At 65.2% G+C, this 56,808-nt stretch carries 51 protein-coding genes, 1 tRNA gene and 2 pseudogenes (2 of these 54 cut by a window edge); 30 read left to right on the top strand and 24 right to left on the bottom strand.

Features of this window, described 5'->3' with window-relative positions; translation table 11 throughout:
- Window positions 1-1,733 carry the 5' portion of a DNA helicase RecQ gene (gene recQ / locus AC1DQK_RS13190; RefSeq protein ID WP_477871179.1) on the bottom strand. 37 nt of this gene lie to the left of the window's left edge, so the window shows 1,733 of its 1,770 coding nt (coding positions 1-1,733); its start codon is at window positions 1,731-1,733; its stop codon lies off the left edge, out of view.
- Window positions 1,734-1,929: 196 nt separating this feature from the next.
- Window positions 1,930-3,000 carry an acyltransferase family protein gene (locus AC1DQK_RS13185; protein ID WP_477871177.1) on the bottom strand — a complete coding sequence of 357 codons (1,071 nt, stop codon included), beginning with the start codon at window positions 2,998-3,000 and terminating at the stop codon, window positions 1,930-1,932.
- Window positions 3,001-3,376: 376 nt separating this feature from the next.
- On the opposite strand from AC1DQK_RS13185, the gene AC1DQK_RS13180 reads away from it, so the two are divergent.
- The 4 genes from AC1DQK_RS13180 to AC1DQK_RS13165 all read left to right on the top strand — a co-directional run bounded on the left by AC1DQK_RS13180 (window position 3,377) and on the right by AC1DQK_RS13165 (window position 5,726).
- Complete coding sequence (locus AC1DQK_RS13180) at window positions 3,377-3,715, top strand: hypothetical protein (RefSeq protein ID WP_477871175.1); 339 nt, start codon at window positions 3,377-3,379, stop codon at window positions 3,713-3,715.
- Window positions 3,716-3,779: 64 nt separating this feature from the next.
- A complete protein-coding gene (locus tag AC1DQK_RS13175; protein WP_477871173.1) occupies window positions 3,780-4,019 on the top strand; it encodes a hypothetical protein in 240 nt (79 codons plus the stop codon).
- Complete coding sequence (gene rnk, locus AC1DQK_RS13170) at window positions 4,016-4,429, top strand: nucleoside diphosphate kinase regulator (protein ID WP_477871171.1); 414 nt, start codon at window positions 4,016-4,018, stop codon at window positions 4,427-4,429. Before AC1DQK_RS13175 ends, rnk begins: the two co-directional genes overlap by 4 nt.
- 469 nt (window positions 4,430-4,898) lie before the next feature.
- Complete coding sequence (locus AC1DQK_RS13165; RefSeq protein WP_477871169.1) at window positions 4,899-5,726, top strand: HamA C-terminal domain-containing protein; 828 nt, start codon at window positions 4,899-4,901, stop codon at window positions 5,724-5,726.
- A 531-nt stretch (window positions 5,727-6,257) separates the two neighbouring features.
- Here AC1DQK_RS13165 and AC1DQK_RS13160 read toward each other — a convergent pair.
- Window positions 6,258-8,072 carry an ABCB family ABC transporter ATP-binding protein/permease gene (locus AC1DQK_RS13160; protein WP_477871167.1) on the bottom strand — a complete coding sequence of 605 codons (1,815 nt, stop codon included), beginning with the start codon at window positions 8,070-8,072 and terminating at the stop codon, window positions 6,258-6,260.
- 163 nt (window positions 8,073-8,235) lie between these two features.
- On the opposite strand from AC1DQK_RS13160, the gene AC1DQK_RS13155 reads away from it, so the two are divergent.
- From AC1DQK_RS13155 to AC1DQK_RS13070, 18 genes and pseudogenes are all read left to right on the top strand, one after another.
- Window positions 8,236-9,036, top strand: coding sequence for a crotonase/enoyl-CoA hydratase family protein (locus tag AC1DQK_RS13155; RefSeq protein WP_477871165.1), 801 nt, complete (start codon window positions 8,236-8,238; stop codon window positions 9,034-9,036).
- 112 nt (window positions 9,037-9,148) lie between these two features.
- Window positions 9,149-10,048, top strand: coding sequence for a LysR family transcriptional regulator (locus AC1DQK_RS13150; RefSeq protein WP_477871163.1), 900 nt, complete (start codon window positions 9,149-9,151; stop codon window positions 10,046-10,048).
- 69 nt (window positions 10,049-10,117) lie between these two features.
- Window positions 10,118-10,597 carry a formate dehydrogenase subunit gamma gene (locus tag AC1DQK_RS13145; RefSeq protein ID WP_477871161.1) on the top strand — a complete coding sequence of 160 codons (480 nt, stop codon included), beginning with the start codon at window positions 10,118-10,120 and terminating at the stop codon, window positions 10,595-10,597.
- Complete coding sequence (locus AC1DQK_RS13140) at window positions 10,594-12,144, top strand: NADH-ubiquinone oxidoreductase-F iron-sulfur binding region domain-containing protein (RefSeq protein ID WP_477871159.1); 1,551 nt, start codon at window positions 10,594-10,596, stop codon at window positions 12,142-12,144. The genes AC1DQK_RS13145 and AC1DQK_RS13140 overlap by 4 nt, the downstream gene beginning before the upstream one ends.
- A 4-nt stretch (window positions 12,145-12,148) precedes the next feature.
- Window positions 12,149-14,995: a formate dehydrogenase subunit alpha gene (gene fdhF / locus AC1DQK_RS13135; protein WP_477871157.1), complete on the top strand. Its 2,847-nt coding sequence runs from the start codon at window positions 12,149-12,151 to the stop codon at window positions 14,993-14,995.
- Complete coding sequence (locus AC1DQK_RS13130) at window positions 14,992-15,285, top strand: formate dehydrogenase subunit delta (RefSeq protein ID WP_477871155.1); 294 nt, start codon at window positions 14,992-14,994, stop codon at window positions 15,283-15,285. Before fdhF ends, AC1DQK_RS13130 begins: the two co-directional genes overlap by 4 nt.
- Before the next feature lie 282 nt (window positions 15,286-15,567).
- Window positions 15,568-16,464: a ubiquinol oxidase subunit II gene (cyoA, locus tag AC1DQK_RS13125; protein ID WP_477871153.1), complete on the top strand. Its 897-nt coding sequence runs from the start codon at window positions 15,568-15,570 to the stop codon at window positions 16,462-16,464.
- Window positions 16,461-18,476, top strand: coding sequence for a cbb3-type cytochrome c oxidase subunit I (locus tag AC1DQK_RS13120; RefSeq protein WP_477871151.1), 2,016 nt, complete (start codon window positions 16,461-16,463; stop codon window positions 18,474-18,476). Before cyoA ends, AC1DQK_RS13120 begins: the two co-directional genes overlap by 4 nt.
- Window positions 18,473-19,165 (top strand): cytochrome o ubiquinol oxidase subunit III, encoded by a 693-nt coding sequence (gene cyoC / locus AC1DQK_RS13115; protein ID WP_477871150.1) that lies wholly within the window; start codon window positions 18,473-18,475, stop codon window positions 19,163-19,165. The genes AC1DQK_RS13120 and cyoC overlap by 4 nt, the downstream gene beginning before the upstream one ends.
- Window positions 19,162-19,566 (top strand): cytochrome o ubiquinol oxidase subunit IV, encoded by a 405-nt coding sequence (gene cyoD / locus AC1DQK_RS13110; RefSeq protein ID WP_477871148.1) that lies wholly within the window; start codon window positions 19,162-19,164, stop codon window positions 19,564-19,566. The genes cyoC and cyoD overlap by 4 nt, the downstream gene beginning before the upstream one ends.
- A gap of 200 nt (window positions 19,567-19,766) precedes the next feature.
- A pseudogene (locus tag AC1DQK_RS13105) lies at window positions 19,767-20,168 on the top strand (Ros/MucR family transcriptional regulator); the annotation flags it as partial.
- 583 nt (window positions 20,169-20,751) lie between these two features.
- A complete protein-coding gene (locus AC1DQK_RS13100; protein ID WP_477871146.1) occupies window positions 20,752-22,245 on the top strand; it encodes an FAD-linked oxidase C-terminal domain-containing protein in 1,494 nt (497 codons plus the stop codon).
- Window positions 22,245-23,411 (top strand): FAD-binding protein, encoded by a 1,167-nt coding sequence (locus AC1DQK_RS13095; protein WP_477871144.1) that lies wholly within the window; start codon window positions 22,245-22,247, stop codon window positions 23,409-23,411. Before AC1DQK_RS13100 ends, AC1DQK_RS13095 begins: the two co-directional genes overlap by 1 nt.
- A complete protein-coding gene (gene glcF, locus AC1DQK_RS13090; RefSeq protein ID WP_477871142.1) occupies window positions 23,401-24,753 on the top strand; it encodes a glycolate oxidase subunit GlcF in 1,353 nt (450 codons plus the stop codon). The genes AC1DQK_RS13095 and glcF overlap by 11 nt, the downstream gene beginning before the upstream one ends.
- Before the next feature lie 270 nt (window positions 24,754-25,023).
- Window positions 25,024-25,245, top strand: a pseudogene (locus AC1DQK_RS13085) (DDE-type integrase/transposase/recombinase); the annotation flags it as partial.
- 176 nt (window positions 25,246-25,421) lie between these two features.
- Complete coding sequence (locus AC1DQK_RS13080) at window positions 25,422-25,715, top strand: hypothetical protein (RefSeq protein ID WP_477871140.1); 294 nt, start codon at window positions 25,422-25,424, stop codon at window positions 25,713-25,715.
- Between the two features lie 37 nt (window positions 25,716-25,752).
- A complete protein-coding gene (locus tag AC1DQK_RS13075) occupies window positions 25,753-26,862 on the top strand; it encodes a Gfo/Idh/MocA family protein (protein ID WP_477871138.1) in 1,110 nt (369 codons plus the stop codon).
- Window positions 26,863-26,905: 43 nt separating this feature from the next.
- Window positions 26,906-28,174, top strand: a complete 1,269-nt coding sequence (locus AC1DQK_RS13070) for an MFS transporter (protein ID WP_477871136.1) — start codon at window positions 26,906-26,908, stop codon at window positions 28,172-28,174.
- Window positions 28,175-28,505: 331 nt separating this feature from the next.
- On the opposite strand, the gene AC1DQK_RS13065 is transcribed toward AC1DQK_RS13070, so the two are convergent.
- From AC1DQK_RS13065 to AC1DQK_RS13055, 3 genes are read right to left on the bottom strand one after another with little or no spacing between them, the layout of a single operon-like run.
- On the bottom strand, window positions 28,506-29,354 hold the full coding sequence (locus tag AC1DQK_RS13065) for an SDR family oxidoreductase (RefSeq protein WP_477871134.1): 849 nt from the start codon (window positions 29,352-29,354) through the stop codon (window positions 28,506-28,508).
- 45 nt (window positions 29,355-29,399) lie between these two features.
- On the bottom strand, window positions 29,400-30,017 hold the full coding sequence (locus tag AC1DQK_RS13060) for a TetR/AcrR family transcriptional regulator (protein ID WP_477871132.1): 618 nt from the start codon (window positions 30,015-30,017) through the stop codon (window positions 29,400-29,402).
- A 44-nt stretch (window positions 30,018-30,061) separates the two neighbouring features.
- Window positions 30,062-30,382 (bottom strand): 2Fe-2S iron-sulfur cluster-binding protein, encoded by a 321-nt coding sequence (locus tag AC1DQK_RS13055; protein ID WP_477871130.1) that lies wholly within the window; start codon window positions 30,380-30,382, stop codon window positions 30,062-30,064.
- Window positions 30,383-30,527: 145 nt separating this feature from the next.
- On the opposite strand from AC1DQK_RS13055, the gene AC1DQK_RS13050 reads away from it, so the two are divergent.
- Window positions 30,528-31,733, top strand: a complete 1,206-nt coding sequence (locus tag AC1DQK_RS13050) for a cytochrome P450 (RefSeq protein WP_477871128.1) — start codon at window positions 30,528-30,530, stop codon at window positions 31,731-31,733.
- Window positions 31,734-31,816: 83 nt separating this feature from the next.
- Here AC1DQK_RS13050 and AC1DQK_RS13045 read toward each other — a convergent pair whose 3' ends face one another.
- The 4 genes from AC1DQK_RS13045 to AC1DQK_RS13030 form a co-directional block, all read right to left on the bottom strand.
- Complete coding sequence (locus AC1DQK_RS13045) at window positions 31,817-32,101, bottom strand: hypothetical protein (protein WP_477871126.1); 285 nt, start codon at window positions 32,099-32,101, stop codon at window positions 31,817-31,819.
- Between the two features lie 73 nt (window positions 32,102-32,174).
- Window positions 32,175-34,436 (bottom strand): molybdopterin-dependent oxidoreductase, encoded by a 2,262-nt coding sequence (locus tag AC1DQK_RS13040; protein ID WP_477871124.1) that lies wholly within the window; start codon window positions 34,434-34,436, stop codon window positions 32,175-32,177.
- 103 nt (window positions 34,437-34,539) lie between these two features.
- Window positions 34,540-34,812 (bottom strand): hypothetical protein, encoded by a 273-nt coding sequence (locus AC1DQK_RS13035; RefSeq protein ID WP_477871122.1) that lies wholly within the window; start codon window positions 34,810-34,812, stop codon window positions 34,540-34,542.
- A 32-nt stretch (window positions 34,813-34,844) separates the two neighbouring features.
- The gene (locus tag AC1DQK_RS13030; RefSeq protein ID WP_477871120.1) at window positions 34,845-37,301 is read right to left on the bottom strand and encodes an outer membrane protein assembly factor BamB family protein; all 2,457 of its coding nucleotides are present in this window, start codon (window positions 37,299-37,301) and stop codon (window positions 34,845-34,847) included.
- Between the two features lie 157 nt (window positions 37,302-37,458).
- Between AC1DQK_RS13030 and AC1DQK_RS13025 the strand changes: the two genes are divergently transcribed.
- From AC1DQK_RS13025 to AC1DQK_RS13015, 3 genes are all read left to right on the top strand, one after another.
- Window positions 37,459-38,406, top strand: a complete 948-nt coding sequence (locus tag AC1DQK_RS13025; protein ID WP_477871118.1) for an NAD(P)-dependent oxidoreductase — start codon at window positions 37,459-37,461, stop codon at window positions 38,404-38,406.
- A 1-nt stretch (window position 38,407) separates the two neighbouring features.
- Entirely contained in the window at window positions 38,408-39,199 is a 792-nt protein-coding gene (locus AC1DQK_RS13020) for an SDR family NAD(P)-dependent oxidoreductase (protein WP_477871116.1), read from the top strand.
- A 237-nt stretch (window positions 39,200-39,436) separates the two neighbouring features.
- The gene (locus tag AC1DQK_RS13015; RefSeq protein WP_477871114.1) at window positions 39,437-40,573 is read left to right on the top strand and encodes a helix-turn-helix transcriptional regulator; all 1,137 of its coding nucleotides are present in this window, start codon (window positions 39,437-39,439) and stop codon (window positions 40,571-40,573) included.
- A 123-nt stretch (window positions 40,574-40,696) separates the two neighbouring features.
- Here AC1DQK_RS13015 and AC1DQK_RS13010 read toward each other — a convergent pair whose 3' ends face one another.
- The 3 genes from AC1DQK_RS13010 to AC1DQK_RS13000 all read right to left on the bottom strand — a co-directional run bounded on the left by AC1DQK_RS13010 (window position 40,697) and on the right by AC1DQK_RS13000 (window position 42,166).
- Entirely contained in the window at window positions 40,697-41,212 is a 516-nt protein-coding gene (locus tag AC1DQK_RS13010) for a nuclear transport factor 2 family protein (protein ID WP_477871112.1), read from the bottom strand.
- 201 nt (window positions 41,213-41,413) lie between these two features.
- On the bottom strand, window positions 41,414-41,983 hold the full coding sequence (locus tag AC1DQK_RS13005) for a phosphatase PAP2 family protein (RefSeq protein ID WP_477871110.1): 570 nt from the start codon (window positions 41,981-41,983) through the stop codon (window positions 41,414-41,416).
- 30 nt (window positions 41,984-42,013) lie between these two features.
- Window positions 42,014-42,166, bottom strand: a complete 153-nt coding sequence (locus tag AC1DQK_RS13000) for a hypothetical protein (protein WP_477871108.1) — start codon at window positions 42,164-42,166, stop codon at window positions 42,014-42,016.
- Here AC1DQK_RS13000 and AC1DQK_RS12995 point away from each other — a divergent pair.
- Together AC1DQK_RS12995 and AC1DQK_RS12990 are read left to right on the top strand one after the other, a co-directional pair.
- On the top strand, window positions 42,165-43,370 hold the full coding sequence (locus AC1DQK_RS12995; RefSeq protein WP_477871106.1) for a hypothetical protein: 1,206 nt from the start codon (window positions 42,165-42,167) through the stop codon (window positions 43,368-43,370). The two genes, AC1DQK_RS13000 and AC1DQK_RS12995, sit on opposite strands and share 2 nt — an antisense overlap.
- Window positions 43,370-44,449, top strand: coding sequence for a glycosyltransferase (locus tag AC1DQK_RS12990; protein ID WP_477871104.1), 1,080 nt, complete (start codon window positions 43,370-43,372; stop codon window positions 44,447-44,449). The genes AC1DQK_RS12995 and AC1DQK_RS12990 overlap by 1 nt, the downstream gene beginning before the upstream one ends.
- Here the strand turns inward: AC1DQK_RS12990 and AC1DQK_RS12985 are convergent.
- The 8 genes from AC1DQK_RS12985 to AC1DQK_RS12950 all read right to left on the bottom strand — a co-directional run bounded on the left by AC1DQK_RS12985 (window position 44,403) and on the right by AC1DQK_RS12950 (window position 52,842).
- Window positions 44,403-45,581, bottom strand: coding sequence for a glycosyltransferase (locus tag AC1DQK_RS12985; RefSeq protein WP_477871102.1), 1,179 nt, complete (start codon window positions 45,579-45,581; stop codon window positions 44,403-44,405). The two genes, AC1DQK_RS12990 and AC1DQK_RS12985, sit on opposite strands and share 47 nt — an antisense overlap.
- Entirely contained in the window at window positions 45,578-46,756 is a 1,179-nt protein-coding gene (locus AC1DQK_RS12980) for a glycosyltransferase (RefSeq protein ID WP_477871100.1), read from the bottom strand. Before AC1DQK_RS12980 ends, AC1DQK_RS12985 begins: the two co-directional genes overlap by 4 nt.
- Complete coding sequence (locus tag AC1DQK_RS12975) at window positions 46,753-47,232, bottom strand: DUF2141 domain-containing protein (RefSeq protein ID WP_477871098.1); 480 nt, start codon at window positions 47,230-47,232, stop codon at window positions 46,753-46,755. Before AC1DQK_RS12975 ends, AC1DQK_RS12980 begins: the two co-directional genes overlap by 4 nt.
- A 20-nt stretch (window positions 47,233-47,252) precedes the next feature.
- Window positions 47,253-48,161, bottom strand: a complete 909-nt coding sequence (locus AC1DQK_RS12970; protein ID WP_477871097.1) for a hypothetical protein — start codon at window positions 48,159-48,161, stop codon at window positions 47,253-47,255.
- A gap of 88 nt (window positions 48,162-48,249) precedes the next feature.
- Entirely contained in the window at window positions 48,250-48,975 is a 726-nt protein-coding gene (locus tag AC1DQK_RS12965) for a DUF2334 domain-containing protein (RefSeq protein WP_477871095.1), read from the bottom strand.
- A gap of 19 nt (window positions 48,976-48,994) precedes the next feature.
- Window positions 48,995-51,394: a TonB-dependent receptor gene (locus tag AC1DQK_RS12960; protein ID WP_477871093.1), complete on the bottom strand. Its 2,400-nt coding sequence runs from the start codon at window positions 51,392-51,394 to the stop codon at window positions 48,995-48,997.
- On the bottom strand, window positions 51,330-52,292 hold the full coding sequence (locus AC1DQK_RS12955) for a FecR family protein (RefSeq protein ID WP_477871091.1): 963 nt from the start codon (window positions 52,290-52,292) through the stop codon (window positions 51,330-51,332). The genes AC1DQK_RS12960 and AC1DQK_RS12955 overlap by 65 nt, the downstream gene beginning before the upstream one ends.
- Complete coding sequence (locus AC1DQK_RS12950) at window positions 52,276-52,842, bottom strand: RNA polymerase sigma factor (protein WP_477871089.1); 567 nt, start codon at window positions 52,840-52,842, stop codon at window positions 52,276-52,278. The genes AC1DQK_RS12955 and AC1DQK_RS12950 overlap by 17 nt, the downstream gene beginning before the upstream one ends.
- 440 nt (window positions 52,843-53,282) lie before the next feature.
- Here AC1DQK_RS12950 and AC1DQK_RS12945 point away from each other — a divergent pair, with 440 nt between their 5' ends.
- Window positions 53,283-53,450: a DUF6771 family protein gene (locus AC1DQK_RS12945; RefSeq protein ID WP_477871087.1), complete on the top strand. Its 168-nt coding sequence runs from the start codon at window positions 53,283-53,285 to the stop codon at window positions 53,448-53,450.
- 54 nt (window positions 53,451-53,504) lie between these two features.
- On the opposite strand, the gene AC1DQK_RS12940 is transcribed toward AC1DQK_RS12945, so the two are convergent.
- The 3 genes from AC1DQK_RS12940 to moaA form a co-directional block, all read right to left on the bottom strand.
- A tRNA-Asn gene (locus tag AC1DQK_RS12940) sits at window positions 53,505-53,579 on the bottom strand.
- A gap of 111 nt (window positions 53,580-53,690) precedes the next feature.
- Window positions 53,691-54,464, bottom strand: coding sequence for an NAD kinase (locus AC1DQK_RS12935; protein ID WP_477871085.1), 774 nt, complete (start codon window positions 54,462-54,464; stop codon window positions 53,691-53,693).
- The gene (gene moaA / locus AC1DQK_RS12930; RefSeq protein ID WP_477871420.1) at window positions 54,461-55,486 is read right to left on the bottom strand and encodes a GTP 3',8-cyclase MoaA; all 1,026 of its coding nucleotides are present in this window, start codon (window positions 55,484-55,486) and stop codon (window positions 54,461-54,463) included. Before moaA ends, AC1DQK_RS12935 begins: the two co-directional genes overlap by 4 nt.
- A gap of 216 nt (window positions 55,487-55,702) precedes the next feature.
- On the opposite strand from moaA, the gene AC1DQK_RS12925 reads away from it, so the two are divergent.
- Window positions 55,703-56,808, top strand: partial view of a putative bifunctional diguanylate cyclase/phosphodiesterase gene (locus tag AC1DQK_RS12925; protein ID WP_477871083.1) — the 5' portion only. The gene runs 979 nt beyond the window's last position; the window shows 1,106 of its 2,085 coding nt (coding positions 1-1,106); its start codon is at window positions 55,703-55,705; its stop codon lies beyond the right edge, outside the window.

The following is a 56,808-nucleotide window of genomic DNA, read 5'->3' as shown; positions in this document are numbered from 1 at the left end:
TCGCCATAGGTTTCCAGTTTCTTTGCCCCTACCCCCGAAACTTGGGCGAGGCCACCCAGCGAATCGGGCTTGGCCGCCGCCATTTCACGCAGGGTGACGTCGGTGAAGACGACATAGGGCGGCACCCCCTGGGCCTTGGCCAGATCGCGCCGCAGGCTCCTCAGCACCTCGAACAGCGGATCGTGCGGATAGTCCGGCTTGCCGTCGCGGGCCTTGCGGCGTCGCTGCCGCTCGGGCGGAAGAACCAGCTGTAGCGGCTCCTCGCCCTTCAGGATCGACTTCGCCGCCGGGCCGAAGGACAGGCCGCCATAGTCGTCGGCGCGGAGCGCATCGCGCGCGAGCAGGGCGCGCGCCACCGGCTTGATCAGCTTCTGCTCGGCCTCGTCGGCGATGCCGAACACCGACAGGCGATGATGGCCGAGGCCCAGTATCTTGTCGGTCTCGCGCCCCGCCAGCACGTCGGCCAGATGGGTGACGCCGTAGCGCATCTCGGTGCGGAAGGCGGCGGAGAGCAGCTTCTGCGCGACGACGCTGGCGTCGACGCCGGTCGGCGGGCTGAGGCAATTGTCGCAATTGCCGCAGGCGGGCGGCGGGTTCTCGCCGAAATGCCGGAGCAGGATCGCGCGGCGGCAGCCCGGCGCCTCGACCAGCATCGCCATCGCGTTGAGCCGCTGGCGCTCGCCCGCACGGCGGCTCTCCTCGACATCGGTCTCGATCCGTCGCCGTGCGCGGGCGAAGTCCTCGGCGCCCCAGAACAGCTGGGTCACCGCCGGATCGCCGTCGCGCCCGGCGCGGCCGGTCTCCTGATAATAGGCCTCGATCGACTTGGGCAGGCCGGCATGGGCGACGAAGCGGACGTCGGGCTTGTCGATCCCCATCCCGAACGCGACGGTGGCGACCATCACCATGTCCTCGGACGCGACGAACGCCTTCTGGTTGGCGGCCCGGACGCGCGGATCGAGCCCGGCATGATAGGCGCGGGTCGGCCGGCCGCCGCCGCCGAGCTGCGCGGCGAGCTTCTCGGTCGCGTCGCGGGTGGGGGCGTAGATGATGCCGGGGCCGGGATTGTCGTCGAGCAGCTGCGCGAGCTGCCGGCCGACGCCGTCGCGTGGGGTGATGCCGTAGCGCAGGTTGGCGCGGTCGAAGCCAGCGAGGATCAGGCCGTCGCGCTCGATGCCGAGCTGCGCCAATATGTCGTCGCGGGTGTGGCTGTCGGCGGTCGCGGTCAGCGCCAGGCGCGGCACATCGGGGCGGGCGTCGAGCAGCCCGCGCAGCAGGCGGTAGTCGGGGCGGAAGTCATGCCCCCATTCGGAGACGCAATGCGCCTCGTCGATCGCGATCAGCGCCAGCGGCACCTGGCCGATCAGCCGGCGGAAGCCCTCGCTCGAAACCCGTTCGGGGGCGACATAGAGCAGGTCGAGCTCGCCGCCGCGCAGCCGGTCGATCGTCTCGTCGCGATTGTCGTCGGCCGATGTGAGCGCGGCGGCGCGGATGCCGGCGGCTTCGGCCGAGCGCACCTGATCGTGCATCAGCGCGATCAGCGGCGAGACGACCAGCCCGGTGCCGTCGCGGCACAAGGCCGGGATCTGGTAGGTCAGCGACTTGCCCGCGCCGGTGGGCATCACCGCCAGCGTGTTCCGCCCGGCCATGACGCGATCGATCACGTCCTGCTGGCGCCCCCGGAACTGCGCATAGCCGAAGGTTCGCTGAAGGGCTTCCAGGGGGGTGGGCATCCCGGGCCTTCTAGCCGAACAACGGATGGTGTCGAGGGTGTCGAACAGGTTGCGATGAGATTGATCCGCTCATCCAGAGTAAGGGCTGAGCTTGGCGAAGCCCGCATCGAAGGACGTCCTTCGAGACGCCACTTCGCCAAGCTCAGTAGCTCCTCAGGATGAGCGGTATCTTGCTCAGCGTAAACCAAAACAGCCTCTAGGAAACCGGCCGCCTCGGCCCCCGCCGGTTCATCCACCGCTGCGCCGGCAGCTCGAAGCCATGATAGAGCATCGCCGAAACCCCGAGCACCAGCAGCAGGAACAGGCCGAGCAGCGGCAGCGGCACGTCGTTGGGATCGCGGACGAACGCCATCTTGAACAGCAGGAACAGCAGCGCATGGGCGAGGTAGGTCGCGTAGCTGATCTCGCCCAGCCAGTGGACCACCCGGCCCCTAAGCGGGTTGGGGCCGTCCGCGCCGAGCGCGAGCAGCAGCAGCAGGCTGACGAAGACGAAGGGCAGGGCGAGCGGCTCGGGCGCCCCGGCGGCGAAGCCCAGCAGCCCGCCGATCACACAGAGCGCGGCGACCAGCCGCGGCCGCCGCGGCGCCTCCCGCCAGCGCAGCCACAGCGCCGCCACGATCGTTCCCATCGCGAATTCGAGCAGGCAGCGGGGCAGGCCGAGATCGGGGATGTCGTTGCCGAGCAGCGCCTTGCCCGAGGCGTGGAACAGGCCGAACAGCGCCAGCATCAGCAGGCCGAGGATCGCCAGCAGCGCGCCGCCCGGCAGCCGCCGCCAGTCGATGCGCAGCACCAGCAGCGGAAACAGCAGATAGGCGCCGAGCTCGCAGCTGATCGACCAGGCGGGGACGTTCCAGCCCAGCCCGTCGATCAGCCCCCAATTCTGCTGCAGCAGCAGGTGGAAGGGCAGCGTCTCCCAGGCGAAACCGAGCGGCATGCCGCGCCCGGTGCCGAGGCACAGCAGCGCCAGGCCGACCGCCGCCAGCAGGATCAGCAGGTGGAGCGGATAGATCCGCGCGATCCGCCGCCACAGGAAATGCGGCACCGCCCGCCAGCGATGCTCGCGCAGCATCCGCCCATAGTTGAGCCAGATCACGAAGCCCGACAGGATGAAGAAGAAGTCGACCGCCAGATAGCCCCGCGCCAGCACGTCGACCAGCGGCGCGGGCAGCCGCCCGGCCGCACTGTCCCGGATATGATAGAGCACGACATACCACGCCGCGATCCCGCGCGCCGACGTCAGCGGACGAAGTTCATCCCGGACCTGCAAGCCGCCCCCTGACCCCAACACGCGCCACCCCAGAGGTGGCTGGGGTCCCTGTCCGCTTTCACCACAGATGGCGTCGCGGGTGAAGGGGTTGGCGTGAAAGCCGTGGTTGTTGGGCGGCCGGTCCCGGTCATCCAGTCAGCGCCCCGCCGCGCCTTGTTTCCCCGCGATGCTGGCCTATATCCCTGATATGGTTTTCCGAAATGCCTTTCTCCGCTTTTCGGCTCATGGGGGTAGCCTCATGACGCGCCTGCGCCCCTCGGGGCTCCGCAGCCGCTAACCACGCGCACGGGCGCCCGAGGCAGTCTCCTAATTTCCGATGATCAATCGTTCCGATCGGCCCGCCGATCGAGGGCGATGTGCTGCCAGGAGAAAATGCATGCACCGCAATATGCTGTCGCAGGACATAATGGCTGTCCTGATAAACCGCCGTGAAACCATCGAAGCCGTGATGGCCCAACATCTCGCCGGCACCCATCAGGGCGCTGCGACCGACGAGGACAAATTCGCATCTCACCGGCTCTTCGAGGCCCTGTTGGATGGCTTGAAAGGTGAGCCGCCGAGGCTCGATTATCGCGAGGTCCGGCGCCACGCGGGCCGCTTCGGAGACGGTCTGACCGCGATCCTAAGGGATGTGCTGGGACCGGACATATCCGACGCGTCCCTGGCGCGATGCGTCGATCGCTATTGGACGACATTGCAGGCCGCAGCCGCCTGATCGGTCCTCTTCGGCCCGCGGTCGGGCGCAGTGGTCCGGCCGCGCGCTTCTCATGGAGATTCCCATGTCATCCAGTTTCGTCGTCGAGATGGACGGCCGCGTCGTCGGCCTTGCGGTGCGCTGCAAAGGCGGCTTCCGCTTCTTTGCCTCGGAGCATGTCTTGCGCCCGCTCGACCGCGTCCTCTTCCCGCGCGCCCGTGCGCTGCTCCGGGCAGTCTACGAGAAAGGTCGGTCGCAGGTAAAAAACACGCCCGATAAGCAGGAGCCGTCCCGGACGGATCGCAGCAGAAAGCAACGGCCATGAAGAACGTCCGCGCAACGGCCCGGCCTCCCATCCACATGATCGACGAGGAAGCCGACGCGCTCGGCGACCTCGCGATCAGCGTCGGCAAACGTCTGCCCCACATCGGCCAATTGCTGCTTGAGGAGGTTTCCCGGGCGCAGATTTCGAGTGCGGAGGCGCTTCCCGCAGGCGTCGTAACGATGAATGCGTTCGTCGAGTTCGAGGACGAGGCGAGCGACACCGTCCGCGCCGTGCAGCTCGTCTTCCCCCGCGATGCGGACATCACCAATGGGCGGATTTCGATCCTTACGCCGATCGGGGCGGGGCTTATCGGATTGAGCCAGGGTCAGTCGATCCTGTGGCCGGATCGCGACGGCAACGAACGCAAGCTGACCATCGTCAAAGTGGATCAGGCGGCAACAACCGCCTGATCCCGATCAGCGGTTGGCGTCTGCCCATTGTTGAGCCAGATCACGAAGCCCGAAGGGATGAAGATGAAGTCGACCGCAGGATGGCCACGCGCCTGCAGGTCGACCGGCGGCGCGGGCGATCGGCCGGAGGGGGGACATTTCCGACGTTCGCGAGCGACATTTCGAACGGCAGCTTTTGTCAGAAGCCGACATTCACCGTTAGCCCGGCCAGAGTTCGAGTAAGACAGAACCTGGGCCGGTTGCGGTTTTTGCAGGGACGGAGGCGGCTGATATCGAGGCTCGACCGGAATGCCGTGCGCAGACTCCCTCTGACGCTCTGAGATAGGGTGCATTGAACTCGCTGTTCGGTCCAAACCGGATGATAATTACCCCTGGGACATGGGTTGGCAAATATCCTAGAATATGGAAGCTGATCGTATGCCGGTCGCGACGTTGGGGGGACGACCTGTCTAATATCACTGTTGAGAATTTGAATGCCGCGCTTACCGGCAATCCGGAAGCTCTCGAAGTTCACCTTGAACTCGTCGAGCGCGATGTCGTTCTCGATGGACACCAAGTAAAGATTCACTGTCACTGTCTGACAGTCGACGCGAATGGCCGCGTCGATCCGCATCGGCTCGCGGAGTTTATGCGACACGCAGTGACCAATTACGCCATCCCGCGCGCGAGAATGGCTGACGCCAAGGCGCGGGACGAGAAATGGAACAGCGGCGAGGCGGTGGCCGCGCTTCACGAGGAAGCGAAGCGGTCTTTCACCGATCTTGCTCTCACTGGCGAGGGCGGGGAGATGCTGCTGTTTTTGCTGGCCGAGCGCTTTTTGAAGCTCCCGCAAATCCTCTGCAAAATGGACCTGAAAACGGACACCCGCCTGCATTATCATGGCGCAGATGGCGTTTACGCTGGCGTCACAGACGACGGAATTTTGAAGCTCTTTTGGGGTGAGTCCAAGGTCTACAAGGACGTCGGTGACGGCATCAAGGAGTGCTTCGCATCGATCGCGCCCTTCCTGATCGAGCCCGACCACGAGGGTGCAGAGCGGGAGAAGGACCTTATCCTTCTGAGCGACAAAGCCGACCTGTCCGACCCAATCGTCACAGCGGCTCTCCGGCAATATTTCAACAAGGACTCAAAGCAGTCCAAGCGCGTCCGGTACTGCGGCATCGCTCTGATCGGATATGATGCGGCCTACTACCCAGCCGACGGTGTGAAGGGCATAGCGGAAGACATCGCTAAAGCGGCGAAGGCCGAACTCGAAAAGTTGAAAGCCCATAGCCGACGTTCGCGGCATCTGAGTTAAATGACCGTCCCTGGCCGACGCCAGCCGGAGGTGCCGAGCCCAGCGAACGGCAGCGAACTCTGCGTTGTGGGCGGGAACCGGCCGTTCCGGACTTGCCCAAAAGGAGGCCTTCACGCACGCCGAAATTCGCCCAGATCCCCGTCACAAGCGGAATGATGCTGTCTCGCGGGCTCGATCGGGGAGAACCCCCCTCACGCTACATGTTCCCATTATGTTCTATGATTGTAGGCTCGCCCCCGCTACCGTTCGACGATGAACGAGATGACCAGCAGACCGCCAATCGCGCGGAGGCGCTTCGCTGTTGCGAGGGCCGTGCTCCGGACGGGCCAGTCCTTGGCGCGGCTGTGGGACGAGGAGCGCCTCGACGCATTTTCACGTCCGGCGCACTATCGCCACCACCCCGCCGGAACCCCTCCGAAGAAAAAATATAAAAAAACGCACAGACAACCCCATGCACCCGGGAATTCGAGCGCAAACACCGCAAACAGCGCCCCCGGCGCGCAGCGCGATCGGCCGCGCTTCCCCCGGCCTCTACGCCGCCTCGCGCTCCTCGGCTTCGCTCGCCTGGCGCATCCACATCTCGGCATAGAGGCCGTCGCGCGCCAGCAGTTCGGCGTGGCCGCCGCGCTCGACGATGCGGCCGGCTTCCAGCACCAATATCTCGTCGGCGTGCGCGACGGTCGACAGGCGGTGGGCGATGACGATGGTGGTGCGGCCCTGCTCGACGCCGCGCAGGGTGGTCTGGATGTCGGCCTCGGTGCGGCTGTCGAGCGCACTGGTGGCCTCGTCGAGGATCAGCAGCGGCGGGTTCTTCAGCAGGGTGCGGGCGATCGCCACGCGCTGCTTCTCGCCGCCCGACAGCTTGAGCCCGCGCTCGCCGACGCGGGTGTTGTAGCCCTGCGGCAGCGACAGGATGAAGTCGTGGATCGCGGCGCCGCGGGCGGCTTCCTCGATCTCCGCCTGGCTGGCGCCGTCGCGGCCATAGCCGATATTATAGCCGATCGTGTCGTTGAACAGCACCGTGTCCTGCGGGACGATGCCGATCGCCTGGCGCAGCGAGGCCTGCGTCACCTTGGCGATGTCCTGGCCGTCGATCGTCACCCGGCCGCTGCTGATGTCGTAGAAGCGGTAGAGGATCCGCGCGAGCGTCGACTTGCCCGCGCCGGAAGGGCCGACCACCGCCAGCGTGCCGCCGGGGCGGATCGCCAGGTCGATGCCCTTCAATATCTCGCGCTCGGGATCATAGGCGAAATGGACATTTTCGAAGCGGACCATGCCGCCGTCGATCTTCAGCGGCACCGCGTCGGGCGCGTCGACCACTTCGGCCGGCGTGTCGATCAGCCGGAAGATCGCCTCCATGTCGATCAGGCCCTGGCGGATCTCGCGATAGACCATGCCGAGCATGTCGAGCGGGCGGAACAGCTGGCTCAGCATCGTGTTCACGAACACCACGTCGCCGGGCGAGAACCAGCCCCGGCTCCAGCCATAGACGCTATAGCCCATCGCGCCCGCCATCATCAGGTTGGTGATCAGCGACTGGCCGATGTTGAGCGCCGCCAGCGAGCCTTCATTCTTGGTGGCCGCCTTCGCATAGGCGGCGATGGCGACGCCGTAATTGTCGGCCTCGCGCTTCTCGGCGTTGAAATATTTGACGGTCTCATAGTTGAGCAGCGCATCGACCGCGCGCGCGGCGGCGCGGGTGTCTTGCTCGACCATCTCGCGGCGCATCTTCGATCGCCATTCGGTGACCCTGCGGGTGAAGGCGATATAGCCGGCGATCGCGACCACCGTCGCCGCGACCAGCCCCGGGCCGAACTTCACCAGGAAGATCAGGCAGACGGCGGTCAGCTCGAACAGGGTGGGGCCGATGTTGAACAGCAGGAAATAGAGCATCGTGTCGATGCTCTTGGTGCCGCGCTCGACGATCTTGGTGAGCGCGCCGGTGCGGCGTTCGAGATGGAAGCGCAGCGACAGGCGATGGAGCTGCCAGAACACTTCGAGCGACAGCCGGCGGGCGGCATCCTGGCCGACCAGCTCGAAGATCGCGTTGCGCAGATTGTCGAACAGCACCCCGCCGAACCTCGCGCCGGCATAGGCGACCACCAGCGCGACCGCGATCGCGACGCCCGGCTCCAGCCCCGGCGCCATCCGGTCGATCGCCGCCTTGTAGGCGAACGGCATCAGCAGCACGACCGCCTTCGACGACAGCACCAGCACCATCGCGATCAGCACGCGGGCGCGCAGCGCCGGCTCCCCCTTGGGCCAGAGATAGGGCAGGAAGCGCCGGAGCGTGGCGAGGCCATGCTCGGGGTTGGCGTTGCTGGCGGAGGCGTGATCGGGTGGCATGGTCCGCCAAGATAGGGATGGCGGGCCGATAGGGGAAGATCGGCCCGTCATGCCCGCCATTGCCCGGCGGCGTTGTTGCCGACAGGATGGACGTCGGCCCCATGCGCGGCGATCCTGCCGGGCGGGATCGTCGGCGGCGCCTGTCACCATGAGGAGAGTTGAATTGCCCGACCTGGTTTGCTTCGACGTGGATGACGGCATCGCCACGCTCACGCTCAACAACCCCGAGCTGTACAATCCCATCTCCGACATCGCGATGGTCGAGGCGATCGAGGGCGCGCTGGCCCGGCTCAACGAGGATTTCTCGATCCGTGTCGCGATCCTGACCGGGGCGGGGAAGGGGTTCAGCTCTGGCGGTAACCTGCGGGAGCTCGGGCAGCCCGGCGGACTGGGCGGCGGCGCGCCGGCGGATACGCCCGCCGCTTACAAGCGCGGAATCCAGCGCATACCGCTGGCTTTCCAGGCTGTCGAAGTGCCGATCATCGCCGCGGTCAACGGGGCCGCGATCGGCGCCGGCTGCGATCTGGCGTGCATGTGCGACATCCGCATCGCCGGCGAGAGTGCGGTCTTCGCCGAGAGCTTCGTAAAGCTGGCGCTGGTTCCAGGCGATGGCGGGGCCTGGTTGCTGCCCAGGATTGTCGGCCATTCCAAGGCTGCCGAGATGGCCTTTACCGGCGATCGGCTCAGCGCCCGCGAAGCGCTGGAGTGCGGCCTCGTCTCCCGCGTCGTTGCGGACGCGGATCTTATGGATGAAGCGCGGGCCTTGGCGGCGCGGATCGCGGTCAACCCGCAGCACGCGCTCCGCATGACCAAGAGACTGCTGATGCACGGGCGGGACAGTCGGCTTGCCGAGCATCTGGAGATGGCGGCGAGCTTCCAGGCGCTCGCGCACAGCACCGCCGACCAGCGTGAAGCGGTCGCGGCGTTCAACGAGAAGCGCAAGCCGAACTTCACCGGTGCCTAGCGGGAGGCGCGGCCGATGCGCGCTCCCGGAAGAGCGCTCTATCCCCGGATCCAGGTTCATCCCACTGCCGCGGCCTTGATAGATGACGCCTATCTTGTCATGATCTTCGGCCATGCAGCTGCGCTTGCTACGATATTTCACGACGCTGGCGCGCGAGCAGCATTTCGCCCGCGCGGCCCAGGCCTGCGGTGTCACCCAGCCGACGCTGTCGGCGGGCATCGTCGCCCTGGAAGAGCAATTCGGACACCGCCTGGTCCTGCGTGACCGACGCTATATGGGATTGTCCGCCGAGGGCCAGGCGATGTTGCCATGGGCGCAGCAGCTGGTCGCGGTGTTCGACGGCATGGCGGATGCGATGGCGGCGATGACCGGCCCGATCCAGGGCGAGTTCAGGCTGGGTGCGATTCCCGCGGCCATGCCGGCCGTCGGCCATATCGCGCACGCGCTGCTGGATCAGCATCCGGGGCTGACTCTGTCGGTTCGCTCGATGACGTCGCGCGAGATCGAGCGGGCGCTGGGCGGTTTCGAGCTCGATGCCGGGCTTACCTATCTCGACCATGAGCCACCCGCCGACATGCTCACTGCGCCGCTCTATTCCGAACGCTATATCTTCCTTTCCCGGCTCGGCGGAGCTTTCGCCGGCCGCGACAGCGTCGGCTGGCAAGAAGCTTCCACGGCGGACCTGTGCCTGTTGCACCAGGGCATGCAGAACCGGCGGATCCTGGACGCGAGGCTCGCCGAGCGGGGGCTTGCGCTCAATCCCCGCGCGACGGCTGACAGCTATGTCGCCCTGCTCGCAATGGTCCAGTCTGGCGGTTTCGCGACAATCGTGCCCGACAGCTATCTCGCGCTTCTGCCCGGCCTCAGCTGGGCGCAGATATTGCCGTTCGAGGAGCCGATTCCGGCAAGCCGGATAGGCTTCATCATCCCCAACCGCGCGCCGATCGGCCCACTGGCCAGCGTCGCACTGTCCGCGGTCGGGCGCATCAGGATCCCCGGCATGGCGGCATGATAGACTATATCTATCAATCATCCGAATTAGTGATTTGACCGATGCTTGCGGTCGTATCAAGGCTGCAGCATGATCATTGCGAAACAGGAAGCTATCGAAGACGTCGTCGCGCGGCTGTCCGCGGCGCAGGGATCGAGGCGGGGCGCCTTGCTGCCGCTGCTGCACGACCTGCAGCGCGAGCTGGGATGGATCGACGATGCTGCGGTCGCCGCGGTCGCGGCCGCGCTGAACCTGAGCCGAGCCGAGGTCCACGGCGTAGTGACCTTCTATCATGATTTCCGCCGTGTCCCGGCCGGTCGGCACGTCGTGAAATGTTGTCGGGCCGAAAGCTGCCAGGCGCGTGGCGGGGCTGCAACGGAGCAGGCGCTGGCAGAGCGGCTCGGCGTCGCGATGGGTGAAACTCGCGCCGATGGACAGGTGACGCTCGAGCCGGTCTATTGCCTCGGCCTGTGCGCGATTGGGCCCAACGTGCTGATCGATGGCGAGCCGATGGCGCGGATCGACGGCCAGGCTGCGATCGAGCGGATCGCGGCGCGGGTGGCGGCATGACCCGGGTCTATATCAGCAAGGATATGGCATCGGTCGCGCTCGGCGCCGACGCGCTGGCCGATGCTTTCTCCGCGGCGGGCTGTGAGGTGGTCCGTACCGGCAGCCGTGGCCTGTTCGCTATCGAGCCGCTGGTCGAGATCGACAGTGAAGAGGGCCGGATCGGCTATGGGCCGGTCGCTCTCGAGGATGTCGCGGCGGTGTTGGCAGGCGACCATCCCAACCGACTGGGGTCGGTTGAGGCGCTGCCATTCTTCGCGAAACAGCAGCGCTTCACCTTTGCCCGCTGCGGCCTGAACGATCCGCTCGATCTTGCCGCCTACGCGCGGACCGGCGGCTGGCAAGGGCTGGGGGCGGCGCGGGCGATGGAACCCCAGGCCATAGTCGACGCGGTCAAGCAGTCGGGTCTGCGCGGGCGCGGCGGTGCTGGTTTCCCGACCGGGATCAAGTGGCAGACCGTGCTCGACGCCCGCGCCGATGAGAAGTTCATCGTGTGCAATGCCGATGAGGGCGACAGCGGCACCTTCGCCGATCGCATGCTGATGGAAGGCGATCCCTATAGCCTGATCGAAGGCATGGCCATTGCTGCCCAGGCTGTCGGCGCGGACCACGGCTATATCTATATTCGCTCCGAATACCCCCATGCGATCAAGACGATGCAGCAGGCGATCCTGCGTTCGGAGGCTGAGGTCGCGCCGTTCACGCTGGAGGTTCGTGTTGGCGCGGGAGCCTATGTCTGCGGCGAGGAGACCGCGCTGCTCGACTCGATCGAGGGCAAGCGCGGCCAGGTTCGCGCCAAGCCGCCGCTGCCCGCGATATCGGGGCTGTTCGGCCAGCCTACCGTGATCAACAATGTGCTCAGCCTGGCTGCGGTTCCCTTCATCCTGGCCCATGGCCCGGAAGCCTATGCGGCGGTTGGCTTCGGCCGCTCGCGGGGAACAATGCCGGTGCAGCTGGCGGGCAACGTCAGGCATGGCGGGTTGTTCGAGATCGGTTTCGGCATCACCCTGGGGGAGCTGGTCGACGAGATCGGCGGGGGCACTGCGACCGGGCGGCCTGTGCGCGCGGTTCAGGTGGGTGGCCCGCTGGGCGCCTATTTCCCGCCGTCGATGTTCCACCTGCCGTTTGACTATGAGGCCTTTGCGGCGGCCGGCGGGCTGATCGGCCATGCCGGGATCACCGTGTTCGACGACAGCGTCGACATGGCGGGCATGGCGCGCTTCGCCATGGAGTTCTGTGCGGTCGAGAGCTGCGGAAAATGCACGCCCTGCCGGATCGGATCGACCCGCGGGGTGGAGACGATCGATCGCATCATCGCGGGCGGCCGGCATGGCGGCGCGGTGGAGGCGCTGCCGCAGATGCGCAATGCCAAGCCGGGAGCCCGGACGGTAGAGCAGGAGATCGTCGTGCTGCGCGAACTGTGCGACACGATGAAATACGGATCGCTCTGCGCGCTGGGTGGTTTTACACCCTATCCGGTGCTGAGTGCGCTCGATTATTTTCCCGAGGATTTCGGCGGCGCACCGGCGCTGACCCAGGCGGCGGAGTAGGCCCATGGCGTGGATTGGCGAAATCGACCTGGGCACACGTCCGGCACCGGCCGCTGGCCCGATGGTGTCGCTGATGATCGACGACCAGCCGGTCCAGGTACCGGAAGGCACCTCGATCATGCGCGCCGCAGCGCTGATGGGCACCTCGATCCCGAAGCTTTGCGCGACCGACACGCTCGAATCCTTTGGCTCGTGCCGGCTGTGCCTGGTCGAGATCGATGGCCGTGCCGGCTATCCGGCCTCCTGCACCACGCCGGTCATGCCCGGCATGGTGGTGCGCACCCAGAGCGAACGGCTCAAGGAGCTGCGCAAGGGGGTGATGGAACTCTACATCTCCGATCACCCGCTCGATTGCCTGACCTGTTCGGCCAATGGCGATTGCGAATTGCAGGACATGGCGGGGGCGGTCGGCCTGCGTGACGTGCGCTATGGGTATGAGGGCGAGAACCACCTCGCGGCCGCCAAGGATGAGTCCAATCCTTATTTCACGTTCGACAGCACCAAGTGCATCGTCTGTTCGCGCTGCGTCCGCGCCTGCGACGAGGTGCAGGGGACGCTCGCGCTGACCGTTGACGGGCGCGGTTTCGGCTCGCAGATCGCCGCGAGCCAGAAGCAGGACTTCCTCTCCTCGGAATGCGTGAGCTGCGGTGCCTGCGTGCAGGCTTGTCCGACCGCGGCGCTCAACGAGAAGAGCGTGATCGAGATTGGCACGCCGGACCGCGCAGTGGTCACCACCTGTGCCTATTGCGGAGTCGGCTGCACCTTCCGTGCCGAGATGCGCGGCGAGGAGCTGGTGCGGATGGTGCCGTGGAAGGACGGCAAGGCCAATCGCGGCCATAGCTGCGTCAAGGGCCGCTTCGCCTGGGGTTATGCCAAGCATCGCGAGCGTATCCTGAAGCCTATGATCCGCAGCTCGATCGACCAGCCCTGGCGTGAGGTCGAATGGGACGAGGCGATCGCCTACACGGCCTCCGAGTTTCGCCGCATCCAGGCGAAATATGGCGTCCGGTCGGTTGGCGGAATTACGTCGAGCCGCTGCACCAACGAGGAAACATTCCTCGTCCAGAAGCTGATCCGCCAGGGCTTCGGCAACAATAATGTCGATACCTGCGCACGTGTCTGCCACTCGCCGACCGGCTATGGACTGAAGACGACCTTCGGCACCTCCGCGGGCACGCAGGATTTCGACAGCGTGATGCATGCCGACGTCATGATGGTGATCGGTGCCAATCCAACCGACGGCCATCCGGTGTTCGCGAGCCGCATGAAGCGGCGGCTGCGCCAGGGGGCGCGGCTGATCGTGATCGATCCGCGCCGCATAGACCTGGTCCGCACGCCGCATGTCGAAGCCGATCATCACCTTCCGCTCAAGCCCGGCACCAATGTCGCCGTGCTGACAGCGATGGCGCATGTCATCGTCGAGGAAGGGCTGGCCGACGAAGCCTTCATCCGCACGCGCTGCGACTGGGACGAGTATCAGGACTGGGCGGCGTTCGTATCCGAGCCGCACCGCTCACCCGAGGCCACCGAGCCGTTGACCAACGTACCCGCCGCCGAGCTTCGCGCTGCGGCCCGGCTCTACGCGACCGGCGGCAACGCCGCGATCTATTATGGTCTCGGCGTTACCGAGCATAGTCAGGGATCGTCGACGGTGATGGCGATCGCCAATCTTGCCATGGCAACCGGCAATATCGGTCGCGAAGGAACCGGCGTGAACCCGCTGCGCGGCCAGAACAACGTCCAGGGCGCCTGTGACATGGGCAGCTTCCCCCATGAGTTTTCCGGCTATCGGCATGTCTCCGACAGCGGTACGCGCGCGTTGTTCGAAGAGGTCTGGGGCGTCACGCTCGATGCCGAGCCCGGGCTGCGCATTCCCAACATGCTTGATGCAGCCACCGAGGGCGCGTTCAAGGGGTTGTTCGTCCAGGGCGAGGATATCCTCCAGTCCGATCCGAACACCACCCACGTCGCGGCGGGGCTCGCGGCGATGGAATGCGTCGTCGTGCAGGACCTGTTCCTCAACGAAACCGCGAACTACGCGCACATCTTCCTGCCGGGCTCGACCTTTCTCGAGAAGGACGGGACCTTCACCAATGCCGAGCGCCGCATCCAGCGCGTCCGCAAGGTGATGGCGCCGTCGAACGGATATGGCGACTGGGAGGTGGTCCAGCTGGTCGCGCAGGCGATGGGGCTCGACTGGACCTATGCCCATCCGTCGGAGATCATGGACGAGATCGCCCGGCTGACGCCCAGCTTCGCCGGCGTCAGCTATGCCGCACTCGACGAACATGGTTCGATGCAGTGGCCGGCCAATGACAAGGCGCCCGCCGGCACGCCGATGATGCACATCGACGGTTTCGCGCGCGGCAAGGGGAAGTTCGTCGTTACGGATTATGTGGCGACCGACGAGAAGACCGGCCCGCGCTTTCCGCTGCTGCTGACCACCGGGCGCATCCTCAGCCACTATAATGTGGGTGCGCAGACCCGGCGGACCGACAACGTCGCGTGGCATCCGGAGGATCTGCTCGAAATCCATCCGGCCGATGCCGAGAACCGCGGGATCAAGGACGGAGACTGGGTGTCGCTGCGCAGCCGGGCCGGCGAGACGACATTGCGAGCCACCGTGACCGAGCGGGTCGCGCCGGGCGTGGTCTATACCACCTTCCACCATCCGGTGACGCAGGCCAATGTCATCACCACCGACTTTTCGGACTGGGCGACAAATTGCCCCGAGTACAAGGTGACGGCTGTCCAGGTTGGCCTCTCCAATGGTCCATCGGACTGGCAGGAACATTACGCCGAACAGGCCCGCCGCAGCCGGCGGATCGAACCTCTCGAGGCGGCCGAATGACAAGCGATGCCGATGGTCGCCTGATCTACATGGCCAACCAGATCGCCCGCAACTTCGAGGCGCTGGGGCATCACAATGCGGTGGCGGCCACCGCAGATCATATCCTCGCCTTCTGGGATCCGCGCATGAAGGCGCATATCTTCGCGTTGGGCGAAGATATGCACGCGGGCCTCTCTCCGATCGCCGCGGCGGCGGTGGCGCAGTTGCGCGCCGGCCGCGAGCCTGCGTCGCAGACCCGCGCAACACGCTTCGCCGGTGCCATCGAATCGGGCGGCTCCGACGCCGGCTGAACCCTTCCGGCTCAGCCGGCAGCAGTAGCGCGCGACCGTTCCTGCGGCGCTGCGTAAAATATTTCATGGGATCGGATTCGCTGCTCCGACGTTAACCGCCGAGTTGCCAGCGGTGCTGTCCGCTTCAGCCTCCGTCACATGGGAAGCCGGATATGCTGCCGAGGTCTATTACAGCCTCCATCCGGTTGCGTCGCGCAATATGACCCGAATGACCGGCTTGGCATCGATTCGCCGGCGGGCGCGAAGGCGTGCCTGGCCGCGTTCGCCGCATGGAGGCGGCCCATGACTGTTGGCGGCGGGGCGAAGTTGCTGGCCATCCTCGCGCCGGTCGCGCTGGCAGGCTGCGGCGGCGTGATGGATCCGCAGGGACCAGTGGGCGCGGCTGAGCGGACGATCCTGCTCAACAGTCTTGCGATCATGCTGGCCATCGTGATCCCCACGATCATTGCCCTGCTCGGCTTCGCCTGGTGGTTCAGGGCCGGCAACAAGAAGGCACGCTATCTGCCCGACTGGGCTTATTCGGGCCGTGTCGAGCTCGTCGTTTGGTCGATCCCCATCCTGGTGATCCTGTTCCTGGCGGGCGTGATCTGGGTCGGCAGCCATCAGCTCGATCCCTATCGTCCGCTTCCTGCCGCCAACACGCCGATCGAGGTGCAGGTCGTCTCGCTCGACTGGAAATGGCTGTTCATCTATCCCGCGCAGGGCGTCGCCAGTGTCAACGAGCTGGTCGTGCCCGCCGGCGTGCCGGTGCACTTCTCGCTTACCTCGGCCAGCGTGATGAACGCCTTCTTCGTGCCGCAGCTCGGCAGCATGATCTACGCGATGAACGGCATGGTCTCGCAGCTGCACCTGCAAGCGGACCGCCCCGGAACCTATGATGGCCTGTCCGCTCACTATAGCGGCGATGGCTTCTCCGACATGCATTTCGTCACCCGCGCTGTCCCGGCCAATCGATTCGTCGGCTGGGTCGCCCGGACGAGATCGCGGGGACCTGTGCTCGATGCGCGCAGCTATGCGGCGCTGGCGCGGCACAGCGTGGAGCGGCGGCCCTTCACCTATCGCGCCGTCGCGCCGGGGCTATTCGATGCGATCGCCACGCAGAAGATCCCGCCTTCGCCGGGTCCCGGCATCGGACGCACCGATATGCCCCATGATGTTTCGCCGCGAGATGTAGGATGAACTGGTTCGGGAAGCTCGACTGGTCCGCAGTTCCGCTGGACCAGCCCATCCCGCTGATGGCGTCCTCGGTGACCGGCGGCGGCATTGTCGCGGTGCTGTTCTACGCTTGGCGAAGGGGTTGGTGGCCGTATCTATGGCGCGAGTGGATCACCAGCATCGACCATAAGCGCATCGGGGTGATGTATATCCTGCTCGCGCTGGTGATGTTGTTGCGGGGGTTTGCCGACGCGATCATGATGCGATCGCAGCAGTCGCTGGCGACGCATGGGGCGCTCGGCTACCTGCCGCCCGAACATTATAATCAGATCTTTTCGGCACACGGCACGATCATGATCTTCTTCGGTGCGATGCCGTTCATCATCGGGCTGATGAACTATATCGTGCCACTCCAGCTGGGCGTGCGCGACGTTGCCTTCCCGACGCTCAACTCGGTCGGCTTCTGGCTGACCGCTTCGGGCGCCTTACTGGTCAATATCAGCCTGGTGGTCGGCGAATTCGCGCGCACCGGCTGGCTGCCTTATCCACCCCTGTCGGAGCTTGCCTATTCGCCGGGTGTCGGCGTCGATTATTATCTCTGGGCGCTGCAAATAGCCGGTGTGGGGACGCTCGTTACCGGTATCAACCTCGTTACCACCATCCTGAAGATGCGTGCTCCCGGCATGTCCTACATGCGCATGTCGATGTTCTGCTGGACCAGCATGGCGTCCAGCCTGCTGATCGTCGCGGCTTTCCCCATCCTCACCGCGACGCTCGCGATGCTGACGCTCGATCGTTATGCCGGCTTCCACTTCTTCACGAACGAGGCGGGCGGCAACCCCATGATGTTCGTGAACCTGATTTGGGCCTGGGGCCATCCCGAAGTCTACATCCTTGTCCTGCCGGCCTTCGGCATCTTCTCCGAGATATTCTCGACTTTTTCTCGCAAGCCGCTGTTCGGCTATCGCTCGATGGTGATGGCGACGATGTTCATCTGCATCGTCTCCTTCTTTGTCTGGGCGCATCATTTCTTCACCATGGGCGCCGACGCCGACGTCAATGGTTTCTTTGGGATAGCAACGTCGATCATTGCAGTCGGGACCGGCGTGAAGGTGTATAACTGGATTTTTACCATGTATGGCGGCCGCGTTCACTTTCAGGTGCCGATGCTGTGGGCGCTGGGTTTTGTCGTCACCTTCGTCATCGGCGGGATGAGCGGTGTGCTGCTAGCAGTGCCGCCGGCCGACTTCGTGCTCCACAACTCGATGTTCCTCGTAGCGCATTTCCACAATGTCATCATCGGTGGCGTATTGTTCGGCGCCTTTGCGGGCTACGAATATTGGTTCCCCAAGGCATTTGGTTTCCGTCTTCACGAAGGTTGGGGCAAAGCGGCATTCTGGCTGACGATCACCGGTTTCTTCGTTACTTTCATGCCGCTTTATGCCGCGGGTCTGGAGGGGATGACGCGAAGACTGCAGCACATCGACAATCCGGCGTGGGACAAGTGGGTGATGTTGGCAGGATTGGGCACGATCATCATCGCGCTCGGCGCGGTGTCGCAGATCGTCCAACTCGTTGTCAGCATCAGGATGCGCGACCAGCTGCGCGACGTCACCGGCGATCCATGGGACGGACGAAGCCTCGAATGGGTGACGCCGTCGCCACCGCCGAGCTTCAACTTCCCGGTATTGCACGACGTGCATGGTGAGGAGGCTTATTGGAGCATAAAGCAGGCAGCAATTGCCCAGCAGCGCCTCCCGGACGAGCCCGACTACGAGTCGATCGAGATGCCGCGCAACAGTTCTACTGGTTTCGTCACCGCCTTCTTCACCAGTTTCATGGGCTTTGCACTGATCTGGCACATATGGTGGATGGTCGCACTTGGCTTCGTCGGCGCCTATGCGACCTTCGCCGTCTTCGCGTGGCGCGACCATGACAAATATGAGGTGCCGGCCGAGGAGGTCGCGCGCGTCGACCGCGCCCGCCGCGCGGCGCGCAATGCGGAATGGCTGGCCGCGCAGGGGAAGCCGGCGTGAGCAGTGCCGCGACGACGCCCTCCGGCATCTCGGCCGCGAATCGCCAGCGCGATCCGTACCGGATCGGCCATGACCGGCACGCTCATCGCGATGGCGGCGCGCGCGGCCATGGCGAGGGCGGTCCTGCACCCAAGCGCGTCATCGTCGGCTTTGGTTTTTGGATCTTCCTGCTGTCGGACATCGTCATGTTCGCGGGCTTCTTCGCTGCCTACGCGGTGCTGGCCGGATCGACCGCCGGCGGACCCAGCGGGCGCGACCTGTTCGATCTACAGCGAGTGGCGATCCAGACGGGCTGCCTGCTCGCGAGCAGCTTCACCTGCGGCCTGAGCTTCGTCGCCGCGACGCGCCGCAACCAGCTTCAGGTCCAATTGTGGCTGCTCGTCACCGGCCTGCTCGGCCTCGCCTTCGTCACTCTCGAGCTGATCGAGTTCGTCGAGATGATGATGCAGGGTGCCGGCCCCGACCGCAGCGCCTTCCTTTCGGCCTTCTTCGCGCTGGTTGGCTGTCACGGCCTGCACGTAACCTTGGGCGGACTGTGGTTGCTTACGATGATGGCGCAGATCTGGGTCAAGGGATTCCGGCCGCGCATCATGCGGCGATTCCTCTGCTTCAATCTGTTCTGGCACGCGCTCGACATCATCTGGGTCGCGCTGTTCACGATCGTCTATCTATTGGGAGCAGGCATGTGACAGAACCTCCCGGCACTGGCCTCGACGACAACAATGACGATGCTGCGCCGGGCGACGAGTGCCTTGGCGGGCCAAGCGAAGCGCATGGCCTGGGCATCTATGTTGCCGGACTGGCGCTAGCAGTTGCGTTGACGGCGGCGAGTTTCGCCACAGCCGCCTATGACATCGTCTGGGAGCCGGCGATTCCCGCGGCGCTCATCGCTCTGGCGGTGGCACAGATTGGCGTCCATCTGGTTTTTTTCTTGCACATCACCAGCGGCCCAGAGCACACCAACAACAGCCTGGCGCTCGCCTTCGGGCTATTCGTCGTCGTACTGGTGGTGGGCGGGTCGATCTGGATCATGGGTCATCTCAACCATCGCGTGATGCCGATGAGGCAGATGATGCAGATGCAGCGATAGGGACTGAGATCTGTCGCTTCGATTGGCGTCGAACTCAAACTCGAAATTGACTGGCGACATATAGTTGTTTGTAGTAGGAAAACTTTGCGTAGAGTGTCTGCAATTCATCGGTCGGGCGACGCGGTCGCTATTTTTCGATGCGAAAAGGTGCAGTCGAAGTTGGCTTTTCCGCGCACCGCATTATAGGGCGGGCGTTCCCAATGGAGTTTTTGATGTCTGACGATAACCTGCTTGAATTGACCGCCGAGATCGTGGCCGCTCACCTTTCATCGAACACGGTGGCAGCGAACGATGTGGCATCGCTTATAAAGAGCGTTCACGGCGCCTTGTCCGGATTGGGTGCGCCCGTTCCCGAACCTGAGGTGAAGCAAGAGCCGGCGGTGTCTATTCGCGCTTCGGTCAAGCCCGACTACATCGTCTGCCTCGAAGACGGCAAGAAGCTCAAGATGCTCAAGCGTCATTTGATGACCCATTATCAAATGACACCTGGTGAGTATCGGGCGAAGTGGAATCTCCCGGCTGATTACCCGATGGTGGCACCGAATTACGCAAATCAGCGTAAGGAACTGGCACTCAAGATCGGTCTTGGCCAGAAACGAAAAGCGGCACCCGTTCCGGAAACCGTGGCTGCGCCCAAGGCTGCCCCCGCGGCCAAGCCTGCCTCTGTCGCAAAGGCTGCGCCTGCCAAGGCTGCCACGGCAAAGGCTGTCGCTGCTGCAAAGGCTGCCCCTGTGAAACCGGCGGCGGCACGAAAAAAGGCGGCCGCAGTCATAGCGGCACCGGCGCCCGCGCCGGCACCGAAGACTCGTAAGCCCAGGGCTCGCAAAGCGGAAGCTTGATCGACGGCCGGGGTGGCTGTCAGTCGCCCCGGTTCGGGCTGCATTCTCGATGCATTTCCTGCTGTCGTCGCACCACGCCGGTGCAGATGGCGTGATCGCAACTTCTTGCGGGAGCGGCTGATCCAGCCGCTTCCGCATGGATGATTCTACCATGTCGAACGCGGTAGATACCCAATCTTCTAGCCACTTGCGGACAGCCCTTCACCCCGGCTAGAGCGTCGAGCGGCCAGATGGATCGTTCAATGCCATGGAATGTTCTTTGCTCCCGCCTTTTCCGAGTTGCCGGTGATTTCATCAGCCCAATAGATGGGCTAGTGCGTGGCTCCTCCTTCGTGGATTTCTTCCTGTGTCGCTCGTAATGCCCACCCCCGATGTCGAAACACTCGCGCGGCGCGACGACATCATTGCCGCACTTCGCAGGATCGTGCCCGGCGAGGGCGTGATCGACGGTGCGGCGGAACTCCGTCCCTACGAAAGCGACGGCCTCACCATCTACCGTCAGCCGCCCATGGTTGTCGTCCTGCCCGAGACCGTCGAACAGGTTTCGGCAATCCTTCGCTGGTGTCATGCCCACGGCGTCAAGGTCGTGCCGCGCGGTGCGGGAACATCATTGTCGGGCGGTGCGCTGCCGCTGGCCGATGCGGTGCTGCTCGGCATGTCGAAGTTCAGCCGCATCATCGACATCAGCTATGAAGACCGGCTGGCCATCGTCCAGCCCGGCGTGACGAATCTCGCCATCACCCGCGCGGTGGAGGGGAGGGGCTTTTATTATGCGCCCGATCCGTCGAGCCAGATCGCCTGCACGATCGGCGGTAACGTAGCTGAAAATTCCGGCGGTGTGCATTGCCTCAAATACGGACTGACCACGAACAACGTCCTCTCTGTCGAGCTGGTTACCATGGAGGGCGAGGTGCTTCGGCTTGGTGGCCGCCATCTCGATCCGGCGGGGCTCGATCTGCTGGGGGTCATTGTCGGTTCGGAGGGGCTGCTCGGAGTTGTTACTGAAGTAACCGTCCGCATCCTGCCCCGTCCGCAGGCGGCGCGCGCCTTGCTGATCGGATTTGCGACGGTGGAGAGTGCTGGGCAGTGCGTCGCTGATGTCATCGCCGCCGGGATCATCCCAGCGGGCATGGAAATGATGGATCGTCCCGCCATCCATGCCGCTGAAGCCTTTGTGCAGGTCGGCTACCCACTCGATGTCGACGCGCTGCTGATTGTGGAGTTGGACGGTCCCGTCGCCGAATGCGATCACCTGATCGACGAAGTTGCCCGCATCGCCACCGCGCATGGCGCAGTCTCGCTGCGCGTCTCCCACGACGATCAAGAGCGCCTGGCTTTCTGGGCCGGCCGCAAGGCGGCGTTCCCCGCCGTCGGCCGTCTCGCGCCGGATTATTACTGCATGGACGGCACTATCCCCCGCCGTCACCTGCCCGAAGTCCTGCGCCGCATATCGATCATGGCCGAACAACATAGCCTGGCGGTGGCCAATGTGTTTCACGCCGGGGACGGCAATCTCCACCCACTGATCCTCTACGACGCGCAGAAGCCGGGCGACATCCAACGTGCCGAAGATTTTGGCAACGACATTCTCCGCCTGTGCGTCGAGATGGGTGGCGTGCTGACCGGCGAACACGGCGTGGGCGTCGAGAAACGCGATCTCATGCCCATCATGTTCAGCCAGACCGACCTCGACCATCAGCAGCGCGTCAAATGTGCATTCGATCCCGACCTGCTGCTCAACCCCGGCAAGGTCTTCCCCACTCTCCACCGGTGCGCCGAGGTCGGCCGAATGCATGTCCATGGCGGCAAGTTGCCGTTCCCCGAGCTTCCGCGGTTCTGATGCTGCAGCCAGCGACAATCGATGAACTTGCGGGGCTGTTCGCCGAAGCGGCGGCGCGCGGCCGGAAGATCGAATTACGCGGCGGCGGCAGCAAGTCCTCGCTCGGTGCGGATCGCCAGGCCGATATCGTCGACATGCGGAGCTTCAGCGGCATCGCCGATTATGATCCGCCCGAACTGGTCCTGACGGTCGGCGCGGGGACACCGCTCGCCGAGGTCGAGCGCTTGGTCGACAACCAGAACCAGATGCTTGCCTTCGATCCTTTCGATCATGGCCCGGTGCTTGGCGGAACATCCGGGCAGGCGACCATCGGCGGCGTCATCGCGGCGGGCGTCGGCGGTTCCGGGCGGCTGACCGCGGGCGGAGCACGCGATCATCTGCTCGGCTTCACAGCCGTTTCAGGACGCGGTGAGCGTTTCGTGGGCGGCGCCAAGGTGGTCAAGAACGTCACCGGCTACGATCTGCCCAAACTTGTCGCCGGCAGTTGGGGGCGCCTTGCGGCGCTCACCGAAGTGACACTGAAGGTGCTGCCCCGGCCACCTGTGGTCGTGACCATGGCCGTTGCCGGTCTCGATCATCACGCGGCCCAAAGGGCAATGGCCTGCGCTATGGGCAGCTCGGCGGAAGTCGGCGCGGCTGCCCACCTTCCCGTTGGTCCGGATTCAACGGCACTGACGCTGTTCCGCGTGCCGGGCTTCGCCCCCTCGGTTGCCGCGCGCTGCGCTGCGCTGCCGGAACTGCTGCGCGATCACGGCCGCCTCTTCGCCTTGCCGGAGGATGAGGCGGCGGTGTGTTGGACGGCGATCCGCGAGGTGCGGCCATTGCGCGACGCGCCGGTGCTTTGGAAAATCAATGTGGCGCCATCGAGTGGTCCCGCACTGGTCGATCACTTCGCTCCGCTCGGCGCCAGCTGGCTGTTCGACTGGGCCGGCGGCCTCGTGTGGTTGGGCTTTGACGGCAATCCGGGGCTGGTGCGGCAGGCCGCGGAGGCGGTTGGCGGTCATGCCACGCTGGTCCGTGCGCCCGATGCCCTGCGCAACACGTTGCCGATGCAGCATCCTCGCATGCCAGGCGTCGCCGCGCTCGAAGCCCGTGTTCGCCGAGCGTTCGATCCCGCCGGGATATTCGAGACCGGCCGCTTTCTGGACGATAACGATGCGCACTGACTTCACCGCAGAACAGCTTGCCGATCCGGCCACGGCCGTTGCCGAAGCCGTGATCCGTAAATGTGTGCATTGCGGTTTCTGCACAGCGACTTGCCCGACCTATGTATTGCTTGGCGACGAACTCGATAGTCCCCGCGGCCGCATCTACCTGATCCAGAACATGCTGGAGACCGAGGCTGTCCCGACGCCGGAGGTGGTCAAGCATGTTGACCGCTGCCTGTCCTGCCTCGCGTGCATGACGACATGCCCCTCGGGCGTGAATTACATGCACCTGGTCGATCATGCCCGCGCCTATATTGAGGCACGATATCGTCGCCCGCTCCTGGACCGCCTGTATCGCGCTGTGTTGGCGGCGGTACTTCCGTATCCCGGCCGGTTCCGACTGGCGATCCGGCTGGCACGACTTGGCCGGCCGTTCTTGCCGGCAATGCGTCGGGTCGGGCAGTTGAAGCCGCTCGCAGCGATGGTGGCCATGGCCCCGGCGAGGCTGCCCGCAACCGCCTCAACCACTCCGGCGCCTGCGCGGGAGCGGCGCGGGCGGGTCGCCCTGATGCAAGGCTGCGCGGAGCCGGTGCTGCGTCCCGAGATTCGCGCAGCGACCGTTCGCTTGCTGAACCGCGCCGGTTACGATGTAGTCTTCGCATCGGGAGAAGGATGTTGTGGCGCGCTTGTCCATCACATGGGGCGTGACGCTGACGGGCAGGCGGCGGCGCGGCGGAATGTTGATGCCTGGACGCGCGAACTGGAGAACGGCCCCCTTGATGCGATAGTGATCACCGCATCCGGCTGCGGGACGACGATCAAAGACTATGGCTTCATGCTGCGCGACGATGCTGCCTATGCCGCCAAGGCTGCCCGTATTTCGTTGCTGGCAAAGGATGTCAGCGAGATACTGCGCTCAACCGGGTTGCCGCCCGCGGTCGGGGTCAAGCCGCTGAAGCTTGCCTATCACGCGGCCTGCTCGATCCAGCATGGCCAGCGGGCGGGCGAACACGCCCTCAGCCTGCTGCGCGAGGTCGGATTCGATGTCAGCACACCGACCGAAGCCCATTTGTGCTGCGGCTCGGCTGGAACCTACAACATACTACAACCCGATATCGCCGCGCAGCTGGGGAACAGAAAAGCAGATCGGCTGCGCGCGTTGGCACCCGATGTCGTCGCTACCGGAAATGTCGGTTGCGAACTGCAAATCGGCAGCAGGATGGCTTTGCCGGTCGTGCATGTCGCAGAACTCCTGGACTGGGCTACGGGAGGCCCCGTTCCTCGACGGTTGGTGGACATTGGCGTGGAAGATCGGAACGCCGATGAGATGTCGATCCACTCGGTGGGAGCCGATCAATAATAGTGCACCCATAGTGGGTTGTTCTCAGAACGGTTTGTTCTCGTTATTCCGCTGGCTGCCCATCGTTATCGGCAACCCCGCGCGCAGGACCTTCACCAGCCGGCTGTTTTTGGGTTAACAGATGCCGGCGCTGTGGATAGAGCCCATATCGGCTCTTCGTCCGGCTGGAACTCGCTGAGTATGGGCCGTAATTTTCCTGAGCTTATATGCGGCAGAGGATGGAATGCGGGAAGCTGGCAGATGCCCATGTCGGCTAATGCCGCATGTCGCCGGCCGTCGGAGGTCAGCTATGAGACGGTGCGGCGCTGGGATGGTAAGTTCGGCGGTGCCTCCAGCCGACCACTGCAGGGCTGCGAAGCCCTCACCTCTCTGGCACCTCGACGAGATGGTCGTGCGGATCGGCGGCGAGCCTTGCTGCGCACTGTTGACGAGGAAGGCGAGGTGCGCGACCTCCTGGTCCAGTGTCGCCGCGACAGGAAGGCCGCGATCCGGTCGACATCCTCATAACCATCAGAATCGCAAAAGGAACGGCATTGCATCTAGGCCAATCAGACGACGTCGGCCCCGAGCACAGCTGACAGATATGTTCGAAATCAAAGCTGTGGGGAGGTTTGGATGGTCTTGGTATCGCCCGACGCCGTGCGTTCGTCACCGGTTCGAGGAGCGGCATGGGCTCGGCCATTGTGAAAAATCTCGCCGTGTTCGGTGCGGAGCCGGACGGCGCGTGGATAACTAGGCTACGCGAGCTGCAGGACATCTGGGGGGGCATCCACCATCCCTGGGGCACGTCACCAACCTCGCGGCCGCAGTGGCCCTTCGCCGCCTATTTCGAGGAAGCGGTCCATCATCGCATGGTGCCGGGGGAGGGCGAGCCCGCTGCTGGGCATCCCGCGGGGAAGGACGCGCCGACGCGGCTGGGGCGGTGCATGGCCGCAACCGGCGATCTGCTCGACCGGCTCTGAGCGGCCCCGCTACGAATTGGACCAAAGAGGAATGACCATGACCCGACCATTGAAGGCGACCATCATCGGGACGAACATCGGCTGCACGCTCCACGTCAGGGCGCTGCGGGGCGCGGGGTTCACGATCCAGTCGCTGGTCGGACGCAATTCCGAGCAGACCGCCGCCCGGGCGCGCCACTTCGGCATTCCCCAGGCGCTGACTTCGTTCGAGGAGGCTATCGACAGCGACGTGGACGCCGTGATCGTCGCCACCCCGCCAGTGACGCACCATCCGTTCACGATGAAGGCGATCGCGGCCGGCAAGCACGTGCTGTGTGAAAAGCCGCTCGCCATCGACATTGGCCATGCGCGCGAAATGCGCGACGCGGCTGACGAAGCCGGCCTGGCCCATGCGATTTCCCACGAGTTCCGCTGGTTTGCGCGCAACGCCCTGACGCGGCGGCTGGTGGCCGAGGGCAGGATCGGGCAGCCGGTGCACGTCCAGGCCCTGTTCAACGCCGGCCTTTGTGCGGAGCCCGAGCCGCAGATCCCGGCCTGGTGGCGGTCGGCGGCCGAGGGCGGTGGCTGGTTGCGCAACTACAATGCCCACGGCATCGACGTCATCCGCTATGCGCTGGGCGAATTCGGTGCGGTGGCCGGCAGCACCCATGGGGGGGCTGACCGGGGCATGGATTCCGACGACGGCTATTCCTTCGCCTTTGCGCTGGCCAACGGCTGCCAAGGCGTGATGTCGGGCACCACGCGCGACCACGGCTTTCTCGACGTGCTGCGCATTGCCGGAGCAGACGCGACGATCGCTTCCACCACGGTCGGCTATGCGCCGCTGTCGCTGATCGACCGCACTGGCGCCCACGAACCGGAAGTGCCCACCGATCTCGCCGAGCAGCTACTCGGCACTGGTCCGCGGGTCTCAGAGGCCCCCGCGCCGCTGCACCCGATGGGAGACACGATCTATGAGCGGTCGCACGCCTCGGACATCGGCTATCCCGAGCAGGTCGCGCTGTCCGCCGCCTTCGGGGCGAAGATTCGCGACCGCGGCTACGCCAATCCGGCCATGGCGCTGTTCGACGACGGGGTTGCGCACATGGCGGTGATCGAGGCGGTGGAACGGTCCAGGCAGACCGGGCGGTGGATCGATCTCGCATGAGTTCGGCCCCAACATTGTCCGCAACGATCGCAGGAGAGCCCCGGTGAACCATGGCAAGGCAGCGGCCGGCGCTGTAGGGCGGGAATGGCGCAGCGGCTGGCCATTGGTGCTGTGCGCCACCATCGGGATCGCCGTCGCCTCCATCAACTATCCGGCGGTCGCCACGATGATGCGCACGATCACGGCCGCCTATGGCTGGTCGCGGGCGGAGGTGGCGCTGGGCGTGACGATCATCACCTTGGCCGGGCCGCTCACCAACCTGCTGGCGGGGGCCGCCGCCGACCGTTTCGGCCCGCGCCGGGTGGCGCTGATCGGGGCTCCGCTGTTCGGCCTGTCCTACGCCACCTTCGCCTGGGCCGGCCCTGCGCTGGCGGGCTGGTACGTGGCCTGCGTGGTCTATGCGGTCTGTTCCAACTTCTCGGGGCCGGTCGTCTGGACCATGGGCGTGGTACGGCATTTCCGCGCGAGCCGGGGCCTTGCGCTCGCCCTTGCGCTGTCCGGCTCGGGCGTCGTCAGCTCGCTGATGCCGACGATTGTCCTCTCGCTGTTGGACTGGGCCGGACTGCGGGGTACCTTCCTGGTACTTGCGGTCTCGGCCAGCCTGCTGATGTTCTTGCCGACCCTGCTGCTGTTCCGTGACGAGGGCGGGGGGCGGGCGGGACGCCTTGCCGCCGCCGGCGCCGCACCCCTGCCGGGCCTGTCGCTCAAGCAGGCGCTCTCGACCGGGACCTTCTGGCGACTGGCGATCGCGCTGCTGCTGGTGGCCGCAGCGGTCGGCACCTTTCTCCTCCATTTCCAGTCGATGCTGATCGATGCGGGCATGGTTCCGGCCCGGGCAGCCTCAGCCGCGCTGATCATTGGCCCGATGATGATCACGGGCCGGATCACGACCGGCCTGCTGTTTGACCGCTTGCCCGCACCATTTGTGGCAGCCCTGGCCTTTGCGGTGCTGATCGTGGCCTGCCTGCTGATGCTGGCCTTCGACGGCAGCATGACCATGGCCGTGGTTGCGGCGGCGGCGATCGGCCTGGGCATGGGGGCGGAGGTGGACGTGGTCGCGTTTCTCACCAGCCATTACTTCGGCCTGCGCCGCTACGGCGTCCTGTTCGGACTGATCATGGGAACCTACGGCGCAGGCCTCGGCGTCGGCTCCGCCATGGCGGGCGAGGTGTTCGATCGCTTCGGCAGTTATGATCCCGCGCTGGTCGCGCTCGCCTTGGGCTGTGCCGTGGCGGGGCTGCTCGCCGCGACGCTGGGGACGCCCCGCGCCGCAGCGACGCAGGTGGGAGCCGGCGGACCAGAAACGGAGTGACGGCGCGACCATCCGGAAGCCGATTGGCGAAAGGGCAGAAGGGCGCTGTCAGGTTATCCGACGCGAGGCGACAGATATCGGAGACATTCTCCTCTCAGCAGCCGCGGCTATGAATTGCCGAGTGGCGGTGGCCTGAGGGCGAAAGGTCCGGCATGTGAAGGATGCCGCCTTCGGCCGAGTTGGCCGCCGACAAAGGCTATGACAGCCAGACATTGAGGAATGGCTTGTCGAGCGCGAAACCCAGCCGGCTATTCCCTTTGACAGGACCAGCGGGGGCATTCGGATCGGGACGAAGGGGCGCAGCGACAGGCGCTCGGATCTCGCCCGGACCCTATGAGTTCGTATCCGTCTTGAAATTTTCCAGATATTCGGTCGACAATTTCGACCATCGCAGGGAAGCCTGCATGCCCCCATCGACGAGCAGGTCTGTGCCGGTGATGTAGGATGCCTCGGGGCCGGCAAGCCAACAAACCGCGGCGGCAATATCCTCGGCGATGCCCAGGCGCGCAATCGGCTGGCTGGCGATGGTCTGGTCGATAGGTGCTCCCTGCTTGCGTTCATGACGGATCATCGGCGTCGAAATGATGCCCGGGCTGATCGAGAGCAAACGCGCCCCCCGGGCAGCCCACTCGGCGGCTTGCGCTTGCACGCGGAGCTGATTGGAACGCTTTGCAAGCCAGTATGACCCGATGCCGGTGTCGTGGCCGCTCACGCTCTGCACCACCGCCTTCAGTTCCTCCATCGGTGCCAGCGCCAGCTTTTCCTCGATATCCAACGGGACCGGAGCGTAATACGCAGCGTTGCTGGCGGTAACGAACGCCACCGTGCCTTGTACCGCCAGCGACTTGAAAGCGTTGAGGACGTGAATGGTGCCGACGAGGTTCACATTGAAGATCGTCTCCCAATCCGCCATGCCCGGAGAGACACCCGCCGTATGCACCAAGGTTGCGAGCCGTCCGGTTCTGGATACAAGATCGGCTAGCTCATTCACGGAATTTGGGTCGGCGACGTTGACCACGGCGGACAGCACCTTGTAGCCATCGTCCTCGAATTCCTGCGCGGTGCGGGCCAGGGTCTCGGGGTTGTTGTCCGCCAGCAGGAGTTGCTTGCCAACGCCAAGGCGGCGGGCGCAGGCAAGGCCGAGACCACGAACGCCGGTAACCACAACAACATCGTTCATGTGTTAATTCCTCCGAATTTCCAAGATATTGCGTGTGATTGCTGTTCACTCCGACGAACAGGCGGCTGCCGACATGTTGGCTATCTCATTAATCAGCTCGTCCAGGGTGAAACGGAGCACTTCCAGGTCATGGTCCTGACGTTCCCATTCGATCAGTGCATCGAAGAACGCCATGCCCATAATGCGCAAGCGGTAATGCAGCAAGACTTTCGGGACGTTGGGATGAAGTTCTTCCAGACGTTGCAATATTCGCAAAGTGGGATCTGAATCGTCGTAAAGCGAAGTGCGAATGGCGCGCGCCTCCCGAGAGCGCAACAACTGATTGATGAACGCCGCATGGGGATGCCGGCCATCCTCATCCTTGATAGCAAGATAGGGCCGGAGCAGGGCGCCGATCAGCTTGGAGACGTCGTCAAGGTGGTCTTCCGCTACGATCTTTTCATATTCCGCATTCGCGGCTTCCAGAAGCTGGGGCATCCGCCACATGCAAATTGCGGTCAGGAGACCGGCCTTGTCGCCAAAGTGATAAGTCACGGCGGAATTGTTGGACATTCCGGCGGCAGAATTGACCTGCCTGATCGACACGCCAGCGATGCCGTGCAGCCCGAACAGCTTTTCACCGGCAGCCAACAGAGACAGCGCGCCCGCTTTCCTGGGTGCCACTGCATTTCCCATAAGGCCGTCTCTGGGTCGGCGGCTGTTTCGCATTACATCTGACGCTCAGGAAGGGTCACCGTCAGGCCATCCAGGTCAGGCGTCAGCACCAACTGGCAGGTAAGCCGGCTGAGCGGGGTCCGCTCGCATACGGTACCTTCCAGCATGATATCTTCGGCTTCTTCGATCTGCGGCAGCCTGTCCATCCATTCCTTGTCAACATAGACGTGGCAGGTCGCGCAATTCGCATAGCCGCCACACATGCCGATGATGCCGGCGACCGTGGATTGCAGCGCCGCGTCCTTCAACGTGGTGCCTTCGCTGGCATCGATCTCCCGGACGTCGCCGTCTACGTTCCGAAACCTGACTTTCACGATCCTGCTCTGCCCTTGCCGATTAAGAAATGTTTCTTTATCGTGCCCGCATGGCTCGCGTCAAACCCTGTCACTCCGAATGGCTTCCGCAGCGAAAGTTCATAGCGGAGCATGATAGGGCGAATGTAGGAGGAGGATGGATATCATGACCGCTGTGGCGACCAAGGCGCCCGTTCCCGACAATGTGCCGCCGGAATGTGTTCGTGATTTCAATATCTTCGCCCCTCCTGGCCGAGACCACGACGTGCACGGCGCATGGCGCACGCTTCAGCAGACGAGCCCGGATTTCGTCTGGACGCCGTATCACGGGGGACATTGGCTGCCCATGCGGTTCGAGGACATCGACTATGTCCAACGGAACCATGACCCCTTCTCGATGCACGACATATCCATGCCGGGCGGGGCGAAACCGATTCGGGTTCTGCCGCTGGAAGCGAATCCGCCGGAACACCTCGGCTATCGCATCATCGTGAATCCCTTCTTCACCCCCCGCAAGATCAATGAGCTGGAGCAATCTACCCGCGATCTGGCAATAAGCCTGATCGAAGGCTTCAAGTCGGCCGCCACTTGCGAATTCATGCAGGATTTCGCCCTCAAGCTGCCGATCGCCATCTTCATGCAGCTGGCCGACCTGAGCATGGACGACGCTCCCTACCTCCTGGAATTGACCGAGCAGGTCACGCGCGGCGGGCCGGAGGCGGTTCCTGAAGCCTATCGCAAGATGATCGAATATATCGTGCCGATCACGGAGCAGCGCCGGGGCCAGCCCGGGTCGGACCTGATCAGCGCCGTCGTCCACGCCAAGATCAAGGGCGAGCAGCTTTCGCAGAATGACGTCATCAGCGTCCTCACGGTCGTGCTATTTGGCGGACTGGACACCGTGGCATCCAGCATGGGCTTCATGGCCGAATATCTCGCGCGCAACCCCGAAAGCCGCCGCGAGCTGATCGAAAATCCGTCGCTCATCCCCGCTGCAGTGTACGAGATGATACGGCGTTTTGCCCCCGCGACCAATGCGCGCACGCTTTCGCGGGACTTCGATTACAAGGGGATCCATTTCAAGGAGGGCGACAAGGTTTTCCCATCGACCTTGCTGGCGGGGATCGATGATCGCCGCTTCCTCGACGGTTACAACATCGACTTTCATCGCAAGGAGGGCGAAAACAGCGCTTTCGGCGCCGGCCCCCACCGGTGCCCGGGGCAGCTGCTCGCCTTGCTTGAAATGAGGATTTTCATCGAGGAATGGTTGAAGGCCATCCCGGATTTCCGCGTCAGCGAATTTGACCCGCCGCGCTATTCGGCCGGTCTGGTCAATTGCGTGGCGCGTCTCGTTCTGGAATGGGACGTCTGATCCAGCATGACCGCCCCCTCTTCGACGGGGCGGTCATTGTTCCCGGCCACAGTTAGCGTTGTCTCCATTTGCTGGCCTTGCGGTCAGAACCGCCGCGTCGCCCCGAGCAGCGCGACGACGGCATCCTCGTGCATCTCCGGCGAGGGGTAGTAATCGTTGCGGCCAGTGGCGTGCGCGACATATTCCACTCCGCGATTCCGATAGTCGGCGGGATCGATCGGCTTGCCCGTCCAGCGGTCGACGAGCGGCGCCCCCATCCCGCGATCACTCACACAGCTGGCGGCGGCGGCGGTGCACATCGCGGCCGCCTCGTCCGCCATCGCCGCGTTGACCAGCTGCGGAAACGCGCCATACATGCGGTGAACCAACTCGACCGCCCGCCCCCGGACGCCTGCCGGGCGACCAGCCTTTCAAGCTCGACGCCCGCCATGGCAGGCGCACTCAAGCCGCGCCACGCAGCTCCGCGGCCGGGTTCACCCGCTCGACGACGATCGGCGTGCCATTGAAGCTTGCGCAGCCGCTCGGCACGTCGAAGGCAGCGTCGTCGCTCAGGCGATTATAGTTGGCGCCGTGCAGGCTGTGGGCAAGGGTCAGCCGGGAACCGTCCTGCGCCTCGCTCCAGCCGTGCGGCACGCAGACGGTGCCGATCCCGACCTCGTTGGTGATGCGCGCGGGCAGGGTGATCTCGCCGACGCGCGAGCGCAGTCGCACCTCGTCGCCCTCGCCAATGCCGAGTCGGGTGGCATCGGCCGGGTTGATCATCGCGGTGCAGCGCTTCGGCCCCTTCACCAGCGGCCGCAGATTGTGCATCCAGCTATTATTGGAGCGCATCTCGCGACGGCCGATCAGGCGCAGCGTGCCGCGCGCGAACTTGCCCTCGTCGATCGCCTGCTCCAGCCGGGGAATGTCCGCGAGGAACGGAGCGGCCGCGAGCGCGAGCTTGCCGTCCGGGGTGGCGATCGCCCGGGGCAGGCGTCCCGGCGACATGGGCCCGAAGGAAATCCCGGCCGGGCTCTCGCGCAGTCGCGCCAGCGACAGGCCGCCAGGATGGCTGCCGAAGCCGTCGCCGTTCTTGCCGCCGCGCAACAGGATATCGAAGATGCGTTCGGGCCAGTCCTCGCCGTCGGCGCGGGCCAGCAGCTCGGCGATGTCCGCCCCGGCGGGCAGGCGCGGCAGCTGCGGCGCCTGCCTTGACAGATATTCCACCGCGCAGCGCAGGTCGTAGGCGGCTTCGTCGACGCCGGCGAAGCGCGCGGCAAGACCATTGATGATGCTCCAGTCGGTGCGGCCGTCCGGATCGGGGGGCAGGATGCGCGGCGACCACGAGATCACGTCCTCGACCATCCAGTTGTTCCAGATCAGCGTGAACTCGCTGTGGCGCAGATGATCACCGGGCGGCAGAATGACGTCGGCGAAGCGCGTAGTCTCGTTGAGGTAGATGTCGACCGCGACGAGGAAGTCCAGGCTGTCCAGCGCGGCGGCGACGCGGCCGGCATTCGGGTTGGACAGCACGGGATTGCCGGCGATGATCGTCATGCCGCGGATCCGGCCGGGGCCCGGCGTCTCGATATCCTCCCACATCGCATGGGTGGGCATGGTGCCGCCCAGCTCAGCCGCGCCCGAGACGCGCGAGCGCCAGCGACCATGAGGCGGCTGATCGCCAACATAGGGATCGTGCGTGAACACCGGCAGGCTGCCCTCGGGGAAGAACACTCCGCCCTCGGCATCGCAGTTGCCGGTGAGGATGTTCAGACAGTCTATCGCCCAGACACCGAGAGTGCCGAAACTCTGGGTGTTGATGCCGACACGGCTGTAGGCGGCGGCACTGCCGGCGGCGGCAAAGTCGCGCGCGAGCTGCGTTATGCGCTCCGCGGCGATGCCGGTTAGGGGGGCAACGCGTTCGGCGGTGAACTTCGCCGCGACGGTGCGCAACTCCTCGAGTCCCGAGACGTGCCCGTCCATGCGGCCGAAGCGCACAAGCCCCTCGCGGAACAGCGTGTCGATCATCGCCAGCGCCAGCAGCGCGTCGGTGCCCGGGCGGATGGCGAAGTGATCGTGGGCCAGCTCGGCGGTGGGCGTGCGGCGCGGATCGACCACCACCAGCCGTCCACCGCGCGCCTTCAACGCCTTGAGCCGTCCGGGCATGCCGGGGGCACCGAACATGCTCCCATGCGACACCAGCGGGTTTGCGCCGAAGATCAGGAAGAAATCGGTGCGGTCCACATCGGGGACGGGAACGTTGCCGATATCGCCATAGAGATACGCATCGACCATGTTGCGCGCGAAGTTGTCGATCGCCGCCGCCCCGGTGAGCTGCGCCGGCATGGCCCCGAGCAGCGAGCCGCCGACCATCTGCAACGCGGCGACATGCGCCGTGGGGTTGCCCAGATAGATGCCCAGCGCGGTCGGCCCATGTTCAGCCACGATGCGCCTGAGCCCGGCGCCCGCAAAGTCCAGCGCCTCCTCCCAGCTCGCCTCGCGGAAGCCCTCGCCTTCGCGGATCAGCGGCTTGGTCAACCGGTCCGGATCGTCGCGCAGCGCCTTGATCGCCTGCGACTTCGGGCAGACGTAGCCCTTGCTCGACGGGTGGGCCGGATCGCCGGACACCCGGCCCACTTCGCCGCTGACGGGATCGGCTTCGATCACCAGCCCGCAGCTGGCCTCGCAGGTCGGACAAATGCGGGGAAAAGGTTGTAGAGCCATCGATTTAAATCTCCCAACCCGGATCATCAATCGAATTTCCGGCGACTGCCTCGTCCATTCGGAGGATAAGGGAGCCGGCCCGTCCGACCGGACTTGGCCCTGATCACGGCATGCCGAGGCCGGCCAGCGCATCGAGCACCGGACGGACCGTTGCGGCGCGCCTGCCCTTGAAGCTGCGGGCGATGTCTCCTGCGCGAAGCGGCGCGGGTGCGGTCGCGAGTATGGACTGCACCGCGCCGAGCTGCTCGGTCAAGGTCGACGGCCACGGAATGATGTTGCTGACTAGTGCTGCCGATGCCTCCCCTAGTAGGTCGAGCGTGGCCGCGACCGGCGCGCGATAGCCGGAGTCCTGGAATTCGGGGCGCAGATAATGCACCAGCCCGCGCGCGCCTCCTCGGCCGCCCCTCCCTATTGAGCGCGACGAGGCGGGTGAGAATCGTGCCCGCCGAGCGCGTAGGCCACGAGTTCCGCCCTGTCGTTCCCGCCGAGGGCCTTGAGGCCGCCCGCCGCGACGACGACATATTGCCGCCCCGTCCGCGCCCCGCGATAGACGGTCGGAACGGCGAAGGCGTTGCGCGGCAGCATGGCATGCCACAGCTCGCGCCCGCTGCTGACGTCGATCGCGCGCAACCGGCTGTCCTGCGTGCCGGCGATAAAGACCAGCCCGGATGCAGTCACGGTCGGCCCGCCGACCATGAGCGTGCCGAGGGTGAAGGGAATGTGGCTATGGTAGCCGAGCGGGCCGCTCCCGCTCGCCGCACCGAGAGGCCGCGACCAGATCAGCTTGCCCGACACTAGGTCCACCGCGCTGAGCCGGCCATAGGGGGGCGCCTGGCAGGGCACGCCGAGCGGCGAGAGGAACGGGCCGATGATCGCTCCATAAGGAGTGCCGATCTGCGGCACGCCGCCCTCGACGTCCGATCCGCCGCCATTTTCGCCCAGCGGCTTGAAACCCCGTCGCTCCGCCTCCAGCCTTCGGACCAGTCGATTGCGGTAGATGAACGCATTGCTGTTGACGATCATCACGCTGCGCCGGACGTCGATCGCCGCTCCGCTCCAATCCATGCCCCCGATGGTGCCGGGCGAATTGAGCCACGGTTCCAGGCCGGGCGGCGTCATCGTGCCCTCATAGCGAGATTCGCGATAGAGGATGCGGCAGTATAGTTGGTCCAGGGGTGTCAGGCCCCACATGTCCGCTTCGCGCAGGTCGGCGCCGCGAAAGGATGGCATCTCCACCGAAAAGGGTTGCGTCCGGGCCAGCCGTTCCTCCGGAACCGCGCCCGCCTGCGGCACGGGCCGCTCCTCGACGCGCCGCAGCGGCTGCCCGGTCAGGCGATCCATCACGAAGATCTCGCCGCGCTTCGTCACCTGGACGATCGCCTTTTGAATAGCGCCACCCGTTCCCGGTAGGTCGATGACAATCGGCTGTGCGGGCACGTCATAATCCCACAGGTCGTGATGCGTCGTCTGGAACGACCAGCGCGGTTTGCCGGTGACGATGTCGAGCGCGACGACGGAGCTGGAATACCGGTCGTCGATCGCCCGGCGATGGCCGCCGAAATAATCCGGCGTGGCGTTGCCTGTCGGCAGGAAGACGAGGCCCAAGGCTTCGTCGGAACTGATCGGCGCCCAGCTGTTGGGTGTACCGCGCGTGTAGGTTTCGCCAGGCGGCGGCAGGCCGCTGCGATCCGGCCGGCCCATGTCCCAGGCCCATGCCATCTTGCCCGTGATCGCGTCGAAGGCCCGGATCACGCCCGATGGCTCCCCCACATATTGGCCATCGGAAACCCATCCGCCCAGCACGATCCTACCGCGGACGATCGCGGGGGCCGACGTCACCTGATAATAGCCCTTCGGCGCCGCACTCAGGCCGGCGAGCAGATTCACCTCTCCGCCGTCGCCGAAACCCGCGCAGCGCCGGCCGGTCTCCGCATCCAGCGCCACGAGGAGAGCCGCGCCGCCAGCCGCAATGATTCGCCTGGCGCAAGGGCCGACGGCTCGCGGCGCGGCGAAATAGGCCACGCCGCGGCAAGTCCGCGCGTGCCCATCGCCGATCGACGCCCGCCAGCGGCCGTGCCCGTTTTCGGCATCGAGGGCGAAGATCTCTCCGGCGGCGTTGCAGGCGTAAAGGGTGTCGCCGACGATGAGTGGCGTGACCTCCAGCCCGCCGGTATCGCCGGCCGGCCCGGTGGCGATCGATGCCGACCACACCGGTTTCAGATCGCCGACATTAGCGGGGGTGATCTGGGTCAGCGGACTGTAGCGGGTGCCGCCCTCGTCATGGCCCCAACTCCGCCACTCGCCTCCTTGCGATACCGCACCGCTCGCCCGCATGTCGGGAAACGGCGCGGTTCCTGCCTGAAAGCGAGGATCGACCGGCATCGGCAGTACCGCATGAACCGCATATCCCGCGAGCAGTGCCGCAGCGAACAGCAGCAGCCAGGCGCGTTTCGCCAGCGTGCCCCCCTTCAGGCTGCGTCGGAACAGCGGCACGGTCATCCCCATGCCCAGCCCGATCCACGCGCCGATCCGTGGCAGCAATGCCCATCCGTCCAGTCCCACCTCCGCGACCGCCCACGCGGCGGTCGCGATCGACAACAGCCAGTAGAGGGTGAGACCCATTCGGCGTCCCGCCGCGATCAGCCCTGCCGAACAGGCCAGCGCACATCCGGCGAGCAGATAATAAAGGCTTCCGCCGAGCGCGACGAGACGGAAACCGCCGAACAGGAGGGCCATGGCGATCGCGCCCAACACAAAAGCGTAGAGCCAGCGGACGAGAACAGCGCCGCCGCCGGGCGAACCGGGAAGCCCTATCGCCGGACCGCTGCCATCCTCAGCCGCCCGGCCCACTTCGCGTCGCGCCATCCCCATCACCCTTCGCCCGTTTCGTCGGGAATTGCCTATCATGCAGGGCCGCCGAGGCCACATCCCTTCGGACGCGAAATGCGCGCCAATCGTCCGCTTGAACATATCCGTACGTGATCACACCCATAATATTCCGCGGAAACGAGAGGGAGGATGCATGTCTGGAACCGGGAAACCTGCGGTCCTGCTGACGGAACCCCGCGCTGTCGACATGCTGGCGCCGCTCGCGGACGAATTCGTCATCGTCGGGCTGGATGATGAGGCGGCAGTGATGCGCGAGCGCGAGCGCATTCGCGCGATCATGTTCGCGGGGCACAATCATGTGCCGGTGGAATTGATGGACCGTCTGCCCAATCTGACCCTGATGGTGTCGCCGTCGGCGGGGATCGAGGGTGTCGACCTCGAGGCAGCGCGCGCGCGGGGCATCACGGTCACCTCGGGCGGCGACACTCATAGCGGCGATGTGGCAAGCTATGCGGTGGGGCTGACGATGGCCGCGCGGCACCAGATCTTACGCAATGATCAACATGTGCGCAGCGGCGCGTGGCATGCGGGCTGGCCGGGCTTTCGCCGCTCGCTCCGCGCGGATCGGGTCGGCATCGTCGGACTCGGCCCGATCGGGCATTCGGTGGCCGAGGGGCTGAACGCGCTCTGCCGCGAGATAGGCTGGTGGGGCCCCAATCCGAAGGATGTGCCTTGGCGTCGGCATGAGAGCCTCCACGCGCTCGCGCAATGGTGCGATATCCTCGTCCTTTGCGCGCGGAGCGGCGCGGATACGGCCAAGCTGATCGACGCGCGGGTCATCGATGCGATCGGACCGGACGGGCTGTTCGTAAACATCGCGCGCGGCTTCATGGTCGACGAGGATGCGTTGATCGACGCGCTCCAGAGCGGCCGCCTCGGCGGCGCGGGACTCGATGTCTTCATGAACGAGCCGACCGATCCGGCGCGCTGGACGGACGTGCCGAACCTCGTGCTCAGCCCGCACGTGGGCGGCATGACCCACGAAGCGCGCAACGCGCTCAACGAACTGGTCCACTTCAATCTGCGGACCTTGCTGACGGGCGAGCGGCCACGACAGATCGTGGTCGAGGGAAAGGGCTGACATGACGAGACAGGTTACATTCGATTTCAGCGGCAAAGTGGCGCTCGTCACCGGCTCGACGAGCGGGATCGGCCGCGCGACGGCGGTGATGTTCGGACGCGCCGGCGCCAGCGTCGTCGTCACCGGCCGGCGCGAGAAGGAAGGCGCGGAAACCGTGGCCCTGGTCGAAGCGGCAGGCGGTAAGGCCTTTTTCCGGTCCGCCGACGTCACCAAGCCGGAGGATATGGCGGCGCTGACGGCGGCAGCGCTCGACCGCTACGGAGCGCTCCATTACGCGATCAACAATGCGGGCGAAGGCGCCTACGTCATGCTGGAGAGCCTTTCGGCCGAGGCGTGGGAACTGGAGATCGCGCGCAACCTCGGTTCCACCTTCCACGGACTCAAGCATCAGATCCCGGCGATCCGCGGTTCGGGCGGCGGCGCGATCGTCAACATGGCTTCGGCGGCGGCGGTCATCGGCCTCGTCGGGATGAGCGCCTATTGCGCGGCGAAGGCGGGTGTGGTCGCCATTTCGCGCGCCGCCGCTTCCGAAGCGGTCGGGGACAATATCCGCGTGAATTCGATCCTGATCGGCGCGATCATGACCGATGCCTGGTCGGGCTCCACGCCGGAGGAACTCGCGGCGCTTTCGGCGGATAGTCCGATGCGCCGCTTCGGCACCGTCGACGAGGTCGCGAACGCCGCTCTGTGGCTGTGCAGCGACAGCGCGAGTTTCGTGACCGGCCATTGTCTCGCGGTCGAGGGCGGCTACACGACGCTTCAGAACCAGCAATATCGCCAGCTGGGCGACTGATCTGCCGAGCGACGACCAGGAGATCGACGGATACGTGAGCCGGATTGAGTGAACTCGAAACGCCAGGGGCTCCGACGGTCGCATCATCATTGGACTGGGCTGGCGACCACGTCGCGAGTTGCAGCACCAGTCCCGGGCCTATGCGACCGGCGGCTTAGCGAAACCTTCACTCGAAGCGTCTTGACATAGTACGGCGCAATTGATGAACTTCACGAAAATATAATCCGAGGAAGAGAGATGGTCTCCGACATTGAAGCGTTCGAGACATCGAATCTGTTACTCTCTGCTATCTATGATGGCATAAAGAGCCCCGTGGGATGGGAAAAGGCGTTAGAAGCGGTGCGTCAGGCGATGAACGTCGACACCGCTATCTTGCGGGCTACGATATTGGGTCGTGCATCGCGTAATTATCTGCACATCGCTGCGCCGAACCTGTCGGAAGAGATGATCGCATCCTGGGATCAATTCAGCCCCTATGACCTCCTGCCCGTTGCGGGCGTACACGAAAATGAGATCCGGGTGATCGACTGGCATAGTCAGTCGTTGCGACCAGAGATCGTCGCGCATTTGCGCCGCTGCGACATAGGCAGGACCATTTGCGGCTTCGTTGCCATCATGGACCAGGCTGAATACACCCTGCACTGCAGTCGTGGATCCAGCGCCAAGCCCTTTTCAGAAAGGGACAAAACCTTGCTCGGGATGGTCGCAGGGCATTTTCGGCGCGCCATAGCCTTGCGTGGTGAGCTTGCTGAAATTCGGATGCAGAAAGACCTCCATGTCGACGCTCTTGATCAACTCGGCATTGGCGTCGTGCTAGTGAGACATGATCAGCCACCGGTCATGCTCAATAGCGTCGCGAGACGATTGGAAGAGGCCGGCGATTTCTTCAAGGCGAGAGGGGATCAGATACACGCCACCAATGACATGGATAGGAGCGAACTGCTTTCATCCATCAGGGAGGCGTTAAGCGTCCATGGGTCCGCATTTTCCCACGCCATGAATTTGCGATCAGCGAACGGCTCCATGAATATCATCATCCGCTCACGCGAGATAAAGCTGAACTCTACCGGCTGCGTAGATAGACTGGCGATCATTTTTCTAAAGTTAAGCGAGGCGCTGGACGATTGCGATGTGGCCTTCCTTCAGAAAAAATTCTCTTTCACAAGAACAGAGGCCAATATCGCGTTCCGTCTCGCAAATAGCATGAGAATGGAATCAATCGAGAATGAATTGAAGATAGCTCATAACACTGCACGCACTCATCTGCGGTCGATGTTCTCTAAGACAAACTCTAAAAACCGTTCGGAGCTGGTGAACCGGGTTGCAAACAGCTTGGCCCCCTTGGGTCGTGGGCGGTACGACACCATACAATAGCTAATCGGACGGCAGGACAATGCCATCGGCCGGCGACGGCGATCTCATCGAGAGGCATCTCTACAGTGGTGAGCGGCGATTCGATTTATCGACGATCGCTTTGTCGCCCGTCATGCTGACGTTTCACCGCGTTATTCGAGAACAACCCTTGCTGAGGCCGAGCACCTCATAGGACAGGTCGCTTTCAGACCGCTGACCGCGCAAATAGTCCGCGATATCGACAATACTTCCGCCAAGCGGCCGACTCGACATCCATTCCTGAATGCAGCGGCGATGAATGAACGACCATCGGCCGTCTATCCGTTCCAGCCGATCGATATAGCGACCCAGTTGCTGGTCGAGCATCTCAACGCCATCCTCGTGCCGCGTCTGCGTCGCGTAAAACAAAGTTTCCGCGCCGGCCGTGTCGCCCGACACCTTGATGCGGGATTGGCCAAGAAGGTGGTTGCAGCTATCCCATTTCGTCAACAAGGCGTCCGTGACCGTTCGAGCATAATCATGTCCACGCGCCTTCATGTGACCGTGATCGTCCCAACTTTCCTCTGCGTAGACGTCTATGACCGCATCGACGTCGGCGCGATCGCAGGCATGAACATAGGACTCGATCACTTCCCTTATCTCAAAATGATCGATCAGCATTTGCACCTTGTCTGCAGATCGCGCCAATCGTTCTAAGACCTCCATCATCCTCTCCGCGATTAAAACCTAGGAAGTGTTCCAAATGTTATTGAATCGGACTGATGAGATACACGAGTCGACGGAAGGTCACTTCGTCCCGGATGCTTATGATCCTCAATCGCATTCTAATCCTAAAAGATTAGGTTGTCGCCTCCTCGGCGATCACAGCGCTGAGCTGGATGCCCCCCTTCGCCCGGCAAGCCGGAGCGCTTCGGCCATCGCTGGGCGAGAGAATAGGCCCATTTTGTGTCCCTTTGAGAGGGCATGGTCAGGACATTCGCTAGCACGGGTGTCAATGGGGAGTCTGTTGATCTGATGGCGACCGATCGCCGCGAGAGCCAGGCCCCCACCGCCCGCGTCCGCCCAGGGGACGAGCCGCACTGTGCCGTTCCTGGCCGAGGTGAGCAGGAAACCGCTTCCAGCGTCAATCGCCGCGCCCGCTACGGCATCGTACCAATGGTGTTTGCGCGCTTCGACGCGCGCGACGCCCACCAGCGTGGCCACCGCCAGCGCGGGAAGCCCCGCTTCCCAGCCGTACCGATTTTCGGGCGTCGCTGCGGCGGCAAAAGCCTCGGCTGTATGAGCCGACGGGAAGCTCTTGCGATCGCTATGATCGGGCCGCTCTTCGTGAATGAGCTGCTTGAGGCCGTAAGCAACGCCCCCACCAAGCAGCATGCTGCCTCCGGCTTGCACGTCGCCTGTCCAGTCACCCTGAACGGCCGGTGACGCCACTGGCGCTCCGTTCCCGCAGCTTCGTTGCGCTCAGTTCATGTCCTTTTTGTTGATGAGGCCTTGCGTGACTGTGGTCGCGCCGTCTCCATCAGTGCGCTGGGTGCCAGGATTGATCAACCGACGTTTCACTAGTTTGGACATCATGATGCGGGTTTGAGGATGCGGTGGCGTCAGAGCCATCATGCGGGTGGGATTTCTCTTCAATCACGATCAGGTTCACCAGATTGCGCACAGCCTGCCGATCGCGCTGGCGCTCAGCCAGGCGGGTGTCGATCTCGAGATTATCGTGGCGACCACCAATAGCCGCCTGACCGCCGAAGTCGTGCGGCTGGGCGGAAGCGCGATCGGACGCTCGATCCGGCTCGTCGAGCTTGGCCTCAAAAGCCGCGCCGCGATCCGCGTCGCGCATGCGCTCGAAACGATGTTGCCGGCGACCAAATTGCTGATATACGGCGACAATCTTGACTTCTTCAGGTCACTGGACGCGCTCGTCGTTGCCGAGAAGACCTCGCTGGTGCTCAAGACCCGCCATGGCTTGGCCGACCTGAAGATCATCCACACGCGCCACGGCGCCGGCGATCGCGCGATCGGGTTCGACAAGGCCAGCGCGCTGTTCGATCATGTGCTCGTATCGGGCAGCAAGATCCGCGAGCGGCTGATCCGCGAGACCGGCCTGGCCGAGGACCGCATCACCGTGGTCGGCTATCCCAAATTCGACCTGATCGATCCGCGCCCCGCGGTGCATCCCATGTGCAACGACGGGCGGCCGATCGTCCTCTACAACCCGCATGTTTCGCCACACCTGTCCTCCTGGTATCGCTGGGGCCGGCAGATCCTCGACTGGTTCGTCGCGCATGACGACTATCATCTGATCTTCGCCCCGCATGTGATGCTGTTCGAGCGGCCCTTCGTGCTGACGGTGGACCGGCTGCGCATCAGCCGGCCGGGCCATATCGACGAGCGCTATCTGCGGGCGCCCAACATCCACATCGATCTCGGAAGCCGGCTGTCGACGACAATGACCTACACCAATCGCGCCGACATCTACCTCGGCGACGTGAGCAGTCAGGTCTATGAATTCCTCCTGCGGCCCCGGCCCTGTCTTTTCCTGGATGCGCAGGGGACCGGCAGCGAGGATGATCCCAACTTCCTGCATTGGCGCGCGGGGCCGGTCGTAAAGGAGCTGGCCCGTTTCGGAGAAAAGCTGGAACTGGCGCGGACTGAGCATGCCGCCCGCTACGAGCCGATCCAGCGACAGCTGTTCGACCATAGTTTCGACCTTAGCGCCGAGCCCTCGTCGCACCGCGCGGCGCGTGCGGTTGCCGCGCTGCTCGGCCGCGCGGCAGTTTTCCTCGACACGACGCCCGGCCAACGCGCCTACGCCTGATGCGCATCGCCTATGCCATCAATTCCATGGAGGGCGGGGGGGCCGCAACACCGCTGCGCGCCGTGGCGCAGGTGCTGCAATCGCAGGGCGCCGCGCTCCGGGTGCTGGCGCTGACGCCGCGCAACCGGCTGGCGCTGCCTCCGCTGCTCTCGGCGGGGCTCGATGTCGCCGTCCGTCCGGGTGGCGAAGACGATCATCTCGCCGCCTTCCACTGGCTCGACGGGCAGGTGCGCGACTGGCGTGCGACCCATATCTGGACATCGCTGACGCGGGCGACGCTGATCGGACAGGTGGTGGGCCTGCGGCGGCACCTGCCGGTGATAAGTTGGCAGCATAATGCCCATCTCAGGCCGGCCAATGAGCGGATGCTCCGGCTGATGCGGCGGCTGCCATCGCTTTGGGTGGGGGACTCGGAATGCGTGACCGAGCTGACGGCGAGACGGTTGAAGGTCGATCCGGATCGGCTGATGTGCTGGCCGATCTTCTCGGCCGATCCCGACGCGCCACAGGCTCCGCCCTGGCAGCCTGGGCAAGTGATCCGGATCGGCAGCCTCGGCCGGCTTCACCCCAACAAGGGCTATGACGTTCTGGTCGCGGCACTGGCTATCCTGAAGGCCGAGGGCTTCTCGGCGCCGATGCCGTTCGAGATCGTCATAGCCGGCGAGGGCGCGCAGCATGCGGCGTTGGAGGCGGCAATCGCCGATGGAGGGCTGGCCAACATCAGGCTTGCCGGTTTTACGCAGCGTCCCCCGCATTTCCTGGCCGGGCTGCATCTTTATCTCCAGCCATCGCGGGCGGAGGGCTTCTGCATCGCGGCGCACGAGGCGATGCAGGCGGGTGTCGGCGTCATCGCCTCGGCGGTCGGCGAGATGCAGTACAGCGTCGACAATTGCTGCGGCGTGCTGGTCCCGCCGGGCGATGCCGGCGCGCTCGCCAGAGCATTGCGCCACATGCTGCTCTATCCGGAGATGCTAGGTTCGCTGGGCGACGCTGCGCGACGGCGCGTGCGCGCTCGCTATAGCCGCGAAGCCTTCACTGCGCGGGGGCAGGAGATATTGCAGCGGATGAGCGCACTCTAGCCGACCCTGCGGACCATCTTCGCACCATATGGTCGAACAGCTCGAGATATTGCGCCGATGCGCTGCCCAGGCGGTGGCGATCCAGCAGCTGAGCCAGCGCGGCCTCGTCCGGCGGCGGCGTATCGAGCATGGCCGTGACGGCTTCGGCGATGCTCAAGGGATCTGCATCGACGATCCGGCCGAACGACGGATGCAGCATGATCTCGTCGATCGCCGGCGAGCATCGCGTGGCGACGATCGGCCGGCGCGCGGCGAGCGCCTCGATCGCGACGGCCGGATAGCCCTCGAAATCGGAACTGATCAGCAGCATGGCGGCACGGGCGAGCGCGGGCCGGACGTCGGCGACGTGGCCCGCGAGCTCGATCCGGTCGGACAGGCCCGAAAGCTCGATCTCGCGCTGAAGCGCGGCGCGCTGATCGCCCTCGCCGAGGATCAGGAGCCGCGCGTTGCGATGGGCGGCGACGACCGCGAAGGCGCGGATGGCGAGGATGAAGTTCTTCTGCCTGACCAACCGTCCGATGCACAGGATCAGCGGCCGCACGTCCTTCGCCTCGGCGGCGCTCGACGCGACCGGCGCATCGTCCAATATGGGTTCGGCGACCATGCCGATCCAAGGCTCCCCAAGAATGCGCGTTGCTTCGGCATGCAGGCTTTCCGACATCGCGACAAAGCCGTCCAGCGGTGCGGCCAGCCACCGCGCGACCCGCTCGAACAGCCATTGCCGCGCAGGCCCGCGACCGGCGCGATGCAGCGGATTGCTGAGCTTGCAGATCATCGGCGGGCGGTCTTCGCCGAGCAGACCGGCGAGGCGGCTGGCGACCGCAAGGTGAAAATTGCCGGGCACGAAGATAAGGTCGGGCCGCAGCGCGCGGACCTGTGGAGCAAAGGCGACGGCCAGGCTCCAGCGGGAGAACAGGCCGCGGCGGATCTCGGGCTGCACCGCCACGACGTCGATCGAGCGATCCACCAGCGAGCGCAGCTGGCCGTCGTGCGTGCCGCACAGGATCGTCACCCGCCGCCCGGCCTTCGCCCAGCGGCTGGCCATGCGGATCGCGACGCGTTCGGTTCCCCCCGTCGAAAAGTCGTGCAGAATGATCAGGATGTGGTTGGCGCGGGCCGGCACCGCGATCATGCGGCGAAACGACGGCTGATGCGGCGGAGGCCCGCATAAGCGGCGAACAACCGCTCAAAATGCTGGTCCATCGTTCCGATCCGGCCTGCCGCCAGCGCGGCGGCGCGGCGAAGCTCAGCCTGGTCTCGCGCCGCCAGCCGCAGGATCGCGCGCGCCGCATCGCGCATATCCCCGGGCAGGTAGGTTTCGGATGTCTCGGGCCTGGCAAGGTCGGAGGCACCGCCTTCCGACGGCACCACCAGCGGCAGGCCCGAGCCGGCGGCTTCCGCCGCGACCAGGCCGTAAGTCTCGCATTCGCAGCCGTGGATCAGGGCATCGCCGCTGGCCATCACCCGCGCCAGCAGCGGGCGATCACGGATCGGCGCAAGCAGATGGACGTGCGGGCTCGCGCCGGCGTAGCGCAACACCCTGTCCCGATCGCGGCCTTCGCCGATCAGCACCAGCCCGATCCTGCGTTGCATCCCGGCGCGCAGGCAGGCGTCGATCACCATCGGCCAGCGCTTCTCCGCGGCATGGCGGCCGATGCCGAGCAGCAGCAGGGCATCCTCGTCGAGGTCGCATCGCCCCAGCAGGTCCCGCCGGATCGCCGGATCGCGCAGCGACGGCGAGAACAGGCCCGGATCGGTTCCCATCGGGATCGTCTCCACCGACGGCAGCCCGCCCAGGCGAAGCCGGCGCGACAGGCTGTCATTGGCGCTGACCACCATGTCGCAGGCTGCGGCGGAGCGGCGCAGATGGTTCCAGAACCATTGGAACTGGCGGTCGATGGCGGTGCGCCGGGCGATCCCGCCGAACCAGCGATAGGGATAGGCCGCCAGGGGATCGGCATGCATGATCAGTGCGCGGGGCGCAGTGCCCCGCCAGCCGGCGACGATGGACGCCGTGCGCCATGGCGAGGATGCCTCCACCATGTCGGGCCGCTCGGCGTCGAGCAGCCGATGTACGCGATCGGGATCGGCGAAGTAGCGGTAGCGGCGATCGAGCGGCAGCGTCGGGGACGCGATATAGACGATCCTGCCCCCGCCACGGCGGTGCTCGACGCCGTCCGTCGCACCGGGAGCGATGATCACGATCTCATGCCCCGCGGCCGCCCCGGCCTGCAGCTTCTGTTCGACATAGGTCCGTACGCCGCCGCCTTCGGGCGTGTAAAAGGCGCAGACATCGACGATTTTCATGGGACCTCCACAGGCCGCATCGACAGGCCGTGCCAATAGTTGGGAATGATGCTGAGCCGGGTAACACCCGGGCCAGCGACGGCGGCGGCGCTCGCCGCCTTCGGCTTCGACCAGCTCAGCCGGGGATTGCCCGCGAAGCCGACGCCGTCAGTTCTCAGGTCGAATTTGCGGCCTGCGTTGCGATTGTGGAGGAGCATCAGCGCATAGCGTCCGGGACGCGGCGCCCTGATGCACAACTCCACGACACCTGCCGCGGGAGGCGCGCCGACGACGCGGGCGAATGTCTTGCCAGTGGCGAGCAGCTTGTTGTCGTCGGCCAGGAAGTCAGCGTCATTGTCGGGATAGAGTTCGAGGCGCAGTTCGCCGCTGCGATCCTTCAGCCCCGTGACCACGACCTCGAAGGCGGGGCCGGGCTCGGGCGAACGACAGCGGCCCTCTGCGGTGCCCAGCGACGGAGTCGATGCGATCATGGTCATCGCCGCCAATGTCGCCGCGATCATGAAGTCTTCGCGGTCTCGAGCAGATCGGCGCCGGCCAGGGCGGCGCCGACGACCAGGTGCGTGGCGAGGATCAGGGCGGCAATCAGGGCGACCAGTGCGCCGATCCGGCTGTCGCCGCCCACCAGCAGGATCGTCGTAGCCGCGAACACAAGGTCCTTGTTGGGCACCAGCGGCAACCGGGTGACCAGCAGTTGCAGGGCGCCAAGCACCACCAGGCTCGACAGGGCGATGCCGGGCACGCCGACATGCCACAGCAGGATCGACAACAGCGTGGTCGTCGCCAGCCGGGCGAGATGCATAGCCGTGATGAAGCGCAGATCCCGGCCCGGCAGCGAGAATATCCTGCCGCGGAGCAGGCCGATCGCGGCGGTGATCGCGAGCACCGCCGCGATCGAGCCGACCAGCTCGTTGCGCGATATCGGCAGGTGCAGGGCGCCCAGATAGGGCCAGGCGGCGACGACCATGGCGAGCGTAGCGACATTGCCCGCCAATGCCGATGTAACGCTGACATCCTTGATCGCGCCGAACGGGGCCGAGCTGAGCCCCGAACGCGCACGAGCCCAACCGTAGAAGGCGAGCTCGCCGCTATAGCCGAGCAGTACCTCGTTGCTCACCAGCTTACGGAGCAGGGCGGCGAAACCAGCCGCCGGCAGCTTCCACAACCGGCGGTAGATCAGCCACTCGGATGCCGGCAAAGCGAGATAATAGGCGCCCAGAGCGCACCAGAACGCCGGTGCCGCCGGAAGGTCGTTGCGCAGCCGGACCATGCCGATCTTGTCGAGCTGGCTCGCGATCGTCGCGAGCAGCGCCAGCGATATCGCGGCTGACAGCCATTTTTGCCAGCGCCGATCGGGAAGGGGAAGGGGTGGTAGGCGGGATGAAATTGCAAGCGCTTCTGCAGACACCGTGAGGGATCTCCCATTCGCCCTGTCCAGCGATGGACGGCACCGGGTCGATGGACCCGCACCGCAGCCCTAGATTATTGTTGTGTCATCAGCGTTGCAGGAGATCGGCATATCGCCCCGCTATGCGATTGCGCATCAGCGCGGCGAGCGTCGCGTCGATGCTGGCCAGGAGCGTGGGTATCGCGGCGTCGCCGGGATGCACGGCGACGCGGACGATTTCGGCGCCGGAGAGGGCATGCCGCGCGAGTGCCGCAAAAAGGCGCGAACTCGCGATCCGGCGCGGGCTGCGGCTGGCCCAGGTGACGACCGGCCCGCGCGCCAGCACCCGGCCGTCGAGCGGAGACCATATCCGCAGATGATCTTCGGCCAGGGCGAAACCCGCCTCGGCCAGCGCGCTGCGGGCACCGGCTCCATAGAGCCAGGCCGGCGCCACGAAGCCGGCCACCGGAGCGCCGATGATATCCTCGATCAACGCCTTGCCCGCGGTCATGCGGGCGAGCGCGGCGTCGTGGCCGAGGCCGAGGAATTCGCCTTCGCGCGCGGTCATGTGGCGCGCCTTGAAGGCGGTCGCGCCACGATGCGTGCTGTCGTCGCGGTGGAACCAGCCATGGACGAAGATCTCGGCGCCATTCGCATGCCAGTCGCGCAGGCGCCGGTGGAAGGCGGCGTCCCGCGCGATCGGCGCCTCGCCCCAATGGTCGGGCACGACGAGCAGGGCGAAACGTGGCCCGCCGAGCTTGTCCGAAAGCCGATCGGCGAGGCGATCCACCGCATCGGAAAAACGCGGGCCGACATCGTGAATCGATGCCAGCATGCGGCGCGAAGTCGAAGGCTCAGAAATGTCCATCGATCGCGAACCTTATCGTGCGTGGCCGCAGCGGGGTGATCTGGCGCCCCTGCATGACGCCGAACGGGTTGCCCAGCGAGAAGCGGTTGCCATGGGCATCGAGCAGGTTGGTCGCGTCGAGCGACAGGCCCGCTTTGTCGCTGCCGATCCGCACGCCGAGCGCAGTATCGGTGTAGCCGCCCTGCACAATATCGAGTCCGTTTCCGATGCCCAGGCGCGAATGGCCAAAATAGCGGAACGAGGCGTTCAGCGACAAGGCGATGTCCCCGCGCAGCCGGGTAGCGTAGTCCAGCGCCGTGCGCGCGCCGAGCCGTGCGACATCCGGCAGCTCGGCATGCCGCGAGGCCGAAAAGCCCGGGGCGGGGCTGGTGAGGTCGCTGTCGTTGACGAACAGGCCGGCTTCGATGTTCAGCCCCGCCGCGGGCCTCCAGCCAAGCTTGGCCTCGAAGCCGACGGTCTGGCCGTTGCCGATGTTCGCGGTGTAGGGAAGACCGCTCGAATCCACCAGATCGGCCTGGATATTCTCCCAATGGGCATAGATCAGGCCGAGCGCACCGCTGAAATAGTCGCTCGCGGGATCCCCTAGCCGCAGGCCCGCCTCGAAGGTGGCGATGCTGTCGCCCTTGAACCGCTGCGAAACGATGCCGGTGCCCGCGGCGGCGACCGAGAGGCCGCCGCCGCGATAGCCCTCCTGATAGCGGGCATAGGCGGTCAGCCGGCCGCTTGGCCGCCAGGCGACCGCGAGCAGCGGCAAGATACTTGCCTCGTTGCGATTGCGTTCGTCGCCGCTGTTCCTGGGCAGATCGAGCAGTTCGCCGGCGAGGTGGCTGAAGGCCAAGCGCCCGCCGGCGGTGAGCTGGACGCGCGGCGCGATGCCGAAGGTGGTCTCGCCATAGAGCGCGCCGCCGGTCAGGCTGTTATGGACGCCGGCGATCCGCATCGTCGCGCCGACCGGCCCGAGCGTGCGGCTGAGCTTCTCGCCATTGCTGATGAAGCTCGTGCCCAACAGCCATCCCGTGCCGTCCTTTTCGCGGTGGGACAGGCGGGTTTCGTTGGAGATGAGAGTGATCTTGTTCCTCTGGTCGAACGCGCTGGGCAGGGCCGCCGGAAAGCCGGTGGCGTCGAACCGCTCGCGCACGTCGTGACTGACGATCCCGGTGGCGGAGACGAGCTGCAGCCCCGCCCAGTGCCGCGACAGCGTCGCATAGCCGAGCCGATAGTCGTTATCGAATGGCTGGGCGATCGCGCTCGACCGCCGATAAGGCGGCAATCCACGCTCGGCATATTGGCCGTCGGCGCTGTAGATGTCCTGCACCAGCCCGCCGACATCGAGCGTCCAGCTGTCGCCGATCCTTGCGCGCAGGGTGACGCGACCACCCTTGATCTGCGAACGGTTCACATCGCGCAGACCGCGTTGAATGTCGTCGATATAACCGCCGGCGACCGCGCGGTAGCCGACCAGGCGCAAGGCGGCGCGGTCGTCGAACAGCGGCAGGTTGACCATGCCGGAAAGCTCGCTTCCGGGTCGCCCGTCCTGTGTCGCAAGATAGGCGGCGGTGGCGCTGCCGCTCCACTGCCCGAAGTCCGGCGCGTTCGGCACCAGCCTGACGATGCCGCCCAGCGACCCCGCGCCGTAGAGCGTGCCCTGCGGCCCCTCGAGCACCTCGACCCGCGCCATGTCATAAAGACTCAGGTCGGGATCGGGCGCATTATAGTTGAGGCGTATGTCATTGAGATATTGGCCGACCACGGCTTGGCTCGGGCCCGTGAAGCTGCTGTCCGCGATGCCGCGGATGATCAGCTTGTTGCGGCCCGGCCCCAAATTGGTCGACGACAGCGATGCGACGCTGTCGACCAGCGCCTCGGTCCCGCGGGCCGCCGCCCTGGCGAGCATGCCCCTGCCGGGATCGAGGATGGAAACCGCTCCGGCATAGTCGCCGATCCGCGTCTCGCGCTTGCTGGCCGTCACGACGATCTCGCTGGCTGCCAGGGACGGAGCGGGCTGGGTTACGGCACCGGGCCTGGGCTCGGTGGGCTTCACCGGGATAGCGATCAGCCGGAATGTGTTCGCGTCGATCCGCTCGAAGCCGAGGCCGCTGCCCTGCAGCAGCCGGCGCAGCGCCCGTTCGGGCGGCATGCCGCCGCGGACCGCCGCGCCGCGCAGTTGCCCGATCGGGCCGACCGTGCCGATCGTCGTCCCCGACTGCGCGGCAAAGGCGACGATCGATTGCTGGAGCGGCCCCGCCGGAATGTCGAAGTGCGACCGCGCGGCTGCGGACGCCGTGGCCGGCGCCGCAATCATCAGGGTCATCGCGGCGAGTTCAGCGCCCCGCACGCTTCCGCGGTGCCAGATGCCAGGCCTTGCCGTCGTCCACGGCATCGACATCGAGCAGCGCGCCGATCCGTGCGAACAGGCGCGGGCGATCCTTGTCCAGCAGGATGACGCCGCTGAAATGCTCGCGCTGAAGCTCGGGCGCGACGGTGACCAGCGCGCCGACATTGCGCGAAAGATCCGTCGCGATCCGGGCCAAGGAGGCATTCTGATAGACCAGTCGATCCCTCCGCCAGGCGCCAACCGCCGACGGATCGAGCCTTCCTATGATGCCTGCACCCGTTCCGGAAACATATATCATCCTGCCCGCATCGAGCCGGATCGCATCGCCGTCCGGATCGAACAGCACGGCGCCCTCCGCGACGGCGGCTTCGGTGTCGGGCCCGGCGCGTAGGACGTTGAAGGTCGTGCCGACGTCGCGCAGCGTCACGTCTCCGGCATGAACCTCGAACGGCGCGGTCGGATCATGGACGACCGTGAAGGTCGCTTCGCCGCGATCGAGCGAGGCGAAGCGGGTATCACCGCGGCGCAGGCCGAGCCTGGAATTGCCGTTCAGTTCGATCCTGGTGCCGTCGTCGAGCATGACCATGCGGCGCTGGCCGGCCCCGGTCTCGATCGCATAGGCCGCGACCGACGGGTTCAGCCTGGGATAGGCGACCAGACCGCCGACCAGGATCGCGGCGGCCGCAGCCGTGCTCGCGAACCAGCGCGCCCGTGCGCGGGCGGGATGCGGGATGTTGTCGTTGGATGGACGATCGGCGAGCACCTGGTCGCCGATCCGCGATTCCAGATCGTCGTCCGCCAGCGCGACTGCTTCATAGGCGGCATTATGTGCTGGATCGGCTTCCAGCCATGCGACAAAACCGTCCCAGTCGGCGCGTGTGGGATCGCGCTGGCGCAGGAACCAGCCGGCGGCTTCCTCCCGCATCTTCGCTTCACCCTGTGGCATCATCGATTCCTCCGATCGCATGACGCCGCGCCTGCGACAAATCCGCAACCTCGACTTCGCGCATTTCCACCAGCACGCGATAGGCTTTCTGCAGATGCTTCTCGACCGCGCTCAGGCTGATGCCCATGACCGCCGCGATATCCCGCTGCGCAACGCCATCGATCCGGTGGCTGCGAAAGATCGCGGCGGTGCGGTCGCCCAGCGCCTCCAGCTTCTGGTCGACCAGCCGCAGCCGCTCGCGGGCGAGCAGCACCCGTTCGGCCGAAGGCTGGTCCGATACGCCGGGAACCGCGCCGCCGGCGGCATCGCTCCACGCATCGTCGCGCCGAAGACGCCGCTGTGCCGCGCGGCGGCGATCGAGCATCAGATTGTCCGCCATGCTATAGAGATAGCCGAGAGGATTGGCGATGGGCCGGGATGGCGCCGCCGAAGCCTTCACCCAGAGTTCCTGCAGCAGATCCTCCGCGTCCGCGCCCGCGCCGCGCGCCGCCAGGAAACGCATCAGCGCCGGTCGGCTGTCCAGAAATACGGCCTTCAGGCCGTTGTCACTCATCTAGCGTTGTCCCAGCTGGTACTCGGCGCTGGCTTTATGCGTCAGCGAGAGCCAGAGCAAACAGGATTCTAGCGGTAGATCCAGCGTTTGATTTACAAACGCCAGGCGGGACTACGGCAATGCCGGTGCGCGAGCGCTTGGCAGAAATCGCTGACATAGCCCCCCTTCCGCCCCCTTGCTTCCCAAAAGCTGACTGTCCCGCACATCCGACCTTGCCGCCATTCCAGTTTTGGCAAGTGGCGTCCGCATTCGGGCGAGCGAAGAATGGTTTCCGATGACGGAGATTAGGACGCGTAGCTGACGTCGATGTTACGCCTGAATGATTGGCAGCTTCCCGTCTACGCATCCCGATTCCGGACAGTCGGCATCGTCCCACATTACGGTCATTGGATTGAACGACGAAGGGACTGACTCTTGCAGCGATTGGGCGGGTGCACCAGATGGAAACCATGGGCTCGGACGATATAGTGAAGACAATCACGGCCGCGGTATCGCAGGCTCCTGACTGGGTGCGGCGAGACCTGGCTTCGAAGGATGCGCTCACCAAGGAGCGTGCCGAAGAAACGCTCGCAGCCATCATCTCAGCGGCGCTCAAGGCGTCCGACTAAGGCGCGCCCGCACATGGCGGAGACAGGAAATCCTTGCGGAACAAGGATTTGAAATGGCTCCCCGGGCCTGATTCGAACAGGCGACCATTCGATTAACAGTCGAACGCTCTACCGCTGAGCTACCGGGGATCGCATTTCCACGCCAAGGCGAGGCGCGCCTATAGCAGCGGCTTCTCTCGCGTTGCAACCCCCTTAGAGGGATTCATGCGCGACGCGAATTCTGTCGCCAAAAACGGCGGCTCAGAACGCGAATTGCTCCATCGTGATGCGGTCGTCGAGCGCATGTTCGGGATCGAACAGCAGCGTGAGCGGACTGGTGCGGTCGATGCCGATGCTGATCTGCGCCACGTCGCGGACCTCACGCTGGTCGGCCACAGCGCTGACCGGGCGCTTGACCGCATCCAGCACCCGGAAGGAGATCGCGTTCTTGTTCGGCAGGATGGCGCCCCGCCAGCGGCGCGGGCGGAACGGGCTGATCGGGGTGAGCGCCAGCAGCGATGATTCCAGCGGCAGGATCGGCCCCTGGGCGGAAAGGTTGTAAGCGGTCGATCCGGCCGGGCTGGCTACCAGCACGCCATCGCATACCAATTCCGGAAGGACGACACGGCCATCGACCGACACTTCGATCTTCGCAGTCTCGCGGGTCTCACGCAGGAGCGAGACCTCGTTGATCGCCGGCATCGACAGCCGCTGCCCTTCCACGGTGACCGCATCCATGCGCAGTGGCAGTACGGTAATCGCCTTCGCATGCTGCAGCCTCAATTCGAGCAGATCGGGCCGCCAATCGTTCATCAGAAAGCCCACAGTGCCGAGATTGACCCCGAAGACCGGCAATATGCGGTGCCGATCGAGCATCCCGTGCAGGGTGCGCAGCATGAAGCCGTCGCCGCCCAGCGCCACGATCAGCTCGGCCCGTTCGACGGGATGCCATTCGTACAGCTTGCGCAGTTCGGCGGCCGCCTCCTGTGCCGCGTCGGTGGGGGAGGCGACGAGCGCCATCCGCTTTTCGGTCATCCGCCAGTGACGCTCATGTGGCGTGATACCGCGGGCGCCGCACCCGGGCGATCGATGCGGAAGGCGTGGCGGGCGGGCTTCAGCTTCATGGCCTGATCGAGGAGATCGTCGATCTCGCCGGGCTGCCCTTCGCGCAGTGCCCGACGCAGGTCGAGACGGTCGTCATGGCCGAGGCACATGTAGATCTGCCCGGTGGCGGTCACCCGCACCCGATTGCAGCCATCGCAGAAATTGTTCGTCATCGGCGTGATGAAGCCGAGCTTCGCGTCGAGTTCTTCGACGCGCACATACCGCGCCGGACCGCCTGTACGGTAGTCAAGCGGGGTCAGCGTATAGCGGGCTTCGAGTTCGCGGCGGACCCCATCGAGCGGCAGGTAGCGGTCGGTGCGATCGTCCTCGACCTCGCCAAGCGGCATTGTCTCGATCAGGGTCAGGCCATGGCCTTCGCTGGCGCACCAGCGCAAAACGGGCTCGATCTCGTGCTCGTTGAGTCCCTTCAGCGCCACCAGGTTTATCTTGATCGCCATCCCGGCTTCGCGCGCGGCTGCAATTCCGTCGAGGACGGTGGCGAGTTGCCCACCCCGCGAGATGAAGGCAAAACGCTCAGGGTCCAGACTGTCGAGGCTGACGTTGATCCGGCGAACGCCGGCATCCGCCAGCGTCGCGGCATGTTGGCGCAGCTGGCTGCCATTGGTGGTCAGCGTCAGTTCGTCCAGTCCGTCGCCGATGCGCCGGCCGATTGCCTGGACCAGCTGGTCGATGCCCTTGCGGACGAGCGGCTCGCCGCCCGTAAGCCGGATTCGCTTGATGCCCCGCGCGATGAACGCGTCGGCGAGCGAGGTCATCTCCTCGAGCGTCAATATCTCCCGTTTGGGGAGAAACTGCATCCGCTCCGACATGCAGTAGCGGCACCGAAAGTCGCAGCGGTCGGTGACCGAAAGACGCAGATAGGATATGCGGCGGCCGAAGCTGTCGGCGAGCACCGCGCCATCCGATCGCCGTGGTTGATCGATGCCCGTCATCCGCATCACTCTAATCCCTGATTGCCGCTGGTGGAAGCGGCATTGTCTTCGCCAGATGGGGCGGTGCGCGTCCTGGATTCGCAGCGCATCCTGTTCGAAGATAGGGACTCGCAGGCCATCGCAAAAGGGGGGGGCGCAACGCCAGTCTGTAAAAGCTTTGCGATTGGCCTGAGCCAGACGATACGGTAACAGCTGACGAATGAATGGGAAAATGGCGTGAGCGAAACGGCTGCCCCGATCGGCTCCGGCAGGGCAAAGCTGCCGCTCTTCCTGTTGTCTTTCCATAATCGAGACGATTTGGGCGGCCTGGTCGAAGCCGCCGGCTGGCAGGTGATCGCTGCCCGGCGCGCCGATGCGATCGAACGGCGTTTCATCGCGTCTAGTGCGACGATTGCGGTCATCGATGCACGCCAGGCCGGCGAGGAGGCGGTCGCCGCATGCGCCACGGTTTCTGCTGCGGTAGTCTCGGCCGGGGCGGCATTGCTGGTGATCGTCGACGATACCGGAGCGCTTGAACGCTATCATGCGGCGGGTGCGACCCATTATCTGGCAGCGCCCTTCGACGCAGCGGAACTGCGCATGGCCTTGCGCTTCGCCGATCGATATGTGGAGCGACTGGCGGGCGGCGACCGTGCCGCATCGGAGCGGGCTTCGCTGCGGCTGGCCGAGTCCGAAGCCTGGATCTGGAAGCCGGGCGACCGCATGGTAAGGCTCAGCTCGGCCTTCGCGGAGCGGATCGGTGCGGGCGGCGAGACTGTGCCGATGTCGACGCTGTTCAGGCTGATGGACCGGCCAAGCCGACGCCGCGCCCGGGATGCAATCGATCGTCTGCTCACCACCGGCCGCGCCACCGCTTTCGCGCACCGCAGCGCGCTCCACGGCGACCGGATGGCACACCATATCTCGTTCGACGAAGATCGCGGCGCAGTGGTCGGCTGGCTGGAAATTACCCGACACGACGCCGAACCGGATAGCGCTGGAACGGATACGCTGACGGGCCTGCCCAAGGCGGAAGGGATCCGCAGCTGGGTCGAGGAGCGGCTCGCCGATGAGACCGCGCCCGATCCGCGTTGTGCATTGCTGGTGCTGGGCGTGATGCGATTCGGCCTGGTCAATGCAGCGTTCGGGCGGACAACCGGGGATGCGGTGCTGCAAGGCGTCGCGCGACGGATAGAGCGGGTGATCGATCGGGTCGGGCTCGGCAATGCGATGATCGCCCGCACCGCGGGTTCGGAGTTCGCGATCGCGCTTGCGCCGCCGGTGACCGCGGACAGCGCGGGGCTGATCGCCAATCGCCTCGTCGAGAGCGTAGCCTGGCCGTT

Source organism: Rhizorhabdus sp. P4_G5 (assembly GCF_056401065.1).
The sequence above is the reverse complement of the archived record's forward strand: the minus strand, read 5'-3'. Positions and strand labels throughout refer to the sequence as shown.

What these genes read in the sequence shown, in the direction of transcription:
- AC1DQK_RS13180 (WP_477871175.1), top strand. Translation starts at nt 3,377, where the DNA reads ATGCACCGCAATATGCTGTCGCAGGACATAATGGCTGTCCTGATAAAC.
- AC1DQK_RS13175 (WP_477871173.1), top strand. Translation starts at nt 3,780, where the DNA reads ATGTCATCCAGTTTCGTCGTCGAGATGGACGGCCGCGTCGTCGGCCTT.
- rnk (WP_477871171.1), top strand. Translation starts at nt 4,016, where the DNA reads ATGAAGAACGTCCGCGCAACGGCCCGGCCTCCCATCCACATGATCGAC.
- AC1DQK_RS13160 (WP_477871167.1), bottom strand. Translation starts at nt 8,072, where the DNA reads ATGCCACCCGATCACGCCTCCGCCAGCAACGCCAACCCCGAGCATGGC.
- AC1DQK_RS13150 (WP_477871163.1), top strand. Translation starts at nt 9,149, where the DNA reads ATGCAGCTGCGCTTGCTACGATATTTCACGACGCTGGCGCGCGAGCAG.
- AC1DQK_RS13145 (WP_477871161.1), top strand. Translation starts at nt 10,118, where the DNA reads ATGATCATTGCGAAACAGGAAGCTATCGAAGACGTCGTCGCGCGGCTG.
- AC1DQK_RS13140 (WP_477871159.1), top strand. Translation starts at nt 10,594, where the DNA reads ATGACCCGGGTCTATATCAGCAAGGATATGGCATCGGTCGCGCTCGGC.
- fdhF (WP_477871157.1), top strand. Translation starts at nt 12,149, where the DNA reads ATGGCGTGGATTGGCGAAATCGACCTGGGCACACGTCCGGCACCGGCC.
- AC1DQK_RS13130 (WP_477871155.1), top strand. Translation starts at nt 14,992, where the DNA reads ATGACAAGCGATGCCGATGGTCGCCTGATCTACATGGCCAACCAGATC.
- cyoA (WP_477871153.1), top strand. Translation starts at nt 15,568, where the DNA reads ATGACTGTTGGCGGCGGGGCGAAGTTGCTGGCCATCCTCGCGCCGGTC.
- AC1DQK_RS13120 (WP_477871151.1), top strand. Translation starts at nt 16,461, where the DNA reads ATGAACTGGTTCGGGAAGCTCGACTGGTCCGCAGTTCCGCTGGACCAG.
- AC1DQK_RS13095 (WP_477871144.1), top strand. Translation starts at nt 22,245, where the DNA reads ATGCTGCAGCCAGCGACAATCGATGAACTTGCGGGGCTGTTCGCCGAA.
- glcF (WP_477871142.1), top strand. Translation starts at nt 23,401, where the DNA reads ATGCGCACTGACTTCACCGCAGAACAGCTTGCCGATCCGGCCACGGCC.
- AC1DQK_RS13080 (WP_477871140.1), top strand. Translation starts at nt 25,422, where the DNA reads ATGGGCTCGGCCATTGTGAAAAATCTCGCCGTGTTCGGTGCGGAGCCG.
- AC1DQK_RS13075 (WP_477871138.1), top strand. Translation starts at nt 25,753, where the DNA reads ATGACCCGACCATTGAAGGCGACCATCATCGGGACGAACATCGGCTGC.
- AC1DQK_RS13065 (WP_477871134.1), bottom strand. Translation starts at nt 29,354, where the DNA reads ATGAACGATGTTGTTGTGGTTACCGGCGTTCGTGGTCTCGGCCTTGCC.
- AC1DQK_RS13050 (WP_477871128.1), top strand. Translation starts at nt 30,528, where the DNA reads ATGACCGCTGTGGCGACCAAGGCGCCCGTTCCCGACAATGTGCCGCCG.
- AC1DQK_RS13040 (WP_477871124.1), bottom strand. Translation starts at nt 34,436, where the DNA reads ATGGCTCTACAACCTTTTCCCCGCATTTGTCCGACCTGCGAGGCCAGC.
- AC1DQK_RS13030 (WP_477871120.1), bottom strand. Translation starts at nt 37,301, where the DNA reads ATGGCGCGACGCGAAGTGGGCCGGGCGGCTGAGGATGGCAGCGGTCCG.
- AC1DQK_RS13025 (WP_477871118.1), top strand. Translation starts at nt 37,459, where the DNA reads ATGTCTGGAACCGGGAAACCTGCGGTCCTGCTGACGGAACCCCGCGCT.
- AC1DQK_RS13020 (WP_477871116.1), top strand. Translation starts at nt 38,408, where the DNA reads ATGACGAGACAGGTTACATTCGATTTCAGCGGCAAAGTGGCGCTCGTC.
- AC1DQK_RS13015 (WP_477871114.1), top strand. Translation starts at nt 39,437, where the DNA reads ATGGTCTCCGACATTGAAGCGTTCGAGACATCGAATCTGTTACTCTCT.
- AC1DQK_RS13010 (WP_477871112.1), bottom strand. Translation starts at nt 41,212, where the DNA reads ATGCTGATCGATCATTTTGAGATAAGGGAAGTGATCGAGTCCTATGTT.
- AC1DQK_RS12995 (WP_477871106.1), top strand. Translation starts at nt 42,165, where the DNA reads ATGCGGGTGGGATTTCTCTTCAATCACGATCAGGTTCACCAGATTGCG.
- AC1DQK_RS13000 (WP_477871108.1), bottom strand. Translation starts at nt 42,166, where the DNA reads ATGATGGCTCTGACGCCACCGCATCCTCAAACCCGCATCATGATGTCC.
- AC1DQK_RS12990 (WP_477871104.1), top strand. Translation starts at nt 43,370, where the DNA reads ATGCGCATCGCCTATGCCATCAATTCCATGGAGGGCGGGGGGGCCGCA.
- AC1DQK_RS12985 (WP_477871102.1), bottom strand. Translation starts at nt 45,581, where the DNA reads ATGATCGCGGTGCCGGCCCGCGCCAACCACATCCTGATCATTCTGCAC.
- AC1DQK_RS12980 (WP_477871100.1), bottom strand. Translation starts at nt 46,756, where the DNA reads ATGAAAATCGTCGATGTCTGCGCCTTTTACACGCCCGAAGGCGGCGGC.
- AC1DQK_RS12975 (WP_477871098.1), bottom strand. Translation starts at nt 47,232, where the DNA reads ATGACCATGATCGCATCGACTCCGTCGCTGGGCACCGCAGAGGGCCGC.
- AC1DQK_RS12965 (WP_477871095.1), bottom strand. Translation starts at nt 48,975, where the DNA reads ATGCTGGCATCGATTCACGATGTCGGCCCGCGTTTTTCCGATGCGGTG.
- AC1DQK_RS12960 (WP_477871093.1), bottom strand. Translation starts at nt 51,394, where the DNA reads ATGTCGATGCCGTGGACGACGGCAAGGCCTGGCATCTGGCACCGCGGA.
- AC1DQK_RS12955 (WP_477871091.1), bottom strand. Translation starts at nt 52,292, where the DNA reads ATGATGCCACAGGGTGAAGCGAAGATGCGGGAGGAAGCCGCCGGCTGG.
- AC1DQK_RS12950 (WP_477871089.1), bottom strand. Translation starts at nt 52,842, where the DNA reads ATGAGTGACAACGGCCTGAAGGCCGTATTTCTGGACAGCCGACCGGCG.
- AC1DQK_RS12945 (WP_477871087.1), top strand. Translation starts at nt 53,283, where the DNA reads ATGGAAACCATGGGCTCGGACGATATAGTGAAGACAATCACGGCCGCG.
- AC1DQK_RS12935 (WP_477871085.1), bottom strand. Translation starts at nt 54,464, where the DNA reads ATGACCGAAAAGCGGATGGCGCTCGTCGCCTCCCCCACCGACGCGGCA.
- moaA (WP_477871420.1), bottom strand. Translation starts at nt 55,486, where the DNA reads ATGACGGGCATCGATCAACCACGGCGATCGGATGGCGCGGTGCTCGCC.